Origin of the sequence: Sphingomonas sp. 1F27F7B, assembly GCF_005503355.1 — a bacterium.
Taxonomy (GTDB): domain Bacteria; phylum Pseudomonadota; class Alphaproteobacteria; order Sphingomonadales; family Sphingomonadaceae; genus Sphingomonas.
Genome location: NZ_SCMK01000007.1, coordinates 56630 through 113241, shown reverse-complemented (window position 1 = coordinate 113241; position 56612 = coordinate 56630). Strand labels below are relative to the sequence as shown.

49 protein-coding genes and 3 tRNA genes (2 of these 52 running past the window's edge) are annotated in these 56612 nt (G+C 67.3%); 29 read left to right on the top strand and 23 right to left on the bottom strand.

The genetic code is table 11. From position 1 onward, the window contains the following. From FFS08_RS08775 to FFS08_RS08750, 6 genes are all read left to right on the top strand, one after another. Positions 1 to 2230, top strand: partial view of a beta-glucosidase gene (locus FFS08_RS08775; RefSeq protein ID WP_249341098.1) — the 3' portion only. It extends 74 nt beyond the left edge of the window; the window shows 2230 of its 2304 coding nt (coding positions 75–2304); the start codon falls outside the window, past its left edge; the stop codon is at positions 2228 to 2230. Between the two features lie 89 nt (positions 2231 to 2319). After that, the gene (locus tag FFS08_RS08770; protein WP_212741974.1) at positions 2320 to 5475 is read left to right on the top strand and encodes a TonB-dependent receptor; all 3156 of its coding nucleotides are present in this window, start codon (positions 2320 to 2322) and stop codon (positions 5473 to 5475) included. A 115-nt stretch (positions 5476 to 5590) separates the two neighbouring features. Next, entirely contained in the window at positions 5591 to 7126 is a 1536-nt protein-coding gene (locus tag FFS08_RS08765) for a tryptophan halogenase family protein (RefSeq protein WP_249341097.1), read from the top strand. Continuing rightward, entirely contained in the window at positions 7123 to 8664 is a 1542-nt protein-coding gene (locus FFS08_RS08760) for a tryptophan halogenase family protein (RefSeq protein WP_137862936.1), read from the top strand. Before FFS08_RS08765 ends, FFS08_RS08760 begins: the two co-directional genes overlap by 4 nt. Then, positions 8664 to 9719 (top strand): LacI family DNA-binding transcriptional regulator, encoded by a 1056-nt coding sequence (locus FFS08_RS08755; protein WP_137862935.1) that lies wholly within the window; start codon positions 8664 to 8666, stop codon positions 9717 to 9719. Before FFS08_RS08760 ends, FFS08_RS08755 begins: the two co-directional genes overlap by 1 nt. Before the next feature lie 34 nt (positions 9720 to 9753). Continuing rightward, on the top strand, positions 9754 to 10959 hold the full coding sequence (locus FFS08_RS08750) for an MFS transporter (RefSeq protein ID WP_171012538.1): 1206 nt from the start codon (positions 9754 to 9756) through the stop codon (positions 10957 to 10959). Between the two features lie 40 nt (positions 10960 to 10999). Here FFS08_RS08750 and FFS08_RS08745 read toward each other — a convergent pair whose 3' ends face one another. Continuing rightward, positions 11000 to 11302, bottom strand: a complete 303-nt coding sequence (locus FFS08_RS08745; RefSeq protein WP_137862933.1) for a hypothetical protein — start codon at positions 11300 to 11302, stop codon at positions 11000 to 11002. A 20-nt stretch (positions 11303 to 11322) separates the two neighbouring features. Continuing rightward, positions 11323 to 12801 carry a L,D-transpeptidase family protein gene (locus FFS08_RS08740; RefSeq protein WP_137863018.1) on the bottom strand — a complete coding sequence of 493 codons (1479 nt, stop codon included), beginning with the start codon at positions 12799 to 12801 and terminating at the stop codon, positions 11323 to 11325. Positions 12802 to 13025: 224 nt separating this feature from the next. Between FFS08_RS08740 and FFS08_RS08735 the strand changes: the two genes are divergently transcribed. From FFS08_RS08735 to FFS08_RS08705, 7 genes are all read left to right on the top strand, one after another. Next, the gene (locus FFS08_RS08735) at positions 13026 to 14372 is read left to right on the top strand and encodes an MFS transporter (RefSeq protein WP_249341096.1); all 1347 of its coding nucleotides are present in this window, start codon (positions 13026 to 13028) and stop codon (positions 14370 to 14372) included. Positions 14373 to 14622: 250 nt separating this feature from the next. Beyond that, a complete protein-coding gene (locus tag FFS08_RS08730) occupies positions 14623 to 15345 on the top strand; it encodes a GDSL-type esterase/lipase family protein (protein WP_137862931.1) in 723 nt (240 codons plus the stop codon). Further along, entirely contained in the window at positions 15342 to 17291 is a 1950-nt protein-coding gene (locus tag FFS08_RS08725) for a glycoside hydrolase family 97 protein (RefSeq protein ID WP_137862930.1), read from the top strand. Before FFS08_RS08730 ends, FFS08_RS08725 begins: the two co-directional genes overlap by 4 nt. A 77-nt stretch (positions 17292 to 17368) precedes the next feature. After that, entirely contained in the window at positions 17369 to 17812 is a 444-nt protein-coding gene (locus tag FFS08_RS08720) for a cupin domain-containing protein (RefSeq protein WP_137862929.1), read from the top strand. 32 nt (positions 17813 to 17844) lie between these two features. Further along, positions 17845 to 18990 (top strand): Gfo/Idh/MocA family protein, encoded by a 1146-nt coding sequence (locus FFS08_RS08715; protein ID WP_249341095.1) that lies wholly within the window; start codon positions 17845 to 17847, stop codon positions 18988 to 18990. Between the two features lie 19 nt (positions 18991 to 19009). Continuing rightward, positions 19010 to 20353, top strand: coding sequence for a Gfo/Idh/MocA family protein (locus FFS08_RS08710; protein WP_137862927.1), 1344 nt, complete (start codon positions 19010 to 19012; stop codon positions 20351 to 20353). A gap of 102 nt (positions 20354 to 20455) precedes the next feature. Beyond that, on the top strand, positions 20456 to 21478 hold the full coding sequence (locus tag FFS08_RS08705; protein ID WP_137862926.1) for an oxidoreductase: 1023 nt from the start codon (positions 20456 to 20458) through the stop codon (positions 21476 to 21478). Between the two features lie 60 nt (positions 21479 to 21538). Here the strand turns inward: FFS08_RS08705 and FFS08_RS08700 are convergent, their stop codons facing one another. Continuing rightward, on the bottom strand, positions 21539 to 23758 hold the full coding sequence (locus FFS08_RS08700; protein ID WP_137862925.1) for a beta-glucosidase: 2220 nt from the start codon (positions 23756 to 23758) through the stop codon (positions 21539 to 21541). A gap of 344 nt (positions 23759 to 24102) precedes the next feature. Further along, a complete protein-coding gene (locus FFS08_RS08695) occupies positions 24103 to 26154 on the bottom strand; it encodes an NAD(+) synthase (protein ID WP_137862924.1) in 2052 nt (683 codons plus the stop codon). A 97-nt stretch (positions 26155 to 26251) separates the two neighbouring features. Here FFS08_RS08695 and FFS08_RS08690 point away from each other — a divergent pair, with 97 nt between their 5' ends. Then, positions 26252 to 27763 carry a DUF2339 domain-containing protein gene (locus tag FFS08_RS08690; protein WP_137862923.1) on the top strand — a complete coding sequence of 504 codons (1512 nt, stop codon included), beginning with the start codon at positions 26252 to 26254 and terminating at the stop codon, positions 27761 to 27763. A gap of 5 nt (positions 27764 to 27768) precedes the next feature. Here the strand turns inward: FFS08_RS08690 and FFS08_RS08685 are convergent, their stop codons facing one another. After that, complete coding sequence (locus tag FFS08_RS08685; RefSeq protein WP_137862922.1) at positions 27769 to 28482, bottom strand: murein L,D-transpeptidase catalytic domain family protein; 714 nt, start codon at positions 28480 to 28482, stop codon at positions 27769 to 27771. Positions 28483 to 28743: 261 nt separating this feature from the next. Between FFS08_RS08685 and FFS08_RS08680 the strand changes: the two genes are divergently transcribed. From FFS08_RS08680 to mtnA, 5 genes are all read left to right on the top strand, one after another. Beyond that, entirely contained in the window at positions 28744 to 29460 is a 717-nt protein-coding gene (locus FFS08_RS08680) for a L,D-transpeptidase family protein (protein ID WP_137862921.1), read from the top strand. Between the two features lie 73 nt (positions 29461 to 29533). Continuing rightward, positions 29534 to 30151, top strand: coding sequence for a methylthioribulose 1-phosphate dehydratase (locus FFS08_RS08675; RefSeq protein ID WP_137862920.1), 618 nt, complete (start codon positions 29534 to 29536; stop codon positions 30149 to 30151). Beyond that, positions 30148 to 30690: a cupin domain-containing protein gene (locus FFS08_RS08670; RefSeq protein ID WP_137862919.1), complete on the top strand. Its 543-nt coding sequence runs from the start codon at positions 30148 to 30150 to the stop codon at positions 30688 to 30690. Before FFS08_RS08675 ends, FFS08_RS08670 begins: the two co-directional genes overlap by 4 nt. A gap of 47 nt (positions 30691 to 30737) precedes the next feature. Further along, the gene (gene mtnC / locus FFS08_RS08665) at positions 30738 to 31373 is read left to right on the top strand and encodes an acireductone synthase (protein WP_137862918.1); all 636 of its coding nucleotides are present in this window, start codon (positions 30738 to 30740) and stop codon (positions 31371 to 31373) included. Then, complete coding sequence (mtnA, locus tag FFS08_RS08660) at positions 31370 to 32416, top strand: S-methyl-5-thioribose-1-phosphate isomerase (RefSeq protein ID WP_137862917.1); 1047 nt, start codon at positions 31370 to 31372, stop codon at positions 32414 to 32416. The genes mtnC and mtnA overlap by 4 nt, the downstream gene beginning before the upstream one ends. 310 nt (positions 32417 to 32726) lie before the next feature. Here the strand turns inward: mtnA and FFS08_RS08655 are convergent, their stop codons facing one another. Then, complete coding sequence (locus FFS08_RS08655; protein WP_137862916.1) at positions 32727 to 33884, bottom strand: aminotransferase; 1158 nt, start codon at positions 33882 to 33884, stop codon at positions 32727 to 32729. A gap of 85 nt (positions 33885 to 33969) precedes the next feature. On the opposite strand from FFS08_RS08655, the gene FFS08_RS08650 reads away from it, so the two are divergent. Further along, positions 33970 to 34200: a hypothetical protein gene (locus FFS08_RS08650; protein WP_171012537.1), complete on the top strand. Its 231-nt coding sequence runs from the start codon at positions 33970 to 33972 to the stop codon at positions 34198 to 34200. 252 nt (positions 34201 to 34452) lie between these two features. Here FFS08_RS08650 and FFS08_RS08645 read toward each other — a convergent pair whose 3' ends face one another. From FFS08_RS08645 to FFS08_RS08635, 3 genes are all read right to left on the bottom strand, one after another. Beyond that, the gene (locus FFS08_RS08645) at positions 34453 to 34794 is read right to left on the bottom strand and encodes a hypothetical protein (protein WP_137871827.1); all 342 of its coding nucleotides are present in this window, start codon (positions 34792 to 34794) and stop codon (positions 34453 to 34455) included. Positions 34795 to 34916: 122 nt separating this feature from the next. Continuing rightward, positions 34917 to 35825: an NPP1 family protein gene (locus tag FFS08_RS08640; RefSeq protein WP_137863831.1), complete on the bottom strand. Its 909-nt coding sequence runs from the start codon at positions 35823 to 35825 to the stop codon at positions 34917 to 34919. Positions 35826 to 36489: 664 nt separating this feature from the next. Then, positions 36490 to 36566: transfer RNA gene (locus FFS08_RS08635), tRNA-Arg, on the bottom strand. 58 nt (positions 36567 to 36624) lie between these two features. Here FFS08_RS08635 and FFS08_RS08630 point away from each other — a divergent pair. The 3 genes from FFS08_RS08630 (at position 36625) to FFS08_RS08620 (ending at position 39823) form a co-directional block, all read left to right on the top strand. Further along, positions 36625 to 37374 carry a queuosine precursor transporter gene (locus FFS08_RS08630; RefSeq protein ID WP_137863832.1) on the top strand — a complete coding sequence of 250 codons (750 nt, stop codon included), beginning with the start codon at positions 36625 to 36627 and terminating at the stop codon, positions 37372 to 37374. Positions 37375 to 37502: 128 nt separating this feature from the next. Continuing rightward, on the top strand, positions 37503 to 38333 hold the full coding sequence (locus FFS08_RS08625) for an alpha/beta hydrolase (RefSeq protein ID WP_137863833.1): 831 nt from the start codon (positions 37503 to 37505) through the stop codon (positions 38331 to 38333). Positions 38334 to 38479: 146 nt separating this feature from the next. Beyond that, positions 38480 to 39823, top strand: a complete 1344-nt coding sequence (locus FFS08_RS08620) for a methyl-accepting chemotaxis protein (RefSeq protein ID WP_137863834.1) — start codon at positions 38480 to 38482, stop codon at positions 39821 to 39823. A 142-nt stretch (positions 39824 to 39965) separates the two neighbouring features. Here FFS08_RS08620 and FFS08_RS08615 read toward each other — a convergent pair. From FFS08_RS08615 to purS, 4 genes are all read right to left on the bottom strand, one after another. Continuing rightward, positions 39966 to 40037 (bottom strand) — tRNA-Cys (locus FFS08_RS08615). Between the two features lie 128 nt (positions 40038 to 40165). Further along, positions 40166 to 40243: transfer RNA gene (locus FFS08_RS08610), tRNA-Ser, on the bottom strand. A 272-nt stretch (positions 40244 to 40515) separates the two neighbouring features. Beyond that, entirely contained in the window at positions 40516 to 41181 is a 666-nt protein-coding gene (purQ, locus tag FFS08_RS08605; protein WP_137863835.1) for a phosphoribosylformylglycinamidine synthase subunit PurQ, read from the bottom strand. Continuing rightward, entirely contained in the window at positions 41178 to 41408 is a 231-nt protein-coding gene (gene purS, locus FFS08_RS08600; protein ID WP_137863836.1) for a phosphoribosylformylglycinamidine synthase subunit PurS, read from the bottom strand. The genes purQ and purS overlap by 4 nt, the downstream gene beginning before the upstream one ends. 73 nt (positions 41409 to 41481) lie before the next feature. Between purS and FFS08_RS08595 the strand changes: the two genes are divergently transcribed. Next, positions 41482 to 41748 (top strand): hypothetical protein, encoded by a 267-nt coding sequence (locus tag FFS08_RS08595; protein WP_171015329.1) that lies wholly within the window; start codon positions 41482 to 41484, stop codon positions 41746 to 41748. Positions 41749 to 41755: 7 nt separating this feature from the next. Here the strand turns inward: FFS08_RS08595 and purC are convergent, their stop codons facing one another. The 4 genes from purC to FFS08_RS08575 form a co-directional block, all read right to left on the bottom strand. Next, positions 41756 to 42538 (bottom strand): phosphoribosylaminoimidazolesuccinocarboxamide synthase, encoded by a 783-nt coding sequence (gene purC / locus FFS08_RS08590; RefSeq protein ID WP_137863838.1) that lies wholly within the window; start codon positions 42536 to 42538, stop codon positions 41756 to 41758. Positions 42539 to 42642: 104 nt separating this feature from the next. Next, positions 42643 to 43617, bottom strand: coding sequence for a DUF4349 domain-containing protein (locus FFS08_RS08585; protein ID WP_137863839.1), 975 nt, complete (start codon positions 43615 to 43617; stop codon positions 42643 to 42645). A 93-nt stretch (positions 43618 to 43710) separates the two neighbouring features. Beyond that, positions 43711 to 44622, bottom strand: a complete 912-nt coding sequence (locus tag FFS08_RS08580) for a hypothetical protein (RefSeq protein ID WP_137863840.1) — start codon at positions 44620 to 44622, stop codon at positions 43711 to 43713. 168 nt (positions 44623 to 44790) lie between these two features. Then, the gene (locus tag FFS08_RS08575) at positions 44791 to 45111 is read right to left on the bottom strand and encodes a UrcA family protein (protein ID WP_171012536.1); all 321 of its coding nucleotides are present in this window, start codon (positions 45109 to 45111) and stop codon (positions 44791 to 44793) included. A gap of 116 nt (positions 45112 to 45227) precedes the next feature. Between FFS08_RS08575 and FFS08_RS08570 the strand changes: the two genes are divergently transcribed. Continuing rightward, the gene (locus FFS08_RS08570) at positions 45228 to 46154 is read left to right on the top strand and encodes a LysR substrate-binding domain-containing protein (RefSeq protein ID WP_249341188.1); all 927 of its coding nucleotides are present in this window, start codon (positions 45228 to 45230) and stop codon (positions 46152 to 46154) included. 37 nt (positions 46155 to 46191) lie between these two features. Here the strand turns inward: FFS08_RS08570 and FFS08_RS08565 are convergent, their stop codons facing one another. Further along, positions 46192 to 46806, bottom strand: a complete 615-nt coding sequence (locus FFS08_RS08565; RefSeq protein WP_137863842.1) for an outer membrane protein — start codon at positions 46804 to 46806, stop codon at positions 46192 to 46194. 429 nt (positions 46807 to 47235) lie between these two features. Here FFS08_RS08565 and parC point away from each other — a divergent pair, with 429 nt between their 5' ends. Beyond that, a complete protein-coding gene (parC, locus tag FFS08_RS08560; RefSeq protein WP_137863843.1) occupies positions 47236 to 49476 on the top strand; it encodes a DNA topoisomerase IV subunit A in 2241 nt (746 codons plus the stop codon). Between the two features lie 108 nt (positions 49477 to 49584). Further along, a complete protein-coding gene (locus FFS08_RS08555) occupies positions 49585 to 51252 on the top strand; it encodes a putative bifunctional diguanylate cyclase/phosphodiesterase (RefSeq protein WP_249341189.1) in 1668 nt (555 codons plus the stop codon). Here FFS08_RS08555 and FFS08_RS08550 read toward each other — a convergent pair. The 4 genes from FFS08_RS08550 to FFS08_RS08535 form a co-directional block, all read right to left on the bottom strand. After that, positions 51192 to 52412, bottom strand: a complete 1221-nt coding sequence (locus FFS08_RS08550) for a CCA tRNA nucleotidyltransferase (RefSeq protein WP_137863844.1) — start codon at positions 52410 to 52412, stop codon at positions 51192 to 51194. The two genes, FFS08_RS08555 and FFS08_RS08550, sit on opposite strands and share 61 nt — an antisense overlap. After that, positions 52400 to 52990 carry a CoA pyrophosphatase gene (locus tag FFS08_RS08545; protein WP_137863845.1) on the bottom strand — a complete coding sequence of 197 codons (591 nt, stop codon included), beginning with the start codon at positions 52988 to 52990 and terminating at the stop codon, positions 52400 to 52402. The genes FFS08_RS08550 and FFS08_RS08545 overlap by 13 nt, the downstream gene beginning before the upstream one ends. Continuing rightward, a complete protein-coding gene (locus tag FFS08_RS08540; RefSeq protein WP_137863846.1) occupies positions 52987 to 53553 on the bottom strand; it encodes a DUF1285 domain-containing protein in 567 nt (188 codons plus the stop codon). Before FFS08_RS08540 ends, FFS08_RS08545 begins: the two co-directional genes overlap by 4 nt. Before the next feature lie 237 nt (positions 53554 to 53790). Further along, positions 53791 to 54312 carry a GNAT family N-acetyltransferase gene (locus tag FFS08_RS08535; RefSeq protein WP_137863847.1) on the bottom strand — a complete coding sequence of 174 codons (522 nt, stop codon included), beginning with the start codon at positions 54310 to 54312 and terminating at the stop codon, positions 53791 to 53793. A 191-nt stretch (positions 54313 to 54503) separates the two neighbouring features. Between FFS08_RS08535 and FFS08_RS08530 the strand changes: the two genes are divergently transcribed. Continuing rightward, on the top strand, positions 54504 to 54875 hold the full coding sequence (locus tag FFS08_RS08530) for a dihydroneopterin aldolase (RefSeq protein WP_137863848.1): 372 nt from the start codon (positions 54504 to 54506) through the stop codon (positions 54873 to 54875). 36 nt (positions 54876 to 54911) lie between these two features. Here the strand turns inward: FFS08_RS08530 and FFS08_RS08525 are convergent, their stop codons facing one another. Then, a complete protein-coding gene (locus FFS08_RS08525; protein WP_249341190.1) occupies positions 54912 to 55613 on the bottom strand; it encodes a hypothetical protein in 702 nt (233 codons plus the stop codon). A gap of 367 nt (positions 55614 to 55980) precedes the next feature. Here FFS08_RS08525 and FFS08_RS08520 point away from each other — a divergent pair, with 367 nt between their 5' ends. After that, on the top strand, positions 55981 to 56612 hold the 5' portion of the coding sequence (locus tag FFS08_RS08520) for an energy transducer TonB (protein ID WP_137863849.1). The gene runs 46 nt beyond the window's last position; 632 of the gene's 678 nt are visible here — the first part of the coding sequence; the start codon lies at positions 55981 to 55983; its stop codon lies beyond the right edge, outside the window.

The following is a 56612-nucleotide window of genomic DNA, read 5'->3' as shown; positions in this document are numbered from 1 at the left end:
GGCGGGTGCGCACGCGCTGGATCCCGCTGCGCCGTCGAACGAAACGCAGGGATCCGCTGCCGATCCGGCCGCGCGTCCCTGGGCCGATGCCCGGTTGCCGGCGGCGGCCCGCGTGGAGATGCTGCTCGCGGCGATGACGCTCGAGGAGAAGCTGGGCCTCGTCTATACGTGGTTCCCGCCGCTGGCGAAGGATCCCGCGGCGCCGACCGACATGATCCCCTCGGCTGGCCAGCAGGCGGCGATTCCGCGCCTGGGCGTTCCGGCGCTGCGCGAGACCGATGCCAGCCTGGGCGTCGCCAACCAGGTCGAGCAGCGCAAGGGCGATACCGCCACCGCGCTCCCGTCGAGCCTGGCGCTCGCCGCGACCTTCGATCCCAAGCTTGCCTATGAGAGCGGCGCGATGATCGGCAGCGAGGCGCGCCGCAAGCGCTTCAACGTCATGCTCGCCGGCGGCGTCAACCTGACGCGCGATCCCTGGGGCGGCCGCAATTTCGAATATCTGGGCGAGGACCCGCTGCTCGCCGGCGTGATGGCCGGGGAGTCGATCAAGGGCATCCAGTCGAACCACATCGTCTCGACGATCAAGCATTTCGCCCTGAATGCGCAGGAGACCGGCCGCTTCGTGATGGACGCGCGGATCGGCGAAGCGGCGTTGCGGGAAAGCGACCTGCTCGCCTTTCAGTTGGCGATCGAGCGCGGCAAGCCGGGTTCGGTGATGTGCGCCTATATGTCCCTCAACGGCGACTTCGCCTGCGAGAACGACTTCCTGCTCAACACCGTGCTCAAGCAGGACTGGGCCTATCCGGGCTGGGTGATGTCCGATTGGGGCGCGGTGCATTCCACCGTGAAGGCCGCGCGCAACGGGCTGGACCAGCAATCGGGCGGCGAGCTCGACACGCATTCCTTCTTCCGCGCCGACCTGAAACGGGCAGTGGAGAGCGGCGCGCTGCCGATGGCGCGGCTGGACGACATGGCCCGCCGCATCCTGAACGGCATGTTCGCCACCGGGGTGATGGACGCGCCGGTGGTCGAGACGCCGCAGCCGATCGACCATGCGCGGAACGCCGAGGTGGCGCAGCGCGCCGCGGAGGCGGGGATCGTGCTGCTCAAGAACGACAAGGCCATCCTGCCGCTCGCCCGGACGGCGAAGCGCATCGTCCTGATCGGCGGCCATGCCGATATCGGCGTGCTTTCGGGCGGAGGCTCGTCGCAGGTCCGTTCGGTCGGCGGCGCGCCGATCGAAATCCCGCTCAAGAACGGCCCGGCCGCGTCCTTCGTGCGCGTGACCTGGCACGCTTCCTCGCCGCTCGCGGCGATCCGTGCGCTGGCCCCCAAGGCGCGCGTCGATTTCGTCGATGGCAGCGACCCCGATGCTGCCGCCGCGGCGGCGAGGAACGCGGACCTGGCGATCGTCTGGGCCACGCAATGGACCACCGAGGCCGAGGATCCCGAGACGATCGATCTGGCCGGCAACCAGAATGTAGTGATCGCCGCGGTTGCCGCGGCCAATCCGCGCACCGCCGTGGTGCTCAACACCGGTGGCCCCGTGCTGATGCCCTGGCTCAAGCAGGTGCCCGCGGTGCTTGCCGCCTGGTATCCTGGCCAGCGTGGCGGCGAGGCAGTGGCGCGGGTGCTGTTCGGCGAGGTCAATCCCTCGGGCCGCCTGCCGATCACCTTCCCGGCGGCGATCGGTCAGGCACCGCGTCCCACCGTGCCCGGCTTCGACCAGGTCAGGGCCTCGCCCGATCGCGGGCAGGACGCGCGGGCGATCAAACCCTTCGCGGTCGAATATCGCGAGGGTTCGGACGTCGGCTATCGCTGGTATGCCCGGCAGGGCCATCGGCCGGCTTTCCCCTTCGGCTACGGCCTCAGCTACACCAGTTTCGCCTATGCGAACCTCAAGGTGGAAGGGGGCGAGGGGCTCAAGGTCAGCTTCGACGTCACCAATAGCGGCAAGCGCGAGGGGGCCGACGTACCCCAGCTCTACGTGACTCCGGCCACGGGCAGCCGCCCGCTGCGCCTGGCCGGCTTCGAGCGGGTGGTGCTCAAGCCCGGCGAGACGCGCCGGATCACGCTCGTCGCCGAGCCGCGTATCGTCGCAGCCTATGACGTCGCGCAGCCCGGGTGGCGCGTGGCGGCGGGAACCTATCGTGTCGCGATCGCGCGGGATGCCGGCCAACCGGTGCTCACGGGCGCGGCGGATTTGCAGGAGCGCCGGCTGGCGCCCTGAGAAGACAGCACTGGGTGAGGCGCGCGTAGATGCGTCGGGGTGCAGAACAGAGTGGGAGGACGATTGGAATGAAGGGACTATCCAGTTTGATGGCCGGCTTGCTGGCGTCGACCGCCCTGGTCGCGCCGGCATGGGCCCAGGACACGGCGGTGCCGCAGGAAGCGGGGGGCGATCAGGGTGAGGAGATCGTCGTCACCGGCATCCGTGCGTCGCAGGCCAAGGCGATCAACATCAAGCGCGACGAGACGGCGATCGTCGACGCGATTTCCTCCGAGGACATCGGCAAGCTGCCGGACGTCACCGTGGTCGACGCGCTGCAGCGCATCTCGGGCGTGCAGATCAAGCGCGACGCGGGCGAGGGCTCGAGCGTCAACATCCGCGGCCTGCCGCAGGTGATCACCCTGCTCAACGGCGAGCAGTATCTGAGCCCGGGCAATCTCGGCACCGCGCAGCCGAACCTGAACGACATCCCCGCCCAGCTGATGAACGCCGTGGTGGTCTACAAGTCGCAGGACCTGCGCAACGCGCTGTCGGGCATCTCCGGCACCGTCGACCTGCGCACTCGCCGCCCGTTCGACCTCAAGAACGGCCTGACGCTGGCCAACCAGGTCGAATATTCGCGCGGCGACTATACCAAGAAGAACGACTATCTGATCAGCGGCCTGCTGAGCTGGCGCAACGACACGATCGGCGTGATGATCGGCGCGACCCAGAGCCAGGCGCATCTCGGCAACAACTATGCCGGCATCGGCGGCAGCCCCTTCGGCAACAACGACTGGGGCGGGACCGGCGCCAACTGGATCGCGCCGCATGGCTATGAGCTGTTCAGCCGCGAAGTGGAGCGCAACCGCTTCGGCATCAACGGCGCGGTGCAGCTAAAGTTCGCCGAGGGCTGGACGTTGACCGGCGAAGTCTTCCACACCGAGCTGGTCGAGCACAACCGTGCCGCGGGCGTGAACATCTCGAACCGCTGGAACGGCCTGACCTGGACGACGCCGACTCAGTCCACGCCCACGGGCCAGACCGGCGGGAACGGCCAGCCCTGGCTCGACGTCCAGCAATATGACCTCAACGTGTGGTGGTTCAACTCCTTCTCGGTGAACCGCACCGCGCACGAGAAGTCGACCAACTACAACCTGCAGCTCGACTATGACACGGGCGGTCCGTTCAAGTTCACCGCGCGCGCGCTGCGCTCGGATGCCAACCTGCGCAGCATGAACGGCCAGGTGCAGGGCGACCTGAGCAACTGGCGCGCGGGCAACCGGGCGTTCACGCTGTTCCGCAACCCGAACGACCTGACGCGCGGGCCCTTCTATCCGGCGAACATCGCGGCGCAGTATCCGGCTTCGCGCTACACCAACAACGTGGTCGGCGCGAATGGCGGCCGCTACATCGATCCGAACCCGCTGGGCTATGGCCAGGATCCGCTGCTGCACCTCGATCTGCGCGGGCAGAACCCGGTGCTGAGCGGCTTCGACACGCCGATCTCGGGCGGGCTGGGCGCCGGCAAGTCGCTCAAGGACTATATGGCCAATCTCGACAGCTATGCGGTCGCGGCCTTCTCGTCCGAGGGCAATCAGGAGAATACGTCGGATCTCGGCGTGTTCCGCGCCGATGGCAGCTACGAGTTCCAGGAAGGCGGGCTGTTCGGCCTGCTGAAGCGAGTCGATGTGGGCGTGCGCCGTTCGGACCGCTCGACCCAGATCAAGAACTTCCACTTGTTCTCGAACTTCTACGGCGGCAACGGCGCCGCCACTGCGGCGGGCTGCTCGGCGCAGTGGAAGGCGATCGACGTGGTGATGGACAACCCGCAATGCTCGGCGGGCGAGATGGTCTCGAACCCGGGCTACAATGCGGGGCTGCCGCTGGCGGCTTCGCCTTCGAACTGCGGCGCATCGGCGGCCAACACGCCAACCTGCTTCCAGGGCTATACCGTCAACCGCCCGACCAAGCTGAACGCCTATAACAACGTCTATTTCCAGACGAACTGGGGCGGCGTGGTCAACGGGATGCCGGGCCTGTGGGTGGTCAATCCCAAGGACTTCGACGACATCAAGTCGTTCATGACGCGCGTGTTCGGCGGCGCCGATGAAGTCACCGTCCCGGGCAACACCTATGACGTCGACCTGATCGAGGAGAGCGCCTACATCAACACCTCGTGGAAGAGCGGCGGGTTCCGCGCCGATGCCGGCGTGAAGGTCATCAAGACCAGCATCGACGTGAAGCAGAACCTGACCGGCGACACCCGGGCCTATGGCGACACCAATCTCGACGTGGGCGACAGCGTCACCCGCCGCAGCTACACCGACTGGCTGCCGACGGTGACTCTGTCCTACGACGTCACCGACAACATCCGCATCCGCGCGGCCTTTGCCAAGACGATGATCCCGCTCGATCTCGGCAATTATGGCGGCGGCCTGAAGATCAACACCGCGGATTCGCAGGGGCCGAACCCGACGAACCCGACGGCGGCGCCGCTCGGCGTCCGCCAGGTGACGAGCGCGAATGCGAGCGGCAACCCCTATCTGAACCCCTGGCGCTCGAACAATTACGACATCAGCCTGGAATATTATCTGGGCCGCGCCTCGATGCTCAACATCGGCCTGTTCAAGCTGAACATCGACAGCTTCGTCACCACGGCGACGCAGATGATCGGCCGCTATCCGGATGCCGACGGCGTGATCCGCCGCACGGTGCCGGTGACTCAGCCGATCCAGGGCGACGGCGGCAATCTGCAGGGCGTGGAAGCCGGCGCCAAGCTGGCCTTTACCGACCTGTTCCCGAACGTGCCGTTCCTGCGCAACTTCGGCATCGACGCCAACTACACCTTCTCCGACTCCTCGCAGTCGGCGCGGGGGCTCGATGGCAAGAAGCTGCCGTTCCAGGACAATTCCAAGCACCAGATCAACCTGATCGGCTGGTACCAGGACGACATCTTCCAGGTTCGCGTCGCGTGGAACCACCGCACGCCGCGCCTTGCGAACATGGGCCTGGGCTATGACGTGAACCCCGATCCGAACATCACCGACCAGCGCAACATCCCGGTGATGCAGGACACGAGCGACTATGTGGACGTGAACCTGACCGCCAACATCAACGATCAGTTCGCGATCTACGGCAATGTCTCGAACCTGCTGGGTGAGCGTGAGCGCTATTACTTCCAGTTCGACCAGGATTCGAAGCAGTTCCATTCTCAGAACCGCTTCGAGCCGCGTTATTCGGTGGGCGTGCGCTACCGTTTCTAAGAGCCAACCCTCCTGGGCCGGCGGTCTTCCCAGGCCGCCGGCTCATTTTTCTTCGGGAGCAGGATCGGCGCGGTTTCGCTTGCGGACCCGAGGCCGGGACGATCAGAATGACACGATGAAGCATGGGGGCATGGCCAGCGGCGCGATCGAGCGTGTCGTCATCGTCGGCGGGGGCACCGCCGGGTGGATGGCGGCGGCTGCGCTGGGCAGCTATCTTGCGGGCACGGGCACGCGGATCACCCTGATCGAGAGCTCGGAGATCGGGACGATCGGCGTCGGCGAGGCGACGATCCCCACCATCCGGCGCTTCTACGCCGCGCTCGGCATGACCGATGCCGAGGTGATGCAGGCCTGCGAGGCCACCGCCAAGCTCGGCATCCGCTTCGTCGACTGGAAGCCGGGCACCAGCTTCGTCCATCCCTTCGGCCGCTTCGGGCAGGATCTGCGCGGGATCGATTTCCACCATTATTGGCAAAGCGCGCGCAAGGCGGGTCAGGCGGCGCCGCTGGAGCAATATTCGCTGGGCGCGATGCTCGCGCGCGAAGGCCATGCCAGCGTACCGGTGCCCAATCCGCCGAGCCAGCTCTCGGTGTTCGACTGGGCGCTGCATTTCGACGCCGCGCGCTTCGCCGCGCACATGCGTGCGCATGCCGAGCGGATCGGCGTGCGGCGGATCGACGCGAAGATCACCGATGTGTCGCTGCACGGCGAGACCGGCCTCATCGAGTCCGTCACGCTCGACAGCGGGGAGCAGGTTGCGGGCGACCTGTTCATCGACTGTTCGGGCTTCCGCGGCCTGCTGATCGGCGAGGCATTGGGCACCGGCTATCGGGACTGGTCGCACTGGCTGCTCTGCGACGGCGCCTTCGCGGTGCAGAGCGAGCGGGCGGGGGAGCCGCCCAGCTGCACCACCGTCACCGCGCGCGCCGCCGGCTGGCAATGGCGCATCCCGCTGCGCAGCCGCGAAGGCAATGGCATCGTCTTCTCGAGCGATTTCCAGAGCGACGAGGAAGCGCGGGCGGAACTGCTCGCCGACATCCCCGGCAAACCGCTGACGGAGCCGCGCCGCCTGCGCTTCACGCCGGGCCGCCGCGAGGTCGCCTGGGCGCGGAACTGCGTGGCGCTCGGTCTTGCCTCGGGCTTTCTGGAGCCGCTTGAATCGACCAGCATCGCGCTGATCGAGACGGGCATCGAGCGGCTGAAGCAGCTCTTCCCGGACAAGGGCTTCGATCCGGCAGTGACCGCCGAGTACAATGCCCAGTCCGCCGAGGAGATGGAGCGCGTCCGCGACTTCATCCTCCTCCATTACCGTCTGAGCACGCGCGACGGCCCGTTCTGGCAGGCCTGCCGCGAGATGACGCTGCCCGACAGTCTCTCCGCCAAGCTCGAGCTTTGGCGCGCGCGGGGCGCCTTCCTGCGCTATCGCTGGGAGATGTTCTCGCCCGCATCCTGGCTGGCCATCTATGGCGGGTTCGAGCATCTGCCCGAGCGGATCGATCCCGGTGTCGCCGCGGTCGATCCGGCCGAGCTCGCCCGCGCGCTGGAGCAGATGCGCGCCGCCATCGCCCGCACCGTGGCGGACACGCCCACCCATTCCGAATTCCTCGCGACGGTGGACGCCGCCGCCGAGCCCATGAGGACTCCCGCATGAACAATCCGGACGCGCTCCGTAAGGTCTGCATCGTCGGCGGCGGCACCGCCGGCTGGATCGCCGCCGCGGTGATGGCGCATCACATGAAGGGCCGGCTGTTCGAGATCGAGCTGGTCGAGAGCGACGACATCGGCACGATCGGCGTGGGGGAGAGCACGATCCCGCCCTTCATGGAACTGATCGCCAAGCTCGACATCAACGAGCAGGACTTCGTCCGCCAGGTCCAGGCCAGCTTCAAGCTCGGCATCGAGTTCAAGGACTGGCATCGCACGGGCGAGAGCTATTTCCACCCCTTCGGCGAGGTCGGCCAGCGCGTGGAGCTGAGCGACTTCTACCAATGCTGGCGCAAGGCCGTGCTGGCCGGGCATGATTTCCCGCTCCAGGATTTCGCGCCGGCGACGGTGATGGCGCATGCCGGCAAGTTCATGCTGCCGTTCAAGGCGCGCGGCACGCCGATCGCCGGCGCTTCCTATGCGCTGCACGTCGATGCCAGGCGCGTCGCCCAGTTCCTGCGCGGCCATGCCGAGGCGCGGGGCGTGAAGCGCACCGAGGGCATCGTCACCGACGTCGCGCTCGACGATCGCGGCTTCGTCTCGACGCTGACGCTCAAGGATGGGCGGACGATCGGCGCCGACTTCTTCATCGATTGCTCGGGCTTCCGCGCGCTGCTGATCGAGAAGGCGCTGGGCAGCGGCTATACCGACTGGTCGGACTATCTGTTCTGCGACCGCGCCATTGCCGCGCAGACCGAGAATGTCGGCCCGCCGCGGCCCTATACGCTCGCCGAGGCGCAGGACGCCGGCTGGCGCTGGCGCATCCCGCTCCAGCACCGCACCGGCAACGGCCATGTCTATTCCTCCGAGTTCATGGACGACGACGAGGCGACGCGGATCCTGTTGGAGAAGGTCGAGGGCGAAGTGGTCGCCGGGCCGATGGTGGTGCCGTTCAAGACCGGCGTGCGCCAGCGGATCTGGCACCGCAACGTACTGGCGATCGGCCTGTCCTCCGGCTTCATCGAGCCGCTGGAATCGACTGCGATCCACCTGATCTATCGCGGCATGGACTATTTCTTCCGCTTCCTGCCTGATCGCCATTGCGATCCGGCGCTGGCGGACGAGTATAACCGCCGCATGGCGGCGGACTATACCGAGATCCGCGACTTCATCGTGCTCCATTATTGCACCACCGCGCGCGACGACACGCCGTTCTGGCGCAAGTGCCGCGACATGGAATGGCCGGACAGCCTGAAGGAACGGGTGGAGCTGTTCCGCACCAACGGCACGCTTCGCGAGGGTCTCGACGAGCTGTTCCGCTCGGTCAGCTGGTTCTCGGTGCTGGAGGGCATGGGCATTCGCCCGCGCACCTATCATCCGCTCGTCGACCGGATCGACGAGGCGATGCTCTATGCGGGGCTCGACAGGGCGCGGGAGCAACTCGCCGGCTTTGTGGGCCAGCTGCCGACCCAGCAGCAGTTCATCGATGCGCATTGCCGCGCCGAAAGGGTCGATCTCGCACGTCCCGCCATGGCCGGGGCCTGATGCAGAAGAAGCGCGCGATCACGATCAAGGACGTGGCGGCGGAGGCGGGAGTCTCGCTGCAGACCGTGAGCCGCGTCATCAACAAGGGCCCCAACGTCACGGCGCCGGTGCAGGCCCGCGTCCGGGCGGCGATCGACAAGCTCGGCTATGTCCCCAGCCTCGCCGCGCGGCGGCTGGGGGGCTCGCGCTCCTATCTGATCCTCGCCTTCAACGACGAGCGGCCGACGCTCGAGGGCTGGCAGTCGCGGCGCGGCAACGACTGGGTCGACCAGATGCTCTATGGCGGCATGCTCAAATGCGCCGAGCATGGCTATCGCATGTTGTTCGAACTGGTGGATTCGCATTCGGACGCGCTCGAGGCGCAGGTGCAGGCGGCGCTCTCGGCGCTCCACCCGGACGGCGTGATCCTGACGCCGCCGCACAGCGAGGACGACCGGATCACCGATCTCCTCCACCAGGGCGGCCTTATCTTCGCACGGCTGGGCTCGCACCGCGAGGGCAAGGGCTTTGCGGTGTACATGGACGACGAGGCGGCTGCACGCCGCGCGACCGAGCATCTGCTCGATCTCGGCCACACGCGCATCGCCTATGTCCAGGGCCATCCCGAATATGCGATGAGCCCGGATCGCCTGCGCGGCTTCACCGGCGCGATCGAGGCGCGCGGGCTGACCGTGGATCCCGCCTATCTCCAGCCCGGCGACTTCACCTATGAGGCCGGCATCGCGGCGCTCAATACGCTCGCCGCGCTGGCATCGCCGCCGACGGCGGTGCTCGCGAGCAGCGACGAGATGGCGCTGGGCGTGCTCCATGCCGCCGGGCCGCTCGGCCTGTCGGTTCCGGGCGATCTCTCGGTGGTCAGCTTCGACGATACGCCGACGGTGCGGATGAGCGTGCCGGCGCTCACGGCGATCCGCCAGCCGATCGCGGCGATGACGGCCAAGGCGGCCGAGCTGCTGATCGAGAGCAAGACGCGCGGCAGCGCTCCCGGCAATGGCCGCTTCCTGCTGCCCTTCGATTTCGTCGTCCGTGCCTCGACCGCGCCGCCGCGGCGTTGACTTGGCTCCGGCCGGCGGCGATGCTCCGCCGCCCATGCGACGTTTCGTCTCGCCCGGCCGCGGCTTCATCCTGCTCTATGCGCTGGCCTATGCGGGCGTGTTCGTCAGCTTCATGCCGTTCGTCATGGTGCTGCTGCCGTTGAAGGCGGCGCAGGCCGGGGGCGGCCATGCGGTGCAACTCCTCAGCGCCGGCGCGCTGGGCGGCGCGGCGGTGGCGAGCATCGCCAATATCGTGTTCGGCGCGCTGAGCGACCGCACGCGGCGGCTGCGCGGCACTCGCCGGCCCTGGGTGACGGTGGGGCTGGGGGTGCTCAGCGCTTCCTATGGCCTGTTGCTGGTCGCCGCCGATCCGGTGAGCCTGCTGCTCGCCGTCGCCTGTATCCAGATCGGCGTCAACATGATGTTCGCTCCGATCGCCGCAGTGATGGCGGACGAGATACCCGATGCGCAGAAGGGGATGGTCGCCGGTCTCACCGGCGTCTCCCATCCGATCGGGGCGATGGCGGCGGTGCTGATCACCTTGCCGGGGCTGGGCGGCGACGCGACGCGCTATGCGCTGCTCTGCCTGTTGTTCGTCGCGCTCACAACGCCGTTCCTGTTGCTGGCGCGCGAAGGCGCCGCCGTGCCGCCACCGCCGCCCGCGCCGCAGCGCGAGCTCCGCCGCTTCGATTTCCTGCTCGCCTGGGCCTCGCGCATCCTGTTCCAGGTCGCGGGCAACGGCCTGTCCACCTATGGTTTCTATTATTTCCTGTCGGTGCTCGATCGCGAGGACATCAGCAAGACCAGCGTGGAGGCCAATCCGATCGTTGCGACCATGACCGGTTCCACCATCGTCGCAGTGCTGCTGACGGTGCTGGCGGGACGTTTCTCCGATGGGATCATGCGGCGCAAGCCCTTCCTCGCGGCGGGGGCGCTGGGGATGGCGGCGGGGCTGAGCGTCATGGCGTTCGCGAAGAGCTGGGGCGTGGCGGCGGCGGGGCATGCGCTGGCGCTGTCGGGGCTCAGCGTGTTCCTGGCGATCCATTCGGCGATCGCGATGCAGCTGCTGCCCAATCCGGGGCATCGCGGCCGCGACCTGGGCATCCTCAACCTCACCAATACGCTGCCGGCGATGGTCGCGCCGCTCCTGGCGCTGGCGCTGGCGCCGGAGAAGACCGGCTACATGATCTGGCTGCTGATCCTCGCGGGCGGTACCCTGGCCGGCGGCGCGGTGTCGCTCTGCATCCGGACCCAGGACTAGGCGGGGAAGCTCCTCCCCCCGGAGGGGGAGGAGCCGGCTGTCAGTGCGCCGGTTCGCCCGCGCTCGAATTGCGGTCGACCTTGGCGGTCATGCCCGTCGCGTCGGCGTCGTCCTGAGTCTGCGCGTCGGGCGAGAGATCGGCGACCGGCGGCGGGGTGTGGGCGACGTTGGTCACCGCCGGCGTCTCGACCGGCTGGTCGATCGTGACGTTGGTAAGGGTCTCGGGCTCACCGATGTTCGCGACGATGGTCTCGTTCGCGCTCGTGTCCTCCGGCTTGCTGCCCGAGCAGGCGGCGAGCGCCAGGCCGGCGACGGCGATCAATGCGATGGTGCGGGTCTTCATTTCGGTTATTTCCCCTTTTCTCAACGTGCGGAAACGGCGGCAGCCGTAATCGCGGAGCGTTTCTCGATCTTTGCTGCGAGATCCTTGTCCCAGCCATAGGGATCGCCGCGGAAGTTCATCGTGCCGTTCGCATTGGCGAAGGCGGTCCAGTAGAGCAGATAGACCGAGACTTGGTCCTGGTCCTGCAGGTTCACGCGCAGCGTATCGCCCTTGGCAAGCGCGGCATTGATCTGGTCGGGCTGCCAGTTCGGATCGTTGCGCAGCAGCAGCTGCGCCAGCGGACCCGGCTTCTCCAGCCGCACGCAACCGTGCGACGCGAGCCGGCTGAAGCTGGCGAAGGTCGATTGCGACGGCGTGTCGTGCAGATACACGGCATAATTGTTCGGGAAGTCGAACTTGTAGCGGCCGAGCGCGCTCTTCGGTCCCGGCTGCTGCTGCAGGCGCCGGTTCGCGCCGGTGCCGATGATCTTGTAGCCCTGCGCCTTCAGCGCCGCTTCGCCCTTCGGCCACAGTTCCTTGGCGGCGATGCTGGTGGGCACGTTCCACGGCGGATTGAGCACGATCGAGTGGATCTTCGACTGGAGCATCGGCGTCTCGTTGCCGGGACGGCCGGTGACTGCCTTCATCGATGCGATCGGGGCATCGCCTTCGAACACGGTGAGCACCGCGGCGGCGATGTTCACCTGGATGCGCTTGGCGGGCAGCTCGCTCGGCAGCCAGCGCCAGCGCTCCATGTTCGCCATGATCTGGCCGACCCGGTCCTGCGCCGGCACGTTGAGCGCGGCGAGCGTGCCGCTGGAGACCACGCCGGTGGGGTTGAGCCCGTAGCGGCGCTGGGCGCGGACCACGCTGTCCTTCAGCTCGGCATCGAACTTGTCGCCGGTGGCGATCGCCTGCGGATCCTCGATCGCCAGCCGCTTGCGCAGCGCCGCGACGCGCGGGCCGCTCGCACCCACCGCAAGGTCCGGCCCCGCGGCGAGCTTCTGCCAGCCGCCGGACGCCACGATCTTGCGATAGGTGGCGAGGCCCTTTTGCAGCGTGTCATAGCCGGCCCAGGGCGGCGGCAGGTCGCGCAGCCAGGCGCCGACCCGGTTCTGCTTCACGGCATCGGCAAAGGCGGGCAGGGGGTCGTAGGCAGCCGGGCGCAGGCCCCAGTTCGGATCGAAATCGCTCTCGGCCAGGCGGCCCGAATGCACCGCGCGGGCATAATCGAGCGCGGCGCGGACCAGCGCCTCGCTGTCCTTGAAGCCGGGGGCCGGATCGCCGACCCGGCGCAGGCCCTGGGCGAAGCCGGCCTCGTTGAGCAGCGGCGCGAGCTCGGCCGTCTGGGCCGGCGTCAGCACCGGCAGCGGCACCGGTGGGTTGGGGACGAACGGCGGCACGGGTACCGCCTGGAGCGTGGGGGTTGGCGTGCTCTGCGGCGCGGGAGCGACCTGTTGCGCGGCGACGGGCGCCGCGATTCCGGCAAGCACCGCAGTCCATGCGGCCCGGCGGGCCATCCGGCCCGAAAACACATTGGTCACTCGCAAATCTCCTTCGCGGCCGCCCTGAGGCCGGGCGACCTGAATCGCCGCCTGCTATTAAGCCAAACCGGGCGCACGTGGCGAGCGTCGAATTTACACGATGCGACGACGTGCCTTGACATTGGCAACGTTGTCGGACCAATTTCCGGGAAATGCCCGCCGGGGGAAGAAGCGGGCGACGTCCGCAGGGGAGAGATATCTTGGCATCCGCACGTTCCACGCAGACTACGCTGGCCTTCGCCGCCGTCACCACCTTGTTCTTTGCCTGGGGCTTCATCACCTCGCTGGTGGACCCGCTGGTCGCGGCGGTGAAGGGCATCTTCACGCTCACCGATTTCCAGGCCCAGGCGAGCGCCTTCGCGTTCTTCTTCGCCTATTTCGTGGTCTCGCTTCCCGCCGCCGTCTTGGTCAGCCGCTTTAAGGCGGTGCCGTCGATCCTTGCCGCGCTTGTCACGATGATCGCGGGCTGCCTGATCATGCTCGCTGCGGCGAACATCGCCAATTACTGGCTGGTGTTGCTCGGGCTGTTCGCGCTGGCGAGTGGCATCACCGTGCTGCAGGTGGCGGCCAATCCGCTCGCCGCGGCGCTCGGCAGCCCCAGCGGCAGCCATTTCCGCCTGGTGCTCAGCCAGACCTTCAACTCGTTCGGCACGTTTCTTGGCCCGCTGCTCGGCGCGCACCTGTTCCTGAAGGGCGTCGAGGTCAAGGAAGGTACGGTCGTCACGCCGGAGATCCGCGCCCAGGCGCTGGCCGGCATCGATTCGGCCTATTTCTGGATCTGCGGCCTGATCGCCGCGCTGGCGGTGTTCTTCTATCTCAGCCGCCGCGTCGTCACCGATGCCGCGCCGCCGGCAACCGGCCCGCAGCATGGCTTCACGGCGCTCGTCACCGATGCGTTCACTTCCAAATGGGCGCTGCTCGGCGCGCTCGCCATCTTCCTCTATGTCGGCGCCGAAGTCGCGATCGGCACCCAGATGGCGCTGTTCCTCAATTCGAACGCGATCTGGGGCCAGTCCGACGCGGCGTTCGGCGTGCCGGTGCTAGGCTATCTGATGGGCAGCGACGGCGTGCACGGCGTCTCGCTCCAGGAAGCGGGCAAGGCCGTCGCCTTCTACTGGGGTGGCGCGATGGTCGGCCGCTTCCTCGGCTCGGGCCTGTTGACGGTGGTGCGTGCGCACCGGCTGCTCGCGCTGTTCACGGCGATCGCCGCCGCGATGTGCCTCTACGTCTTCGCGGTGGGCGGTGTCACCGCCGGCTTCGTCGCGCTGGCGATCGGCTTGTTCAACTCGATCATGTTCCCGGTGATCTTCACGCTAACGCTCGAGCGTTCCACGGCGAGCGCGGAGGCGACTTCGGGCCTGCTCTGCACCGCCATCGTCGGCGGTGCGGTGCTGCCGCTGCTGGTCGGCCTGCTCTCGGGCGCCCATGGCTATGCCTTTGCGCTGATCCTGCCGGCGGCTTGCTATGCCGCACTGTGCTTCTTCGCGATCGCCGCCGGCCGTGCGCCGGTGATCAGGGCCGAGGGCGAGGCGGCGTCGGTGCACTGAGCAGATCGTTCGCTTGCCGCCGGACCCCGGGGTCTCCCCCTCCGGCGGCAAGGAACGAACTGGTGCGCGTAACGCCGTCCGACGCGGTCCCGTCATCCGCGCACAATGCCGGGCCGATCCCTTAAACGGCCCTGTCCACGGGAACTTGCGGGCTTTTGTTGCGAAAGATCCGGTCCGCTTCGGGGCGCTTTCGCCGGGAAGGGCCGGGCGCTAGTGTCGGCGGCATCCGTCCGCTGCTGGAGGCGCCTTGATGTCGATGGTCCGCCGTGGGTTCCTTGCCGGAACCTTGCTCGTTCCCACCGCCTGCGCCGCGAAGATGCAGGAAAGCAGCGGGGACGAGAAGCGCCAGCGCCAGCTCAGGGAAGACTGGCCCTGGCTCGGCCATTATGCCGCCGACAACGAGAAGCTGATCGCCTCGGGCCGGAAGGTCGACATCGTCTTCATGGGCGATTCGATCACCCAGATCTGGAGAAACGGCCGGCCCGATTTCTTCACCGCGGGCCGCATCGGCCGCGGCATCGGCGGGCAGACCACGCCGCAGATGGTGCTGCGCATGATGGCGGACGTGATCCGGCTGCGCCCGCGCCTGGTTCACATCATGGCGGGGACCAACGACATTGCCGGCAATACCGGCAAGATGACGGTCCAGCAGAGCTGCGACAATCTCCAGGCGATGACCGAGCTCGCCCAGGTGCACGGCATTGCGGTGCTGCTGGGCGCGGTGCCGCCGGCGGATCGCTTCCCCTGGCGGCCCGGGGTGAACCCGGTCGAGCCGATCCGGTCGATCAACCTGTTCCTGCAAAACTACGCCCGTCGCGCCCGCGCCGCCTTCATCGACTATACCGGCGTGCTCGCGACCGAAACCGGAGCGATGAAGCCCGGCATGGCCTTTGACGGCGTCCATCCGACCGCGCAGGGCTTCGCCGCGATGGAGAGCGTGCTCGCCCCGGTGCTGAAGGCGCACAAGGCGTGAGGGCGGTGCTTGCGGCGCTGGCGCTGCTCGTCGCGGCGCCGGCCGCCGCGCAAGTCCTCACCGCGGCATCGCCCGACGGCAGCAACCGCATCTCGCTCCAGCTGAACGGCTCGGGCACGCCGGTCTATGCCGTGTCGCGCGGCGGCAGCCTGGTGCTGGCGCCGTCACCGATCCTGCTCGATCTCGATGCCGATACGCTCGGCTATGGCCTGACGATCACCGGCTCCGAGACCGCCGGCGCCGATGCCCGCTATCCGATCGTCGCCGGCAATGCGGCCGAGGGGCGCGACCATTACAACCAGCTCACCGTGCATTTCCAGGAGAAGGGCGGGGCGAAGCGCAGGATGGACGTGGTGCTGCGCGCCTATGACGACGGCGTCGCCTTCCGCACCGTCGTGCCCGTCCAGCCACAGACGGCGGCGGCGATCATCCGCTACGAGCGCACCGGCTTCTACTTTCCGCCGACCTATAAATGCTGGGGCTTCAATGTCGGCAAGTTCGGCTCCAGCCATGAAGGCGAGTTCGATCCCGTCGACGTGCCGCGCCTGCGTGACCATAACCTGTTCAGCCTGCCCTTTGCCTGCGAGACCGGCAAGGCCGCCTTCGCGCTGACCGAGGCGGACCTGCTCGACTTTGCCGGCATGTACCTCACCGGCCGCGGCGATGGCGGACCCGGGCTGCAGGTCAAGCTCTCGCCTTCGCTCGACGATTATCGCATCGCCGTGCACACCCGGATCGGCAGCCCGATCGTGACGCCGTGGCGCGTGGTGATGCTCGCCGATCAGCTCGGCAAGCTCAACGAATCCACGCTGGTCCTCAACCTCTCCAGCCCGAGCCGGATCGAGGATGTGCACTGGATCCGGCCGGGCCTGACCAGCTGGGACTGGTGGAGCGGCCCGGTGATCGCGGCGCTGCCCGGCCAGCGCAGCACCACGGCGGTCGCCAAGGCGCTGATCGACTTCGCCGCCGACAATGGGCTGCCCTACACGATGATCGACGAGGGCTGGTATGCGGGGGCAGGCGGGGGCGGGGTACGCCGCCCGGGCGTCGACATCACCAAATGGACCGACGCGCTCAACCTGCGCGAAGTGGTCGACTATGCCAAGTCGCGGAAAGTCCGCCTCTGGCTCTGGATGCACTGGCAGGCGCTGGACGAGCAGCAGGAAGACGCGCTCGCCGAATATGAGAAGCTCGGCATCGCCGGGATCAAGGTCGATTTCATGGACCGTGACGACCAGTGGATGGTCAACTGGTACACGCGCACGCTGGCGGCCGCCGCGCGCCACCATCTGATGGTCGACTTCCACGGCGCCTTTCCCCCGCGCGGGCTCGCGCGCACCTGGCCCAATTTCATGACGCAGGAAGGCGTCATGGGAGCCGAATACAACAAATGGTCGCGCCGGGTGACTTCGCGCCACAACGTCATGCTGGCCTTTACCCGCGGCCTGATCGGCCCGATGGACTATACGCCGGGCGGCTTCCGCAACGTGACGCCCGAGGCGTTCCGCATCCGCGGCGACCTGCCCTTCGTCCAGACGACTCGCGCGCATGGCCTTGCACTGTACGTCGCCTTCCTGTCGCCGGTCGCGGCGGTGTCGGACAGTCCGGACACCTATGCCGCCAGCCCCGCCGGCTTCGATTTCATCAAGGCAGTGCCGGCGAGCTGGGACGAGACGCGCTACCTGGCCGGCGAGACCGGGGAGTATATCGTTCTTGCCCGGCGCAAGGGGACGCGCTGGTTCCTCGGCGCGCTGAACAGCGAGACTGCGCGCAAGGTCACCGTGCCGCTCGATTTCCTCGGCAGGCGCGGTGCGGCGATGCGGTTGTGGGCCGATGGCGGCAAGCCCGACGCCCCGATCTTCACCGAGAAACGCGTAGCCGAGGGGGAGGCGCTAACGCTCGATCTCGCCGCGCATGGCGGAGCCGCCGCGGTGTTCGAAAAATAGGGTTCAAAACTCGGACAATTGCGGATAGCATTCTTCATCCGGCGCGGCGACCGATCGCGCGGACGAGGAGAGTGGTGATGCGAATCACGCAAAGGGATCTGGCCGTCGCGGCGGGCGCGGTGCTGCTCGGCTGGGGTGCCAGCGCGCTCGCCCGGGGGCACGAGCTGCTCGGGCCGACGGTGTGGGACTGGAACCGGCTGGCCGTGCAGAAGACCGATGTCGGCGAGCTTCGCAATCTCGTCCGCCAGCCCACCGCGACGCTGGCCGAGCTCGAGATGCACGTGACCACGCTCAACCCGGGCCTGTCCTCGCATCCGCCGCACCAGCATCCGAACGAGGAACTGGTGATCATCGACAAGGGCATCGTCGAGACGCTCTCGGGCGGAAAATGGGAGCGGCTCGGGCCCGGCTCGGTGATCTTCAACGCGTCCAACGCGCCGCATGCGCTGCGCAACGTCGGCGACACGCCGGCCACCTATCACGTCATCAACTGGAAGACCGCCGCCACGCCGACCCGGTGACGGCCGGCACAATGACAGGGAGCCTCGATAATATGGACCGTCGTTCGATCCTTGGCATCGCGGGCATCGCCGCGATGCTGCCGCCCGAGGTTCTGGCCCAGTCGCAGAGCTCGGGCAACGCCCCGTCCGAGAATGCGGCGCCCATCGGCCCCGAGCCGGGAGTGCGGCACAAGGTCGGCTTCGGCGTGATCGGCCTCGACCATGCGCATATCTATTCGATGACCGACGCGATGATCCGTGGCGGCGGGATGCTCAAGGCCTTCTTCGCCGCCGATCCGAAGCAGGTCGAGACCTTCCGCAAGCGCTACGGCAATGCCGTGAAGCTGGCGCGCAGCGAGGACGAGATCCTCGGCGACAAGTCGATCGAGCTGATCGCCGGCGCCCCGATCCCCGATCTGCGCGCGCCGCTCGGCATCCGGGCGATGCGCGCGGGCAAGGACTATCTGGGCGACAAGCCCGCGATCACCAGCCTAGACCAGCTCGCCGAGGTCCGCCGCACGATCGCCGAGACGAAGCGCAAGTTCGCGATCATGTATTCCGAGCGGCTCGAGGTGCGCGCCGCGGTCCAGGCGGGCGAGCTGGTGAGGCAGGGGCAGATCGGCAAGGTGATCCAGACGGTGAACCTCGCGCCCCACCGCGTCGGTTCGGGCCGGCCGGACTGGTTCTGGGACAAGGCGCGCTATGGCGGCATCCTCACCGACATCGGCAGCCACCAGGCCGACCAGTTCCTGTTCTACACGGGCTCGAAGACCGCGCATGTGGTCGCCGCGCAGACCGGTAACCTGAACTATCCCGACAAGCCGGGCTTCGAGGATTTCGGCGACATGATGCTCACCGGCGACGGCGGCACCGGCTATGTCCGCGTCGACTGGTTCACGCCCGAGGGGCTGCCGACCTGGGGTGACGGCCGGCTCTTCATCCTCGGCACCAAGGGCTATATCGAGCTGCGCAAATACGTCGACATCGCCGGGCGGCCCGGCGGCAACCATCTGCTGATCTGCGACCGGCAGGGCGTGCGCTACATGGACTGTTCAAAGGTCCATCTCCCCTTCGGCCCGCAGTTCATCGCCGATGTCGTCGAGCGCAGCAGCGTCGCGCAGGACCAGGAACAGGCGCTGCTCGCCGCCGAACTGGTGCTCACCGCACAGAAGAACGCCACGCGGCCGGTTTCGGCCTGAACGAGGGAAGGAGAGGGGCATGCGGCTTTCCAGGCGCCAGACATTGGGGGTCATCGCCGCACCGATGATCGTGCCCTCCAGCGTATTCGGCCGGAATGCGCCGTCGAACCGCGTGACCATCGGCGCGATCGGGGCGGGGCGGATCAGCCGTGTCCACGACATGAAGGAGATCCACAAACATGCCGACGCCCAGATCGTCGCGGTGTGCGATCTCGATGCCAGGCGGCTCGGCGCCGGCATGCAGCTGGTCGACGATCGCTATGCCGCCAGCACCGGCAGAAGCTATTCCGGCACGCGCGGCCATGCCGATTATCGCGAGCTGCTCGCCGCGAAGGACATCGACGCGGTGCTGATCTCCACCCCCGACCACCAGCACGCGCCGCTTGCCGTGCATGCGGTGCGGGCGGGCAAGCACGTCTATCTCCAGAAGCCCGCCTCGCTCACCATCGCCGAGGGGCGGCGGATGGCGGACGAAGTCGCGAAGTCGGGCCGGATCCTCCAGATCGGCTCGCAGCAGCGCGGGGCCGAGCCCTGGCCGCAATTCCACCGCGCCTGCGAGCTGGTCCGCAACGGCCGGATCGGCACGCTGAAGCATGTCGAGATCGGCCTGCCGGGCGATCCCTCCGGTCCGGAAGCGCCGCCGATGCCGATCCCGTCCAACCTCGATTACGACGCCTGGCTGGGGACCACGCCCGAAGTCTATTACACCGAGACTCGCGTCCACCCGCAGAACAGCTTCGAGGATCGGCCCGGCTGGCTCCGCATGGAGCAGTTCGGCGCCGGCATGATCACCGGCTGGGGCGCGCATCACGTCGACATCGCCCATTGGGGCATGGACATGGAGCATAGCGGCCCGGTCGAGATCTGGGGCAGCGCCGAATTCCCCAAATCCGGGCTATGGAACGTGCATGGCCCGTTCGAGACGCATGCCCGCTATGCCAATGGCGTGACGATGACGATCTCGGGCGCGCTGCCCAATGGCGTGAAGTTCATCGGCGACAAGGGCTGGGTGTTCGTCCAGCGCACCGGCGCGGTCTCCTCGTCCGACCCCTCGAAGCCAGCCGACGTGCCGCTGGCGGCGAGCGATCCCGGGATACTCGACAGCGTGATCGGCCCGAACGAGGTCCGGCTCTACAAGGCGCCCGAGCAGCATCGGAACTGGCTCGACGCGATCCTGAAGGGCGCGCCGGTCAGCGCGCCCGCCGAGATCGGCCACCGTGCCTGCTCGACCTGCCTGCTCCACCATATCGCGATGAAGACCGGCCGGCGCCTGAAATGGGACCCCGCGGCCGAGCGGTTCGTCGGTGACGATGCCGCCAATGCGATGCTGAGCCGGCCGCAGCGAGCGAAATACGCGATCTGAGGGGTCCCCTTCCGTGATCCCGGCTTCGCTGCCGGGATCACGCTTTTTCTTGGCGCTGCGCTGGCCTAGGGCGGCGGCAGAGGCAGTTTGAGGGAGCGTCGCATGATCCGCACCGGAGTGATCGGCTATGGCCTGGGCGGCATGGCCTTCCATGTGCCGCTGGTGGCTGCCGTGCCCGAGCTGGAGCTCGCCGCCATCGCCACGTCGCGCGCCGATATGGTGCGCGAGCGCCATCCCGATGTGCCCGTCACCACGCCCGATGCGGTGCTTGCCGATCCGGACATCCGGCTCGTCGTGATCACCACCCCCAACGACACCCATGCCCCGCTCGCACGCCGTGCGCTGGAGGCGGGCAAGCATGTCGTGATCGACAAGCCCTTCGCCACCAGCCTCGCCGATGGCGAGGCGCTGGTCGCGCTTGCCAAGGCAAGGGGCCTGCTGGTCAGCGCCTTCCACAATCGCCGCTGGGATGGCGATTTCCTGACCGTCCGCAAGCTGCTGGACGGCGGCGCGCTCGGCGAGGTCATGCTGGCCGAATTGCGCTGGGACCGGTTTCGCCCGGCGCTGGCCCAGGCCTGGAAGGAAGATCCCGAGGCCGGCGCCGGCATCCTTGCCGATCTCGGCCCGCATCTGATCGACCAGGCGCTCCAGCTGTTCGGCACGCCGGAGGCGCTCCAGGCCGACATCGCCGTCCAGCGCGAAGGCGGGCGCACCGACGATTATTTCGAGATCACCCTGTTCCACGGCCGGCGCCGCGTGACGCTCTCCGCCGGCCGCTTGTTCGTCACGCCGCGCCCGCGCTTCTGGCTGCACGGCACCAGGGCGGATTTCGCCAAGCACGGGCTCGACCCGCAGGAGCCGCGGGTGAAGGATGGCGCGCGCTATTCCGACCCGGGGGTGGGCGACGAGGAACCGCAGTTCCATGGCAGGCTCACACATGCCGACGGCAGCAGCGAGATCGTACCGACCGAAACCGGCGACTATCGCGGTTTCTACGCCGGCATCGCAAGAGCGATCGCCGAGGGAGCGCCCGTGCCGGTCAGCGGCGAGGACGCGGTGCTGGGGCTGCGCATCATGGAAATGGCGCGGGAAAGCGCGCGGGAGGGGCGGCAGCTCAGCGTCTAGCGAAACCGGTACTTCAATCCTCGTCATCCCCGCGAAGGCGGCGATGACGAGTGAAGGAAATCAGGGCCGCCACCCCACTGCGATTGTCCGCGCCTCGAGCGTCACCGGCACGGTCGCGACGATGTCCTTCGCCGAAGTGCCCAGCATCACCTGCACCGTCCCGCCCGCGATCTTCCAGCTGCTGCTCGCCGCGTCCCAGGTCGCGAGCAGGCGCGGATCGACCTTGAGCGAAACCTGCTTCGCCTCGCCCGGTGCCAGTTCGAGCTTGTCGAACGCAGCCAGCCGTTTCGGCGCTTCCCAGCCCGGGCCGGCGACATAGAGCTGGGGCACTGCCTTGCCCTTCGCCTTGCCGATGTTGCGCACGGTCAAGCTGGCCGAGACCGTTCCGCCATCGGCGCGCGCGCGAAGCTCCGAATAGGCGAACTCGGTATAGCTGAGCCCGTGCCCGAAGGCGAAGGCCGGCGTCAGCCCCTTGGCGTCATACCATTTGTAGCCGACCGCGGCGCCTTCGCCATAGCTGGTATCGCCCTTGTTGGGCGCGGCGGGCTTGGCCAGCTGGTCGAGGCTCGCCGGGAAGCTGACGGGCAGGCGCCCCGAGGGGTTTGCCTTGCCGAACAGCAGGTTGGCGATCGCGCTGCCGCCCTGTGTGCCTGGATACCAGGCGGCGAGGATGGCGGCGACCTGGTCGCGCCACGGCGTCAGCACCGGTCCGCCGGTCTCCAGCACCACCACGGTGCGCGGATTGGCCTTGGCTACCGCTGCGATCAGCTTGTCCTGGCCGTCCTCGAGCGAGAGCGACACGTCGAACGCCTCGCCCGCCCATTGCGTGGCGAAGACGATCGCGACGTCCGCATCCCTGGCCAGCTTCGCTGCGGCGCCGGCATTGCCGCCATCGGCGAACACCAGCTCGGCGTTCGGCGCCTGCGCCCTGATCGCCGCGAGCGGCGCGTCGGGATAATACATCACCGGCCCCGGCCACGCCGTCGGCTTCAGGCCGGGCACGGCATTGCCGCCCACCGGATAGACCAGCGACGAGCCGCTGCCCGCCAGCACGCCCTTGTCGGCATGCCCGCCGATCACGGCGATCTTCTTCGTCGCCGGCGAGAGCGGCAGGAGCGCGTCCTTGTTCCGGAGCAGCACCGCGCCGCCTTCTGCGTCCCGGCGGGTCACCTCGGCATGGTCGGCGAGCATCGCGGGGGACAGGTCAATCGGTGCGTCGGCGATCGGCTTCTCGAACAGCCCGTTGGCAAACATCGCGTGCAGGATCGCCCCCGCCATCGCGTCGAGCCGTGCTGCCGGGACTTCGCCCTTCGCCACTGCGGCCTTCAGCGGCGCGCCGAAATAGGGCTCCTTGTCGAACGGGAAGCCCGAATCCTGATCGAGCCCGGCATTGGCGGCCGGCGCGGTGGAGTGCGTCGCGCCCCAGTCCGACATCACATAGCCCCTATAGCCCCAGTCGCGGCGCAGCACGTCGGTGAGCAGCCAGGGGTGCTCGCAGGCATGGATGCCGTTCACGCGATTATAGGCGCACATCACCGAGCCGGGATCGCCCTTCTCGATCGCGATCTGGAAGGCGAGCAGGTCGCTGGTCCGCGCCGCGCCCTGGTCGATGATCGAATTGCCGGTGTCGCGATCGGTTTCCTGGTCGTTGATCGCATAATGTTTCACGGTGGAGACGATGTGGTTCGACTGGATGCCGGCGATCTGCGCGCCCACCATCGTGCCGGCGAGCAGCGGATCCTCGCCGCCATATTCGAAGTTCCGGCCGTTGCGGGGTTCACGCATCAGGTTGACGCCGCCGGCGAGCATCACGTTGAAGCCCGATGCGCGCGCCTCCGCGCCGATCATCGCGCCACCGGCATGGGCGAGGTCGACGTCCCAGCTCGCGGCAGTGGCGAGGCCGGAGGGCAGGGCGGTCCGCCCGCGCTTCCGCGCCGCGCCGCCCTGGGTGGCCACGCCGATGCCGGCATCGGTCTGCCACTGGGGCGGGATGCCGAGCCTGGGGATGCCCGGCACATAGCCGGCCGAGCCCTGCCGCGCTTCCGCGGGAGCCTTATAGCCGTTCTTCGGCGTGAAATCGGTGCCGAAATAGCCGAAGACGAGCGTCAGCTTCTCGTCCTCGCTCATCTCGGAGAGCACTGCCTTCACGCGCGCATCGGGCGAGAGGCTGGCGTTCATCCAGGGGCGGGCCTGCTCCTGCGCGGCGGCGGGGGCCGCGCAGGCGAGAGCAACGCCCAGTGCGATCAACGGCGTCGTGAAGGCGTGACGGCGGACGTGCATGATTCCCTCTCCCGCTACTTTTTGTCAGCGTTGTCGGGAAGGATATACAGGTCAAGCGCTGGTAACGCTATCACCGAGATGGCTATGGCCTTTCCGGACGAGACGGAGGCGACGATGACCCGGAAACCCAGGCCGAGGACTCATTTAGCGAACCCCGTCGTCCCCGCGCAGGCGGGGATCCAGGGAAATGCGGGATATCGGCGCCACCGCGCAATGCCATCCGGCGAGGATAGGGCCCGCCACATTCGTTCCGCGCCTGGCCCTGGATCCCCGCTTTCGCGGGGATGACGAAAGAGAGCGCAGGGATGACGGAGGAAAATCGGATACTTGTTCGAGTCCTCGACCTAAGGCAAATTTGCCTTCAGTTCCTCGATCCACGGCCGCGCCACCCCGTCCGACGGCGCCCGCCAGTCGCCGCGCGGGCTCACCGCGCCGCCTGCCGAGACCTTGGGCCCGTTGGGCAATGCCGATCGCTTGAACTGGCTGGTCTGGAAGAAGCGGAACAGGAACTCCTCCAGCCACCGGGCGATCGTCGCCAGGTCATATTGGTGGCGGTCATCCTCCGGAAAGCCGATCGGCCATTGCCCCGCCGCCGCATCCTTCCAGGCGTGCCACGCGAGAAAGGCGATCTTGGAGGGGCGCAGGCCGTGCCGGATCGTGTAGTGGAGGAAGAAGTCGTGCAGCTCATAGGGGCCGATCCGGTCCTGCGTGCTCTGCATCTTCCCGTCCGCGTCGGCGGGCACGAGTTCGGGCGAGATCTCGGTATCCAGGATGCTGGTCAGCACCCGCGCCGCCTCGCCGGTGAACTGGCCGGTCTGCACGGTCCAGCGGATCAGATACTGGATCAGCGTCTTGGGCACCCCGGCATTGACGCCGTAGTGGCTCATATGGTCGCCCACGCCATAGGTGCACCAGCCCAGCGCCAGTTCGCTGAGGTCGCCGGTGCCGAGCACGAAGCCGTGGCGCTGGTTGGCCAGCCGGAACAGATAGTCGGTGCGCAGCCCCGCCTGGACGTTCTCGAAAGTCACGTCATAGACGGGCTCGCCCTTGGCGAAGGGGTGGCCGATGCCCTCCAGCATCGTCCGCGCCGCCGGCCGGATGTCGATCTCCTCGCCGGTCACGCCCAGCGCGTCCATCAGCGCCCAGGCATTGGCCTTGGTCCCCGCGCCGGTCGCGAAGCCGGGCATGGTGAAGCCGAGGATATCGGTGCGCGGGCGGCCGAGCCGGTCCATCGCCTTGGCGGCGACGATCAGCGCATGAGTGGAATCGAGCCCGCCCGACACGCCGATGACGATGTGCTTGGCGCCGGTGGCCTCCAGCCGCTTGCGCAGCCCCTCCACCTGAATGTTGAACGCTTCGTAGCAATCCTCTTCGAGCTTCGAGGGCGTGTTGGGCACGAAGGGGAAGCGGCGCAGCTTCCGCAGCAGCCCCTCGTCGGCATGGTCCGGCCGGTGCTGGAAGCCGATGCGGCGGAAGCGCTTCTCCGGATCGCCGTTCGCGGCGGCGCAATCGTTGAAGGTGCCCATCCGCATCCGCTCGAGCCGCAGCCGCTCCAAGTCGATGTCGGCGCACACCAGCTCGGTGGTCAGCTCGAAGCGCTCGGTCGTGGCGATCAGCTCGCCCAGCTCGTGGATCATGCCCTGGCCGTCCCAGGCGAGGTCGGTGGTGCTCTCGCCGGGGCCGGAGGCGGAATAGACATAGGCCGCCACCGCGCGTGCCGATTGCGCCGCGCACAGCATCGCCCGCTCGCGCGCCTTGCCCACCACGATGTTCGAGGCGGAGAGGTTGCACAGCACCAGCGCCCCGGCCAGCGCCGCCTCGGTAGAAGGGGGGAGGGGCGCCCAATAATCCTCGCAGATCTCGGCATGGAAGACGAAGTCGGGCAGTTCCTCGGCCGCGAAGATCAGGTCGGTGCCGAAGGGCACGGTCTGCCCGGCCAGCTCGATTTCGAGCCCCGCCAGGCCCGCGCCGAGCGCGAACCAGCGCTTCTCGTAATATTCGCGGTAGTTGGGCAGGTAGCTCTTGGGCACCACGCCGAGGATCCGCCCGCGCGATATGGCGACGGCGCAATTGTAGAGCCGCCCGTTGCGCCGGAGCGCGGCGCCGACGAGCAGGACCGGCTTCAGCGTCGCGCTGGCCGCGACGATCGCTGTGATCCCCGCCTCGGTCGCCGCGCAGATCGTGTCCTGAAGATGCAGGTCGTCGATCGCGTAGGAGGTGACGTTGAGCTCGGGATAGACGAGCAGGTCGGCGCCCATTTCGTCGCCCTGCCGCGCCAGCGCGATCGTCGCTTCGGCATTCCGTGCCGGATCGCCCACCGTCGTGATCGGCGTGCACACCCCCGCGCGGATCATTCCCTGGCGGTGGATCGAATAAAAGGGGTGGGACTGGCTCATCGTCTCCGTCTTGCAACCGGTTATGTTTCGATCACGCCACACACCTAGTCGCTCGGGCGCGCTTGTGCCAACCCCGCGCAACGGATACCCGCAGGCCATGCTCCACTGGATCCGCCGCCAGTTCGACGCGCATCCGGTGCGAGCTGTGATGATCGTCTTCGCCGCCTATACGGTCTTCAAGATCAACTTGAAGTTCTTCGCGCCGGAAGGGCCCTGGTGGCGCGGCTGGCACGACCAGAAGCAATATCTCCTGTCGGCCAGGGCGTTCCTGCGCCTTGATCTGAGCCCGGACCAGCATTGGTATCCCTTGCTCTATCCGCTCGCGGGCGCCCCCTTCGCCTGGGCGCCCACGCCGTTCGTGCCGATCAACCTCGGTTGCTACGCGCTAGCCTTTTGGGGCTTCCACCGGGTCTGCGCGCGCCTCGGCGTGGGGAGCTTCGCCGCCGGGCTGCTGTTCCTCGCCGCGACGATCGGCGACCTGCGCATCTCCAAATTCTGGCTCGAGCCCTGGACGACCACCATGTCCGCGGCCTTCATCTGGCTGGCCTTTGCCGAGGCCGCCGACATGATGTTCGGCGTGCGCCGCCGGCCCTGGCTGCTCGGCGCGCTGCTGGCGGGAATCGCGCTGGTCCGCCCGGCCGATGTGGTGGTGGGCGCAGTGATCGGTGGTTTCGCGCTGTGGCGGCCGGTGCTGATCGAACGGCGCTGGCCTGATCTCGCCCGGGCGATCGGCGGGGCGGCGGCGGCGTTCCTTCCCTATGTTGCGCTCTATCTCGCCATCTATGGCTGGCGGCTCAGCGACTATACGCTGCTCTCGGGCGATTACGGCTTCGCCTTCGCCGATCTGGGCTGGAAGGCAAGCATATTGCTGGTCGATCCCTCGCCTTGGTTCCCGGGCGAGACCGGCTTGTTGCGCGAGCTGCCCTGGCTGCTCACCGGCGCGGCGGGCCTGATCCTCGGCGTCATGCGGCTGCGAGGGCCCGCCCGCTGGCTGACGCTCTGCATGGCGCTGGCGGCGTTGCTCTACACCGCGATGATGCTCGCCTATGTCGATCTGGTGCCCAGCGGCATGTGGCGTTTCTTCAACGCCCATTATTTCAAATGGCTGTTCCCGATGGTGGCGCTGTTCACCTGGCTGCTGCTCACCTGGCGCGACCTGCGCGGGCTGGCGGTGGTGGCGGTGCTGGTGCTGCTCGCCAGCTTCCGCGTCGTGCCGCGCCCCGCCATGCCGCAGGAGCCGGCCAAGGCGCTCGCCTTCGCTGCGCCGGCGGCGCCGTGGCAGGACGTCTATTTCGCCCGCTCGGCGGTGGTCGACGCGCGGGGTGCGCAACGCAGCCCGGCCGATTACCACCAGCTGCCGGTCGGCGATCGCGTGCTGGCGATCGCGTTCAAGCGACCGTTCGAAGGCGATGCGCGCTGGTATGGCGTCACGCCGCCCAGCGTCGCGACCTGGCCCAGGGGCAGCGGCAAGGCGGAGGTGGTGCTGCCGGGCAACTGGCCGCAGCGGCCGGTCGCGCGCTATGCGACGAAGCTCGAGTTCGGCTATCCCTGCTGGGCGCCGCCATTTCCCTGCGGAACGGGGCCGGGGCCCGCGCTGCCGAGGAATTGAGGCGATCAGACCTTGGCGGAATAGATCATCCGGCCCGGGCCGAGCCGCTCGAACAGCTTGGCCAGCTCGTGCTCGCCCACTGCGAAACAGCCCTGGCTGCGGCCCAGCTTGCCGTGCCGGCCGATCATGTCGGTGTTCGCATACCAGGCCGAATGGACCACGATCGCGCGGTCCAGCGCATTGTTGTTGGTCGGGTCGAGCCCGAGCAGGCGCTGCGAGTCGCCATGCTTGCCGACATAATAATCGGCGGTCAGGAACGCGCCTTCGCACGTCGCTTCCGAATTCACTTCGTTCGAGAAGCGCTGGAGCAGCCCGGTATGCTGGGGGTCCGAGCCGATGCCGTGCGCGACGAGGAATCGCTCGACCTGGCCGGTGCCCAGGTTCACCACGAAGAAGCGCGGGCTGTAGGAGGGCGAGGCGAAGTCGGCGATCGCGATCCGGTCGTGCGACGGGATGCGCATCGAATGGCGGTTGAGCGCGGCCAGCGCCTTCTTGAACAGTTCCGGGCGAATGCCGGCAGGCACGCCGGGCACCTTGGCGGCGGCCACTTCGGGCGCCTTGGGAATTTCCGGGATCGGCGCCGGGACCGGCAGCGCCGCCGGTGCCATCGCCGTTTCGATCGTGCGCGAGGCGCAGGCCGAAACCACCGCGCCGCTCGCCATCACCAACGCCGTCCTCAACAAGGCGCGACGCGACTGAACCGTATCGAGACTATCCATCACTGTCCAAAAAGCCCGCTGCTCGTCCCCAGGGGGAACCTATACCAGACAGATGGTAAGCGCGTTGCTCAACATCTGTCCCAAGTTGCGCGACTCGCCGCATCGTTCGCCCGGTTCGCCGAAGCCTCCCCGAAATCCGGAACGTTGCCAGCGATTTGACCGTGCGAATATCGCCGATTCGGCAGCGGCACGAAATTAGGTTAATTTCGTTAAGGAATCGCCCTGAGCCGTCCTGGCTCGTCGGATTCGGAGAGCTGTTCGATGCGTTCCGGCACCTTTGCCGTCTTTCTCCTGGCCTTGGCCACGATTCTTCCCATCGCTCCCGCCGCCGCGCAGGTGACTGCATCGGATACGATGCAGGTCGCGCCGGAGGGGCTGCGCAACGGCCAATGGGTCTGGTACGAGCAGCCGCAGATCATCCGCGCGAGCACGACCGGCTGGGATCCCGTCTCGATCGTGGTGAGCATCCCGGACCAGCGCGCCTATGTCTATCGCGGCGGCAAGCTGGTCGGTGCGAGCACGGTGTCGACCGGCTCGGACGGGCACGAGACGCCGGCCGGTGCCTTTACCATCCTTCAGAAGAAGGTGTTCCATCGTTCGAATCTCTATTCGAATGCGCCGATGCCCTATATGCAGCGGCTCACCTGGGACGGGATCGCGCTGCATGCCGGCCATCTGCCCGGCTATCCCGCCTCGCATGGCTGTATCCGTTTCCCCGCCGCCTTCGCCAGGCAGCTCTACGCGCTGACCGAGATCGGCGGCGACGTGATGGTGACGGACGAGCCGGTGACGAATCCCGAGCGCTCCGGCCCGTCCACGCCGCTCCTGATGGCCGATGCCCGCAATCTGGGCGGCGAGGCGTTCAACATGGTGACCATGCCCGGCGCCGCGCCGCGTCCGCAACTCCAGCCGGCGAACTGGGTCACCGGCCCGGCTCGCGAGATCGTCCAGCCGCTTCCGCGCCGCGGCTCGCGTTAGTCGCGCACGGGCTCGGCCGGCGACAAATAAATCTGTTGCCCCGCCGGCCCCGGGATCGGCTAAGGCCGCGCGCATGACGATGTCCTTCGCAGATGCCGCCGACGCGCTGGTCGAGGTCGGCCGCCGGCTCGATGCGCGCGGCTGGGCGCCCGCCACCGCCGGCAATTATTCCGTCCGGCTCGACGACGGCAGCATCGCCGTCACCGTGTCCGGCTGGCACAAGGGGCGGCTGACGCCGGCGGGCATCATGCGAGTCGATCTGGAGGGGAAGGGGCTCACCCCCGGCAAGCCATCGGCCGAGACGGCGTTGCACCTCGCCATCTACCGCATGTTCCCGGATACGGGCGCTGTGCTCCACGGCCATTCGCCCGAGGCCGTCGGCATGAGCCGTGCCGCTGCCGATGCCGGGGAATGGGTGTTCGCCGGCCATGAGATGCTCAAGGTCTTCCCGGGCAACACCACCCATGAGGCCGAGATCCGCCTGCCGATCGTCGACAACAGCCAGGACATGGCGGTGATCGAGGAAGCGATCCGTCCGGCGCTGCTGGCGCCGAACGCCGCGCCCGCCTATCTCATCCGCAGCCACGGGCTCTATGCCTGGGGCAAGGACCTGGCCGAGGCCGAGCGCGTGCTCGAGGGCACCGAATGGCTGATCGCCGCCGAACTGGCCGAAAGGGCATGGAAGCGATGACGCATCTCAGGGTCTATGACGAGGCGGGCGGCGCGCCGCTCGCCGACACGCGCGATCCCGGAGCGATCGCGGCGGCGCTGGCGCCGGTCGGCGTCCGCTTCGAGCAATGGCCCTCGCGCCCGCTCGCCGCCGATGCCGGGCAGGACGAAGTGCTGGAAGCCTTCGCACCCGAAGTCGAGCGGCTGAAGGCGGAGAAGGGCTACCGGTCGGTCGACGTCATCCGCATGGTTCCCGATCATCCGGAAAAGGGCGCGCTGCGCACCAAGTTCCTGTCCGAGCATCGCCATTCGGAGGACGAGGTCCGCTTCTTCGTGGAGGGCGAGGGGCTGTTCACGCTGCGCGCGGGCGAGCGCATCTATGCCGTGCTGTGCGAGGAAGGCGACTTGATCTCGGTGCCCGCCGGCACGCGCCACTGGTTCGACATGGGGCCGAACCCGCGCTTCACCGCGATCCGCCTGTTCACCAATGCGGACGGCTGGATCGCCAACTTCACCGGCGACACGATCGCCGATCGCTTTCCGCGCCACGAGCCGGCCTGAACCCTAGGCCGCCATCTCCGCGATGGCGGCGGGATGACGAGGCAAGAATGACCGACAAGCCCAAAGCCATCCTTCTCGACATCGAAGGTACGACGAGCAGCATCAGCTTCGTCGCTGATGAGCTTTTTCCTTATGCACGCAAGCATTTGGCGGAGTTCGTTGCGAACAATCCCGAAGTCGCCGCGCCGATCCTGGCCCAGGTGCCGGGCGACGATCCCGTCGCCACGCTGCTCGCCTGGATCGACGAGGACCGCAAGGAGACGCCGCTCAAGACACTCCAGGGCATGATCTGGGCCCAGGGCTATGCCGACGACGAGCTGCGGGGCCATGTCTATCCCGACACGCCCGAGGCGCTGCGCCGCTGGACCGCGGCCGGTCTCGCGGTGAACATCTATTCCTCCGGCTCGGTCGCCGCGCAGAAGCTGATCTTCGGCCATTCGATCGCCGGCGATCTCACGCGGTTCCTCAGCGGCTATTTCGACACGACCACCGGCCCCAAGCGCGACAGCGATTCCTATACGAAGATCGTCGACGCGCTCGATCTCGCGCCGTCCGAACTGCTTTTCGTCTCGGACATGGCCGCCGAAGTCGATGCAGCGCATGAAGCGGGCCTCCAGGCGCTGCTGATCGATCGCGCGGGCGGGCCGGCCGACATCCACTCTCTCGCGGAAGTCCTCCCATGATCCTCGAAGGCAAGCCCACCCGCTCGATCCGCCGCACCGAAGACGGCAAGGGCGTGGTGATCCTCGACCAGCGCAAGCTTCCCTGGGAAGTGCGATGGGTCGAACTGCGCGACGTCGATGCGGCCGCGGTCGCGATCCGCGAGATGTGGACGCGCGGTGCGCCGATGATCGGCGCCACCGCCGCCTATGGCTATGCGATGGCGCTCGCGGCCGAGCCGGGCGATGCCGGCCTCGCGGCGGCCTATGCGACGCTGTTCGAGACGCGCCCGACCGCGATCAACCTGCGCTGGGCGCTCGATGCGGTCCGTGCGGCGGTTGCCGATCTGCCGGAGAGCGAACGTGCCGCGGCGGCGTTCCGGCGCGCCGACGAGATCTGCGACGAGGATGCCGGGCTCTGCCGTTCGATCGGCGAGCATGGCCTGGCGCTGTTCCGGCAACTCCATGCGCGCAACCCCGATCGTCCGCTCAACATCCTCACGCATTGCAATGCCGGTTGGCTGGCGACGGTCGATTACGGCACCGCCACCGCGCCGATCTATCTCGCGCACGATGCCGGCATTCCGGTCCATGTCTGGGTGGACGAGACGCGTCCGCGCAACCAGGGCGCGCTGCTTACCGCCTTCGAGCTGCGCAACCACGGCGTCCCGCACACGGTGATCGCCGACAATGCCGGCGGCCTGCTGATGATGAAGGGGCAGGTGGATGCCGTGGTGGTCGGCACCGATCGCGTCACGCGCAACGGCGACGTCTGCAACAAGATCGGCACCTATCTGAAGGCGCTGGCGGCGCATGACAACGAAGTGCCCTTCTATGTCGCGCTGCCCTACACCACCTTCGATCCGAACACCGAGAGCGGTGCCGACATCCCGATCGAGGAGCGCAGCGCCGAGGAACTGACCCGGCTGAGCGGGCCGGGCGCAAGCGGGGAAATCGGAACTGTCCGTGTCACCGATTCCCCCGCCGCCAATCCAGCATTCGATGTGACCCCCGCGCGGCTGGTGACGGGCTACATCACCGAGCGCGGAGTGCTGGACCGGATCTGAGAGGCGCTTCGGTCTCCTGAAGGCCCACCACTCCGACTGAGAAGCGGTACAACTCCAATCTGTCCCGCGGCCCGGCGAACGTGCCGGAAACGAGACGAGTTGCACGCCGCACGGCGAAGCGGGCGCTTCCGTGGATGAAGCGCCCGTCGGCCGAGTCGCAGGGACTTGCCGCTTCCAATGCGGGATTTTCGTGCTTGGCTCAGCGGATGACCAGCCTTCGCCCCTGCCCAGCGCCAGCATCCGCCGCGGCGAAGCCCCCGCGCGGAGGAACGGAAAAGGGGCGTTGCCGAAACTGCCCGAACTTCCGTGCTCAGCCGGCCAGGCGTTCGCGGGCGTCGGCGATTCGCGCGATCGCGGCATCGAGCGTGGCGTCTTCCTTGACGAAGCAGAAGCGCAGCACGCTGGTCACCGGCTGCTCGGCATAAAAGGCGGATACAGGGATCGAGGCGACGCCGGCCTCGTCGATCAGCCGGTTGGCGAAGGCGACATCGTCGAGGGCGATGCCTGAAGCGGCAAGGTCGACCGAGAGGAAATAGGTCGCCGCGCTCGGCAACACCGCGAAGCCGGCGGCCTCGAGCCCGGTCCGCAGCCGGTCGCGACCCTGCTGGAAGCGGTGGCGGGCCTCCTGCACCCAGCCGTCCTGGGTGGCGAGGCCCTCGGCCACCGCCCATTGCAGATTGGGCGGCGTGGTGAAGGTGAGGAACTGATGCGCCTTGGAAAGCACGCGGGCAATGGGCGCGGCGGCGCACATCCAGCCGACCTTGAAGCCGGTCAGCGCGAAGATCTTGCCGGCCGAGCCGATCTTCACCGTGCGCTCGCGCATGCCGGGGAAGCCGATCAGCGGCAAGTGGCGGGCGCCGTCGAAAGTCACATGCTCCCAGACTTCGTCGCAAATCGCGACCAGATCGTGCGCGACGCAGAAATCGGCAAGCATCGCCAGTTCGTTGGCCCCGCACATGGTCGCCGCGGGGTTGAGCGGATTGTTGAGGATCAGCACGCGCGTCTTGCCCGAGACCGCGGCTTCGAGCGCCGCCCGGTCGATCTTCCATTCCGGCGGCTGGAGGCGCACGAACTTCGGCACGCCGCCGGCCTGGCGGATCAGGGGCACATAGGCATCGTAGAGCGGCTGGAAGCAGATCACTTCGTCGCCGGGCGAGACGCAGGCGAAGATCGCCGCGGCCAGCGCCTCGGTCGCGCCCGAGGTGACCACCACTTCCTCTGCCGCCAGGTTGAGCCCCTGGTGGCGGGCATAATGATCGGCCACCGCATGGCGGAGCTCGGGCAGGCCGAGCATCGGCGGATATTGGTTCGACCGTTCGACCACTGCTTTCGCCGCCGCCTGCAGCACCGCTTCGGGTCCGCACCCGTCGGCGAAGCCCTGGCCCAGGTTGATCGCTCCGCTCTCGCGGGCGCGGGCGGACATGGCTTCGAAGATGGTGGTGCCCATCCGGGCGTAGAGCGGGTTCATGGGGCCGAGCTTGTGGCGGCTTGCATCTTTGGGTGCAACCGCCGCATTAGCCTGACGTTCAGGCTTGCGCCAATAGAGGAAGACCATGAGCAAGAAGCCGCCACTGCCCGAGGATGCCCCGTCGACCCATCCGGTCGAGGAGGCCCCGCACGACCATCACGAGGGGAGCGAGGCGCTGCAGGCCGTCAAGGACATTGCCGAGGCCAGGAAGCGCTGGAAGCCCGATGCCAAGCAGATCGGCATGGGTGCCGCGATCGGAATCGGCTCGGCGGCGATCGTCGCCGGCCTGCTCTACTGGCGGGGCGGCAAGAAGTAGCTTCGGCTGCCCGGCGGCGAACCGGATTCGTCGCTCGATCTTCGTCCTACGTCGCACCCGCCTCGTCATGCGGCGCGCGCCCGGCCACAGCGCCCGGGTGCCGGCGCGACCTGAACCCGACAGTTGCGCCGGCATACATCCCTGTACCGGTCCGGATCGACGCCCGAGCCGGTGCCTGACGGGCGCCCTGCTTGCCGGGGCGCCCGTCTTGCGCGCCCGCGGCCTCGATCGACGGGTGGCGCCCGGTCCGGCCTACCGGGCCCGCGCCGGCGCCACCGATGCGCGGATATGGAAGACGTTGAACGCGACTTCGTCCATCTGGACCGGCCCGAGCATCGTGTAGCCGTCCGCCGCCACGGTTTTGGCCAGGCCGCCGAGCAGCATCTCCTGGCGCTGCTTGAGGAACGCATCGTCGGTCGGCGGCGGTATCGTCGCGGTCACCGCGCATCCGCCGGCATCGCAGCGGAAATCGACTTCGGTGAGCAAGGGATAGGCCCGGCGCCCGCCCCTGCGGCGATCGTCCCGGCCCTGCCTGTGCCGTCCGCGCTCCGCTGCACGAGCCAGGCTCCGGCCGCGACGATCGCTGCCGCGCATCCCAGCATGAGCGCCTGTCGCGGCGCGACCTTGCGATCCCTTCCCATGTGCACCTCGATGGCGGAACGTCGTCGGGGTTCCGCCCCGCGCCGCGGGGGTGCGGCGGCGCGGGGCGGAGTCGGTCAGCAGATGGTCGAGCCGGCCGGGCAGCCCGGCGAGTTCGGACCCGCATCTACATTGGGGTTGAACCCCGGCGTGATGCTCGTGTTCAGCGCGGCGGCGAGCACGCCCGAGAAGCGCGCGTCCTTGTTGTCGAAATTGCCGCTGCCGAAATTATAGTTCGAGATCGCGTTGCGAACGCTGGCCGAGGGATAGCCGTTCCAGCTGATCAGCGGCTGGATCAGCCACTGTCCGGTGCCGTTCTCGGGCGGCTCGTCGCCATTGTCGGTCTTCGAGAAACGCCACAGATGCGAGAAGCCCCAGGTCTCGTAATGATAGACCATCTTGACGTGCTGGCCGGTCGCGTCGCTCTGGAAGCGCAACTGGCCGCCGCTGGTGGCGCGGGTTTCCCAGCCGCCATGATCGCCGCGCGTGACGCCGACCACGGTGCTGTTGGTGCCCTGGTCGGTCGTCCAGACGATGACCGATTCCCAGTCATAGGCGTGCGAGAAGTCCGACTGCCAGAAATAGCTGTAGACGCGGGCGCAATAGCCGTTGTTGCAGCGGGCGCGGACATAGACGTTGCTCGTGGTCCGGTAGCTGGGATTGCGGCACGACGCGGGCGGGCGGGTCGCATAGGTCGAGGCGCCCGGGCTGATCGCGCCCGAGGCGTTCACCGCCGGCACGTTGAAGCAGACGTCGGTGTCGAAATCGATCGCGGGCTGGAACCGCTTGTCGAGCGCAGTGGCCAGTTCCGGCAGTGGCGCGACCGGCGCCGGCCAGCCCTGCGCGTGCGCCGCTCCCGGCAGCAGCACGGTCAGGGCTCCGAAGGCCGCAATGGCAAGCGAGCGGACGGGCAGCGAGCCCGAGCCGGCGCGCGCGCCCCGTTTGTCGTCATGCGACCCGTTCAGCATCTGAAGTTGGTTTTCCATACAATCTCCCGTTGTACAGTTTAATTTACCTTGCTCATCGCAATATTGTCTCCACGATCCTAATATCGTGAAAATAAAATTTCTATATTATTGCGATTCGCGCGGGGAAATATTTACTTATATTGTGAAGGGAATGTTTCACTTTCCCAGTTTTATCGTTAATAGATCGAATGATATTGGTATTATCGGTCTGTAATACGGGGTAGGGCGGATGGTTTTCCGGTAAATTATTTTCTTTGTGAGCGTTGGGATGTCATGGGTCGGTGCACGATGCCCGGCTCCCCCTTCAGCTTGTTCCGATGCTGATGCGCGCATGTGCCGTCACAGGAGGAGACGGAGGATTGCGAATATCCGGACAAAGATTTTGTGGGCTCGGTGATCCGCGGTCCGCGAATGGCCGGAGCGCCCGAAGCGAGCGACTTCGAACCCTGCGGGCTCGCAAGGGTGAGTGCCCGCCCGAGCTTGTGCGGGGTTGCAAAGAGAGAATGGCGCCCGAAAGGAGCGCCTTCGAACCCTGCAGGGGTTCGCAAGGGCGAACTCCCGCCCGAGCTTGTGCAGGGTTCCAAAAAGAGAATGGCGCGCCCGGAGGGAGCGACATCGAACTCCGCAGGAGTTCGCAAGGGCGAACGCCCGCCCGAGCTTATGCGAGGCTCCAAAACAAAAATGGCGCGCCCGGCTGGATTCGAACCAGCGACCACGAGCTTAGAAGGCACGTGCTCTATCCAACTGAGCTACGGGCGCGCGCAGGGCTGCCCTAGCGTGGATTGCACGGTAGCGGAACCAGGATCATAGTCCGGGCATGAGCCAGGGGGACGGAAAACCGGCGCAGGTCGCTGCGAACGCGCTGCGCGGCGGACATTTCCGCTATTACGACTTCGTGATGGCCGCCTTCGTCGCCATCATCCTGCTTTCCAACGTGCTCGGCGCGGGCAAGGTCTCGCAGGTCTGGCTGCCCTTCTACAACGGCTATTGGCCGTTCGGGGCCGGCATTCTGTTCTTCCCGATCTCCTATGTGATCGGCGACGTGCTGACCGAGGTCTATGGCTATGCCCGTGCCCGCCGGGTGATCTGGGCCGGCACCGGCGCAGTGCTATTCATGGCCTTCATGTCCTGGGTGGTTGTGGCGCTGCCGCCGGCGCCGAGCTGGGGCAACCAGGCCGCATATGAGACGATCTTCGGCCAGGTGCCGCGCATCGTCCTCGCTTCGGTCTGTGCCTTCTGGGCGGGTGAGTTCGTCAATTCCTACGTCCTAGCGCGGATGAAGATCCTGACCGGCGGCAAGATGCTGTGGACCCGCACCATCGGCTCGACGATCGCCGGCGAAGGCGTCGACAGCCTGATCTTCTATCCGCTCGCATTCCTCGGCGCGGAGGGCTGGACCACCATGCTCGTCATCCAGGTGCTCTTCACCCAATGGGCGCTCAAGGTGGCGTGGGAAGTGATCCTCACGCCGGTCACCTACCTCGTCGTCGGCTTCCTCAAGCGCCGCGAGGGCGTGGATGTGTTCGACACGGGAACCGATTTCACGCCCTTTGCCATGCGGGTGTGAGCCGATGACCTGCCCGCTCCGGTCCGGCGGCCGGTTCCGGCCGCTGCGTCTGCGCATATCCGAAGGAAGGGCTGACAGGGCACGGAATTGCTGGCATCCTCGACTGGCAATCAGCAGGGAGGCAGGGCATGACCGCGACGACCGAAGAGACTTTCGGCAGCACCGGGCACGTTAACATCTTCTTCCGTTCCTGGCTGCCCGAGGACGCCGCGCGGGCGGTGGTGGTGATCTGCCACGGCTTCAATGCGCATGGCGGCCAATATGCATGGGTCGCGGCGCGGCTGGCCGAGCGCGGCTTCGCGGTCTATGCGCCTGATCTGCGCGGACGCGGGCGTTCCGACGGCGAGCGCTTCTATGTGGAAGACATTGCCGACTATGTCGATGATCTCGGCGGAGCGATTGCGATCGCCAAGTCGCGTCATCCCGGACTCAAGATCTTTCTGCTCGGCCACAGTGCCGGCGGGGTCACCGGCGCCACCTATGCGCTGGAAAACCAGGCGGAACTGGCCGGCTTCATTTGCGAGAGCTTTGCCTTCCAGGTGCCGGCGCCCGGTTTCCTGATCGCTGCGATCAAGGGGCTCGCGCACGTTGCGCCCCATCTCGGCGTGCTCAAGCTCAAGAACGCCGACTTTTCGCGGGATCCGGCGGTGGTGGCCGCGCTCGATGCCGATCCCTATATCAAGGACGAGACCCAGCCCGCCGCCACCGTCGCGGCGCTCGCCCGTGCCGACGAGCGGCTGCGCGACAGCTTCCCGGCGATCACCATTCCGCTGCTCATCCTGCACGGCACCGATGATCATGCGACGGTCTGCCACGGCAGCGAATTCTTCCACGAGACCGCCGGGTCGAGCGACAAGACGCTCAATATCTATGAGGGGCATTATCACGATCTGCTCGCCGATCTCGGCAAGGATAGCGTGATGGGCGATGTCCTCGCCTGGATCGATGCGCGCGTATAGGCGCAAATTTACGGAAGTTACGTATTTGCGTCCAATATCATAAATTATTGTTACGTATTATTGCTCGAACGAGGCGGTTCGGTGCGCGAGTTCTCTATAGCGAGGGGAGTGGCAACCATATTGTTGCCTCCGCTGAGAGATTTGCCATGCACTGGTTCGTCGCCAACGCGCCCATTCGCAAGAAGCTGCTCGTGTCGTTCGGCTCCATGGTGGGGCTTGTCGGGCTCTCGCCGCTGACATTGCTGCTCGTGCCCAAGCTCGCGCTCGTCATGGGCGTGATCGCCACGCTGATCGCTGCGGGGCTGGCCGGCTGGTATCGCCATGCGATCGCCACGCCCTATGTGACGACGGTGGTTCGCATGGAGGCGCTGGCCGCCGGCGATCTCGCCAGCCCGATCCAGTTCACCGACTATCGCGACTGCGTCGGCCGCCTGACCAAGGCGATGTTCTCGTTCCGGGACACTGCTGCCGCGCAGATCCGGCAGAACGAGGAAGCCGAGCATCATGGCGAAATCGTGCGCGGGATGACCGTCAATCTGGAGCGCCTGGCCGAAGGCGACCTGACCGCCGACATCGTCGAGGAATATCCCGCCACCTATGCGAAGCTGCGCGACAATTTCAACGCGGCGCTCGCTTCGCTGCGCACCTTGCTCGGCGCAGTGAGCGAGAGCAGTGCGGCGATCCATACCGGGTCGGGCGAGATCGCCCAGGCGTCGGAGGATCTCGCGCGCCGTACCGAGGCGAATGCCGCCAGCCTCGAGCAGACTTCAGCTGCAATCGCGCAGATGGACGAGCGCCTCAAGGCAACCGCCGCCGCGGCGAGCCGCACCGTGGCGCGCGCCGATGGGGCCACGGCAACGGTGTCGGGCGGCCGCGAGGTGGTCGACCAGGCCGTCCAGGCGATGAACCGGGTCAACGACAGTGCCAAGGGCATCGACTCGGTGATCGAGGGCCTCGACAAGATCGCGTTCCAGACGCGGGTGCTCGCGATGAATGCCGCGGTCGAGGCCGGGCGCGCCGGCGAGGCGGGCAGGGGGTTCGCGGTCGTCGCCGATCTGGTCAGCGCGCTGGCCATGCGCGCCGAGGAGGAGGCGGGCCGAGCCCGCGAGCAGCTCACCGCTACCCAGGTCGACATCCTCGCTGCGGTGGAGATGGTCGAGAAGGTCGATGGCGCGCTGGCGAACATTGCCGAGGATGTGAGCGGGGTGCACACGCTGCTCAATCAGATGGCCGAGGACAATCAGGCCCAGTCCACGGCGATCGGGGAGATCAGCACCGCGATCGGGGTGATGGATCAGTCGACCCAGCAGAACGCCGCGATGGTCGAAGAGACGTCGGCGGCGGCGCGCAACCTTACCGTGGAGGTCGCTACGCTCGCCGAACAGGCGGGGCGCTTCCAGGTGACGGGCGCCGGCAAGCCGCTGTCCTATCCGGCGCCCGGGCTGGCGGCCTCGTCGCATCGCGAGCGCAGAGCGCATATGCTGAACTGAGCTGCTGCTCCCCGGCGAGGCCGGGGCCCGGATCTCCGTGTCGCGCTGCCTGGATCCTGGGCCTTGGTCTTCGCCGAAGAGTTGCCATGCCGGGGATGCGCATCATCGCGCCAGGAACCAAATAGGTTCTAGATACGATTGAAGCCCGAGGCCGGAATCGAACCGGCTCGTCGCGGGTTTGCAATCCGCTGCGTTCCCATTTCGCCACTCGGACCTGCCGATATCCCTGGTGTGACCGGAGGGAGTTGCGCCCGTCTAGCATCGGTTCCACACACCGACCGCGCACTGCATTGCGTTCGGCCACCACAGGGAAGCTCAGAAAAGCGTTGATTTTCGGGAGTCTGGTCAGGGCGACGGGATTTGAACCCGCAACGTCCCGGTTTCAGGCCGGACGCTTTGACTCTCTTGGGCTACACCCTGAGAACGGGCGCAGCAACGCGGTCCGTCAATGTCGACAGGTGCCGGGTCGCGCTCGCGAAGGGAGAGTGATCGCAGTCATGATGGCGCATCCATCGCATGATTCCTGCGAAACCGCAAGCCTATTTGGATAGGGATGCGAGAAAGCGCCCGTCATCCGGGTCCTGTGCCGGGATCCACTGCGCGGCAGGCCATATGTTCGACATGCGCGGCAAGGCGTCCCCCGGGGTAAGTCCGGGATGGCGATGGCGGAAACTGGAAGCGAAGGGCGCGGCTTACGCCACTGCCTCGAGCAGTCCTTCGAACAGGCGACGGCCATCGGTGCCGCCATGCGCGGCTTCGATGCGGCGCTCGGGGTGCGGCATCATGCCCAGCACGTTGCCGGCCTTGTTGAGCACGCCGGCGATGTTGCGGGCCGAGCCGTTGATGTCGGCGGCGTAGCGGAAGGCCACGCGGCCTTCGCCTTCGATCCGGTCGAGTGTCTCGGCATCGGCGAAATAATTGCCGTCATGATGCGCCACGGGAATCGTGATCGCTTCACCGGAGCGATAGGCCGAAGTGAAGATCGACTGCGAATTGTCCACCGTCAGCGGCACGTCGCGGCAAACGAAGTTGAGGCTCGCGTTGCGCATCAGCGCGCCGGGCAGCAGCCCGGTTTCAGTGAGCACCTGGAAGCCGTTGCAGATGCCGATCACCGGCATGCCCTTGTCGGCAGCCGCGACCACTGCCTGCACCACCGGCGAGCGCGCCGCGATCGCGCCGCAGCGCAGATAATCGCCATAGGAGAAGCCGCCGGGCAGGGCGATCAGGCCGAGGCCGGCGGGCAACTCGCTCTCGCCATGCCACACCATTTCGGGCTTCACGCCTGTCACCGCCTCCAGCGCGACTGCGATGTCGCGATCGCAGTTGGAGCCCGGAAAGACGATGACTGCGGTCTTCACAGCTTTTCCACCCGGTAGTTTTCGATGACGGTGTTGGCGAACAGCTTGCGGCACATCTCGTCCACGGCCTCGTCACTGGTCGAGTCCGCGAGCTCGAGCTCGAAGATCTTGCCGGCGCGGACGTCCTCGACGCCCTCGAAGCCGAGGCCGGCCAAAGCGTGCTGGATGGCCTTGCCCTGGGGATCGAGCACGCCGTTCTTCAAGGTGACGATGATGCGGAGCTTCATGCGCAGGGCCTATGGCCTCCCGCGCGCCGTGCTGCAAGGCCGGAGTTCGGGCAATGGCCGATCGATCGCGGCAATGCTATCCTCGGTAATGCCGACGGGACGACGTATCGCCCTATTGCTGGCCGCGATGCTGGCCATGGCTGCCTATTGGGCGACGCTGGGCCTCCACGTCCTAGCGCTACGCTACTGCCACGGCTCTCGCGAGCGCTGCGCGCGGGGCCTGGCCGAGCGCATGGCCGCCGCCGACGAGGCACTGGCGATCGGCTCCGCCCTGTTCGTGCTTCTCGTTGCGAGCGCGGCAATCCTCACGCTATGGCGTGCGCGGCGCCGCAGGCGGTAGCCGGGGCTTACTTGCCCCGGCGCTTCCGGTGACTCTCGAGGTCGAGCACGGCCGAATCCGCATCGCCTTCAGGGAGCAGGCCCAGCCGGCGCGCAACTTCCTGATAGGCTTCGACTTCGCCGCCCAGGTCGCGGCGGAAGCGATCCTTGTCGAGCTTCTCGCCGGTGGCGATGTCCCACAGACGGCAGCCGTCCGGGCTGATCTCGTCGGCCAGGATGATGCGGCTATAGTCGTTGTCCCAGATCCGTCCGAACTCGAGCTTGAAGTCGACCAGGCGGATGCCGATTCCGGCGAACAGGCCCGAGAGGAAGTCGTTCACGCGAATGGCCATGTCGGCCATGTCGTGCAGCTCTTCCTGGCTCGCCCAGCCGAAGCACAGGATGTGCTCGTCGGTGACCATCGGGTCGCCGAGCGCGTCGTCCTTGTAATAATATTCGATGATCGTGCGGGGCAGCGGCGTGCCTTCCTCGATCCCGAGCTTTTTCGAGAGCGAGCCGGCGACGACGTTGCGCACCACCACTTCGATCGGCACAATCTCGACCTGGCGGATCAGCTGCTCGCGCATGTTGAGGCGGCGGATGAAGTGCGTCGGGATGCCGATGCCGGCGAGCAGCGTGAAGACATGCTCGGAAATCCGGTTGTTGAGCACGCCCTTGCCGTTGATCGTGCCCTTTTTCTGGGCGTTGAAGGCCGTCGCGTCATCCTTGAAATACTGGATCAGCGTGCCGGGCTCCGGACCCTCGTAGAGGATCTTAGCCTTGCCTTCGTAGATCTGCCGGCGGCGTGCCATCGGGTGCTCGTTCCCCTGGAAAGTCATTGCCCCGGCGGCGCGGGGAATCCGCTGGCCTGCCGGGGCGAGAGGTGGCCTATACCCAAAGGGGGAGGGGGGTGCAATCATGCATCCTCGCCCATGGGTGCCAATCCGGCATTTCGCCACTTGCGGATGGCGGGGCGGGCGAGCCAGCCGAGAAGTGCCGCGATCACCAGCCACGGGGCGAGGAAGATGATCAGCAGGAGCAGCGTCCGCGCGGCGGCGGCGATCATCGCGCCGGATTGCGCCACCGCGTCGCCCAGCTGCGCGAAGAGGCCCTGGCGGGTCGGCGCCGCCACGGGGGCGGTGACTGGCGTATAGGCAATGGTGAAATCGGAATAAGTGACGCGGCCCTGGAGCTGGCCCATCCAGCCCTTGGCCCGGTCGAGCTCCTCCTGCGCCTGCGCGACGCTGCGCTCCGCTTCGACGAGCTCGCTCACCCGTCCCTGGCGCCCGCGCAGCATCTCGGTGAGGCGGGCGACCAGTATCTCGCGCTGGCGGATGCGCGCGCTGGTGTCGACCAGGTCCTTGGAGACGTCCTCGGCCAGGATTTGCGTATCGACCGCGCGCCCGCCGGCCTGGCCGACCAGTCGGGTGAAGTCCGCCGACACCGCCTGCGCCAGATTGCTCGCCACGCGCAGCTTCAAGGCCGCTGTGGATACGCCGTCATCGTCGCTCGCGCGCTGCATCGAGACGAGCTGGCAGCGCGGGCCCAGCCTGTTGCACAGATCGAGATGCGCCTGCTGCGTCCGTGCGATCCTGCCCGCGGGCAAGCGATAGCCGAGCGTGTAGCTATAGGCGAGCTGCGGCACGTTGACCGCGATCGCGGCGGTGGCCGGAATGCCTTCGCCTACGCCTTCTGCCTGCACGGCGGGAAGCGGCGGCGCAATGACCGCCGGAGCGGGCGGCGCTTCCATCGCATAGGTTGCCAGCACTTCCGCCTGCTTGTGGGCGGTTTCGGGTCCCCAATGGAGCAGCAGCGCTGCGCATGCCCCTGCGGCGATCATCGCGGCGAGGCTGCCGCTCCCCAGCAATACCCAGCGATTCGGCTTCGGCATTGGTTCCTCCCGATATTATATATGATATAACATTACACACTCGGGGCAAAAAGCAAGCGGGAAGGCATATGCCGCTCCCGCTTGCTTGCAAGATCAGTGCGTATGCTCTTCCACGTCGTCGCGTGAGAACCAGCGCTGGATGAGATTGCGATTGTCGCCGCGGCCGCGATTCTCCTGGCCGTCATGGCCATTGTCATAGCCGTCGTCGTGGCGCGGCTCGACATCGGGGCCCACGGCGCGGCCATGGATGATCCAGCGCAGGACCAGCACCACCGCCAGCATCAACAGGCACCACGGCCCGACGCTGGCAAGCAACTGGACGAGCTGGGCGACCGAATTCTCGAGCGTCTGGCCGGCGGTGCGGAAATTCGCCTCGGAGGATCCCAGCCCGCTCAGGGCGCTGCTCGATTCATAAGTGAACAGCATCGGCGTGTTGGCCAGTGTCTGCCCCTGGCTCGCTTCCACCTCGGCGATCATCGCCAGCGCGTTCTGCAGGCGGGCGGCCCGGGCCTGCGCGTCCGGCGTGGCGCCGGCGCGTGCGTTCTGAAGCTGGTCCTGCAACCGCTTCACCACGGCGATGCTGCGCGCCGAGGCGGTGGCATCGGCTCCGCTGACCTCGGTATCGGTGAGCACGCCATAGGCAGTCGCCACATTCGCGGTGACGGCATCGCCGAACCGGCGCGCGATCGACGGGTCGATGCGGATGGTGAGTACTGCGCGGGTGTGATTGCCGGTATCGACGCGATATCGCATCGCCAGGATGCGGCACCGCGCCGGCCCCATCCGGTCGCAGGCATCGGCGTTGGACTGGAGCACGCCCTTCACCTTGGCGCCGGGCAGGCGATAGGCGTAGCGATAGTCGAAGCCGGTGCCGGTCGAAGCGAAGGCCTCGGCATTGGCGGTCGAAGAGAATTCGGACCGATCCTTGCCGTCCGCGGCCTGACGATTGGGATCGTCGCATCCCGCGAGCAGCGCAAGCGCCGCCAATGCCCAAACGACTCGCATGGGTTCCTCCCTGTTCCTTGACCAAGGAGTAACCATATTTTGTGACGGGCCCAACACGAATGGATCGCGCGGCGCATCCCTTTTCGGGATCCTGGGCGGCACTATCAGCAATGCTTATGGTTGGCGGGCGGCGTTGCAGGCCGCCCGCCGCTTCGCGGTTCCGAGGGATCAGGGAACGGCGGAGATCCGGACCACGCTGCCACGCCGCGCCAGCGCCAGCCGCCGCGCTTCGGCGATCTGCTGCCGGGCATTTGCCTGGCAGCGCAGCGCTTCGGGCGCCTGAGTCATCTGGCCGGGGCGATCGGCCGGGCAGACCTGTTCGAGAGCCCGGTTGAGGCGCCGGTCGAGCGTCAGGCGATCGGCCGCGCGCGTCAGGTCGAGATCGGCATAGGAGATGCGAATGCTCGCATCGGTCCGCTGCGCCTGGGCGATCACCGGCACGGCGGCCGGCGACAGGATCAGCAGGAGCGGAATCAGGGTCTTCATCATGGCTTGGTTCCTTGGAATGTCGCGCCATGTCCGGCACCCGGTCCATTTGCGCCTTCGGGCGCCGCCGGGCCAACAAATCATTGGCCAATTACCATAAGCTATGCTTGTATATTGCGATGCGCCGCCTTCCTCCGCTCGCCGCCGTCCGCGTGTTCGAAGCCGCTTCCCGGCACGGCAATTTCACGCGCGCGGCGGAGGAACTGGGGATGACCCAGGCGGCGGTCAGCTATCAGATGAAGCTGCTCGAGGAGCGGCTGGGCGCGCCGTTGTTCGCGCGCAGTGGGCGCGGCATTGCGCTCACCGATCTGGGGCGTCGGATCGCGCCGCAGGTGACGGGCGCGTTCGATGCGATGGGCGAGGCCTTTGCCGCAGTCCATTCCGAAACCGAGAGCGTGATCAGCATCACCGCGCCGCGCACCCTGGCCACTAACTGGCTGGCGAGCCGGCTGGGCTCGTTCCAGCTCGCCCGGCCCGATCTCGCGGTGCGCCTGCACGTCGGCGACGAGATGATCGACCTGCTCGCGGGAGAAGCCGATGTGGGCCTGCGCGGCGCGCCGGGGCCGCAGGCGGGCCATGTCTGCCATTTCCTGATGCGGATGCCGATCACGCCGCTTGCCAATCCCGCCTTCCTCGCCGAGCATCCTCCCGTCCGCACGCCGAAGGATCTGATCGAGCTGCCGCGGCTCACCTATCGCGACGATTGGTGGGACTTGTGGTTCGCGGCGGCGCTGGGCGAGGCGCCGGACACCAGCCAGGCGGCGGGCATCCGCTTCGATTCGCAGATTCTCGACGGCAGCGCGGCGATCGCCGGGCACGGCGTCGCGATCCTTAGTCCGCCGATGTGGCAGGTCGCGATCGACGCGGGGCAGCTCGTTCAGCCGCTTCCCCAGGTCGCGCATTACCGAAACGCCTTCTGGCTCATGTATGCCGAGGGCAAGCGCAACCAGCCCAAGATCCGCGCCTTTCGCGACTGGCTGCTGGAGGAGGTCCGCGCTTCGCTCCGCGACGACCCCTGGGGCGCGCTGGTGCCGCCCGAGCGCTGAAATCGGGGGACGGACCGCGCCCGTCCCCCGCATGCCCTCAGAAGCGCACGCCGATGCCGGTCAGCAGCTGGTGGCGGTCGTTCTTGATGTTTCCGACATCTCCATATCGCGTGTAGCGATATTCCGCCTTGGCATAGACGTTCGACGTGAGCTTCTGCTCGAGGCCGGTGCCGAGCCGCAGGCCGTTGGATTTCTTGTCACCATACTCCTTGCCCGCGCTGGAGCGTGCGCCGTAGCTCTGGTCCGCCCAGCCGACCTTGCCGTAGAGCAGCGTGCTCGGGCTGAACGCATAGCCGATGCGTCCGGAGACATCGAGGTCGCGCCCGGCACTCATCGCGTAGGTGTTCGTGTCGCGGGGCGGGAAGGGGCCGATCTTGGTGTTGCCGGTGACCATCCAGCCGATACCGGCCTCGACGCCGATCGTGACGCGCTTTCCGACGGCGACGTCATAGCCGACCGCGCCGCCGGCGCGCATGCCGGTCAGCTCGTTGCCGAAGAAGGCGTCGTCGCCGCTTTGATCCAAGCCGATCGTGGCCTCGACGCGCGGGCCGGCAAAGGCCTGGGCCGGTGCCTGTCCGGTTTCCTGGGCAAAGGCAGTCTGTGCGCCGGCGAGGCAAGTCACGGCGGCGACAATCAGGATTGAGTTACGCATGTCTCGACTTTCGTTCGAATTCCCCTGTACTTCGGAGACGGAGCGGCATCGAATAACCCGCACGGGGTTTCGAAAAAATATCGCATATCTGTTACGAGTATGTGAGATGATCTTGAGGTATTGGGATTTGTGTCTGAATATTGGCAAATATTCGGCGAATATCGGATGGACCGTGGCAGATTTTGGTGCGCAGTCTGGGTAATTGCCGCGATTTTACTAGGAGCGGAAGCGGTGGGAAGCGTTTCGGGCGCCGAGGCAGATCGGGGAGCCCATGTGACGCCTCTGGAAATGTTGCGCATGTTCTGCTTTGGTTCCGGCATGATCCCTCCTTGCGAAAATCGTCATGGTTGAATCTCGCCCCGGTGAATTCACGCGATCGGACCGCCCGGCTTGGCGCTTCGGCTTTGCTGCTGCTATCCGGGTGCGGCAATGAGCCTTGATACCGACATCCAAGACCCCGGCACGCCTTCCGACGTCCCTTTCGACAGCGCGCTTTCCGAACGCTACCTCGTCTATGCGCTCTCCACGATCACTGCGCGCTCGCTGCCCGATGTCCGTGATGGGCTGAAGCCGGTGCATCGCCGCCTGCTCTGGGCGATGCGGCTGCTGCGGCTCGATCCGGCGAGCGGCTACAAGAAATGCGCCCGCGTCGTCGGCGACGTTATCGGCAAATATCACCCGCATGGCGACCAGTCGGTCTATGACGCGATGGTCCGCCTCGCCCAGACCTTCGCACTCAGATACCCGCTGGTCGACGGCCAGGGTAATTTCGGCAATATCGACGGCGATAACGCGGCGGCCTATCGCTACACCGAGGCGCGGCTGACCCAGGTTGCCATCGACCTGATGGATGGGCTCGACGAGAATGCCGTCGATTTCCGTCCGACCTACAATGGCGAGGATGAAGAGCCCGAGCTCTTTCCCGGCCTGTTCCCGAACCTGCTCGCCAATGGCGCCGCCGGCATCGCGGTCGGCATGGCGACGAGCATCCCGCCGCACAACGCCGCGGAACTGATGAACGCCGCAGTGGCGCTGATCGACAATCCGCAGGCGAACGTCCTGGATTATGTCCAGGGGCCGGACCTGCCGACGGGGGGCATCATCGTCGACAGCCCCGCCGCCATCGCAGAGGCGTACAATACCGGGCGCGGCGGTTTCCGGGTGCGGGCGAAGATCGAGAAGGTGACCGAGAAGGGCGGGGGCTGGCACCTCGTCGTCTCCGAGATCCCCTATGGCGTGCAGAAGGGCAAGCTGATCGAGGGGATCGCCGAACTCATCAACGAGAAGAAGCTGCCGATCCTCGGCGATGTCCGCGACGAGAGCGCCGACGACATCCGCATCGTGCTGGAGCCGCGCAGCCGCACGGTGGTGGCCGAGGACCTGATGAACAGCCTCTACCGCCTCTCCGACCTGGAGACGCGCGTGCCGCTCAACCTCAACGTGCTCGACAAGCACCGCACGCCGCGGGTGATGAGCCTTAGCGAGGCGCTGCTCGGCTGGATCGAGCATCAGTTCGTGGTGCTGCGCCGCAAGTCGGAGCATCGGCTGAACAAGATCGCCGACCGGCTCGAACTGGTCGGCGGCTACATCATCGCCTTCCTCAATCTCGACCGGGTGATCGAGATCATCCGTACCGAGGACGAGCCGAAGCCGGTGATGATTGCCGAGTTCCAGCTGACGGACCGCCAGGCCGAGGCGATCCTCAACATGCGGCTGCGGTCCTTGCGCAAGCTCGAGGAAATGGAGCTCAAGCGCGAGCAGGAGGCGCTGGAGAAGGAACGGGCCGAACTGGAGCTGCTGCTCTCGTCCGATGCGCGCCAGCGCACCCGGATGAAGCGCGACCTGGCCAAGATGATCGAGCGCTATGGGCCGGAGACGGTGCTGGGCAAGCGTCGGACCCTGGTCGAGGAAGCGGCGCCGGCGCGCGAGATTCCGCTGGAGGCGATGATCGAGCGCGAGCCGATCACCGTGATCCTTTCGGCGCGTGGCTGGATCCGCGCGATGAAGGGGCATGTCGAGGACCTGTCGGGCGAGGCGCTCAAGTTCAAGGAAGGCGACGCCGCCTATCTCGCCTTTCATGCCCAGACGACCGACAAGCTGCTGCTCGCTGCCGACAATGGCCGCTTCTATACGCTGGCGGCGGACAAGCTGCCGGGCGGGCGCGGCTTTGGCGAGCCGGTGCGGCTGATGATCGACCTCGAAGGCGAGCGGAACATCATCGCCCTGTTGCCGGCGAGTTCGGCGGCCCGGCTGCTGGTCGCGGCGGACGACGGGCGCGGCTTCCTGGTCAAGGCCGAAGACGTGATCGCCGAGACGCGCAAGGGCAAGCAAGTGGTGACGCCGCGGGCGGGGGCGCATCTCAAGCTCGTCCGCCCGATCGGCGCCGAGGACGATGCGGTGGCGGCGGTGGGCGACAATCGCAAGCTGCTCGTCTTCCCGCTCGCCGAAGTCGCCGAGCTGGCGCGCGGGCAGGGGGTGCAGCTGCAGCGCTACCGCGACGGGGGCCTTGCCGATGCGCGGACGTTCAGGATGGCGGAGGGCCTGAGCTGGGCGATGGGCGGCGAGAGCGGCCGGACGCGCACCGAAACCGACCTTTCGCCCTGGCGCGCGGCGCGCGGCGCGGCGGGGCGGATGGCGCCCAATGGTTTTCCGCGCGACAATCGTTTCTGATGTCGTTCTAATTGCTGTTGTTTCAGGCGGTTTTAACCAATCGGCGCTAGGCCGGAGGCGATGGTGTTCGCCAGGACGAAGAAAAGCCGTGTCGCGGCTCCGCTGCCCATGTTGCAGCCGACGGATCCGCTCGTCTTCGGCCCGGGCGCCTCGGCGATGATGCTCGACATGCTGCCGGTGCCCGCCGCGATCATCGAGCTGCAGGAGCATGGCTTCGTCTTCGACGCGGTGAACCGGCCCTTCCGCCTCGCCGGGCTCGGCACTGTCGCGGGCGAATCGCCGCTCATCCGCCTGCTCGGACCGCGCCTCCGCCGCTTCATCGAATCGAACGAGATTCAGTGCGAGATCAGCTGGCAGTTCGGCGACGAAGTCGATGCCCGCCATTTCCGGGTGATGCTCGCCAAGCGCGCCGACCGCCGGGCGTTTCCCCGCTGCATGGTCACCCTGGTCGACCACACGTCGGAACTGCGCACCGAATACAGCCTGCGCCGTGAAATGGCGACGGACAGCCTCACCGGCCTGCCCAATCGCGCCGGTTTCTCGGACGCGCTGGAGCATGCGATCACCTCGGAGAACGCGCGCGACTTCGCGGTGCTGGTGGTCAATCTCGACCGGTTCAGCCGCGTCAACGCCTGTATGGGCGGCCTGGCGGGCGACGAACTGCTGATCACCGTCGCGCGCCGGATGAAGGGCGCGCTGCGCAGTCGCGACACGCTGGCCCGGATGGGCGGCGACGAGTTCGGCGTGCTGCTCACGCTCGATGAAGGTCCCGGCGACGCGCTGCATGTCGCCAAGCGCATCCAGGCGGCTCTGGCCAATCCGTTCCGCCTATCCGACTTCGAGATCCGCGTCGACTGCTCCATCGGCATCGCGCTGGGCGCCGACAATGACGGCGATCCCGAGGACCTGGTGCGCAACGCCCAGTTCGCGGTGAAGCGGGCAAAGAAGAGCGGCCGCACCGAAATCTATCAGACCCACACCTTCGATATCGCCCGCGAGCAGTTCGGCATCGAGACCGAGCTGCGCCGGGCGATCGAGAACGGGCAGATGACGCTCTGCTACCAGCCGATCTGCGACCTCGCCACGGGCAAGATCACTTCGTTCGAGGCGCTGGCGCGCTGGACCACCGAAGACGGCGTGCGCCTTTCGCCCAACGACTTCATTCCGGTCGCCGAGGAATCGGGCCTCATCATCCCGCTCGGTCGCTGGGCCATGGAGGAAGCGGCGCAGACGATCGCGGCCTGGGACCGCGCCTCGGGCGGCGATTGCGGCATCAAGATCGCAGTCAACCTGTCGGCGATCCAGCTGCAGCGCGATCATGTCCCCGCCATGGTCCGGGGGGCGCTCGAGCGGCACGGGGTGGACGGCAGGCGCCTGACGCTCGAGCTCACCGAGAGCGCGATCGTCACCGATCCGGATCGCATCGCCCAGACGATGAACGCTCTCAAGGACATGGGCGCCACGCTGGCGATGGATGATTTCGGCACCGGCTATTCCAATCTCGCCTATCTGCAGAAGCTGCCGATCGACCTGCTCAAGATCGACCGCAGCTTCGTCTCCGGCATGCTGGCCGATCGCGACAAGATCGCGATCGTCCGCGCCATCCTCAGCCTCGCCCAGGCGCTCGGCATGCAGACCACCGCCGAAGGCATCGAGACCAACGAACTTGCTCAGACCCTGGCGGCGCTGGGCTGCACCTATGGCCAGGGTTTCCTCTATTCGCGTGCGCTCGAGCGTGACGAGGCCTGGGGGCTGCTCGGCGAACGCACAGCCTGAGCCACTGCTTCGTCGGCGAGCGCCGATACGCGGTCCTCGTCCGGAAAGCCTTCGGCGATCCAGGCCTCCTCGATCTGCTTCATCAGCCGCGCGACTTCGGGCCCGGCCTTGATCCCGCGCGCCACGATCGCGCCGCCGCCGAGCGGAAAGCGCGGCGGCTGCCAGTCACGGATCGCGAGCACGTCGGCGAGCGGGCATTCCGAGAGCAGCAGCCGGTCGAGCGCGGCTTCGGCGCCGGCGCGATAGGCGAGGGCGTGCGGCGCACCTTCCGGCGCCGTCACGGCGGCGGCGAGGCGCCTGCGCTGCGCGTTGGAGAGCTTGAGCCGTGCGGCGATCTGCTCGGCCGGCGCGGGATCGGCCGGGATCAGCGCGGCGAGGCGGCGGATCGCATCGGGCGTCACACCCGCCTCGGCTTCGCGGGCGGCGAGATGCGCGAAGCGCGCCGCCGACACGATCTCGGGCAGTACCGGCACGAAGATGCCGTGCGCGATCATCAGCGCGACCACCCGCACGGCATCGCGCGCGACCAGCAGCTTCAACAGCTCGTCGGCGATGCGCTCGCGGCTCAGCGCCATCAGGTCCCTGGACCGGGCCGTGCAGGCCTCCAGCCCCGCCGGATCCGCCACATCGCCGAACCGGGCGAGGAAGCGGAAGAAGCGCAAGATGCGCAGATGATCCTCGGCGATGCGCTGCAGCGGATCACCGATGAAGCGAACGTGGCGCGCCGCGAGATCGGCCAGGCCGCCGAAATAGTCGAATATCTCTCCGGTTGCCGGATCGGCATAAAGCGCGTTGATGGTGAAGTCGCGGCGCGCGGCGTCCTCGCGCCAATCGTCGGTGAAGGCGACGGTGGCGCGGCGGCCGTCGGTGGAGACGTCGCGGCGCAGCGTGGTGACTTCGACCGGCCCGCTCGCCAGCACCGCCGTGACCGTGCCGTGTCCGATGCCGGTGGGAATGGCGCGGATGCCGGCACCTTCGAGCAGTTCGATCACGCGACCGGGCGCGAGCGGCGTGGCGACGTCGAGATCCGAGACGGGGATGCCGAGCAGGGTGTCGCGCACCGATCCGCCGACGAAGCGGACCTCGGCGAGCGCCTCGATCAGATGCGCCAGCCCGTCGCGATGGCGCCATTCGACATCGGGAAGAGTCATACCGCCCATTGCAGCCGCCTCGACAGATTGACCAGCATCGCGGCCGTCGCGCCCCAGATCCGGCGATCCTGCCAGAGTATCTCGTAATAATGCCGTTCGCGCCCTTGATATTGGGCCACCTGCTCGCGCTGGTTGGCGGCATCGAGCAGGAAGGCGAGCGGCACTTCGAAGACGCTGGCGACCTCCGCCTCGGAAGGGGTGAGCCGCAGGTCGGGCGGGACCACGCCGATCACCGGCGTGACGACATAATTGGTGACGGTGCGATAGCTGTCCGCGATGCCGACCACTTCGACGGTCTCGGGCGGCAAGGCAATCTCTTCCTGCGCCTCGCGCAGCGCCGCGCCAACCGGGCCGTCGTCGCCCGGATCGATGCGGCCACCCGGAAAGGCGACCTGGCCGGCATGACGCCGCAGCGTCTCGGTGCGCTGGGTCAGGATCACGCCGGGCGCGGCACGATCGGTGACGGCGATCAGCACGGCGGCGGGATTGCCCTCCACCGCGGGGTCGAAATCATAATGGTCGCCCGGCAGCAGCAGTGGCGAATGATCGGCGGCGAGCGCGATCCGCAGGCGATCGGCCAGGCTCATGCACCGGGCTCCAGCGCGAAGAAGCCGCCATTGCTCCACACGCCCGGCGGCGCGCTGCCGTTGGCGAGCGCGATCTCGGCCAGCTCGTAATAGACGCTGCGCGCGACCAGCGCCTCGAGTCCCCCACGGACCTGGAGATAGGGCCGCGGCCCATCCTCGCGCTCCTCGAAGCGCAGCCCGTGGTCGGGGCCGGCGGTAACCAGATCGCCGGTGTTGAGGCGGAAGGCGAGCTTCATGCCCGCACCTTCGCCCTCGCGCTTCATCTCCACCGCGACAAAGGGTGCGTCCTCCACATCGATGTCGAGCTTCTCGACCGGCGTGACGAGGACGAAGCGCCCATCGGCCTCGCGGCGCAGGATCGTCGAGAACAGCCGCACCATCGGCAGGCGACCGATCGGCGAGCCCTGGTGGAACCAGGTGCCGTCGCGCGCGATGCGCATGTCGCTATGCCCGCAATGGGCGGGGTTCCAACTCTCGACCGGGGGCAGGCGGTCTTCCTGGGCGAGACGCGCGATCTCAGCAAGCGAGAGGCTGGCGAAGTCGGGCGGGGGCGGGGAGGGCATCGATTCGCTTCAGCCGATAGTGCGGCCGGGGCCGCGGAAGTTTGGGAAGTCCAGCCTGAGGGGAGCCGGTTCTCCGGTCCCGCGGAGGCCCGGCGCGCGGGCGACGAGGAGAAGGGGCGGCGAGCAGTCGGCCATGCGGAGACCCAAGCAGACAAAGTCCTGCATTGGAAGGGGGCGCATTCCCGCTTCAACCCGGCGCCGGGGCGACGGAGAAGCGGGAACGGCGATAGTCAGCGTTCAGGCCGCGCGTCGAAGACGGGCCCCGACCAGGCCCGGGCCCGTCGGCACGCCGGCGCCGCGCGCGAGCAGGCGGCGCGGCTCGAACGGGCCGGGCAAGCGCCAGCCACCAGTCCTTTCCGCGGAGAAATCGAAGAAACGGGCATAATATTCGGGATCGCCGATCAGCATCAGCGCATCGGCGCCGGGAACGGCGGCGGTTTCGGCGGCTTCGAGCGCCCGTTCCATCAGCATGCGGCCGATGCCGCCCTGCTGGCGATCGGGCTGGACCGCGACCGGGCCGACCATCACCATCGGCACGCTGCCGCCGCCATCGCATTCGAGCGCGACCGGCCAGCACTGGATCGAGCCGATCAGGCTGCCGTCATCCGCCACCGCGGCGAAGCTGAGCTCCGGAATCTCGGAAGTGCCGAGACGGACCCGGTACGCAGTGCGCGCGCGTCGGCCCGGACCAAAAGCACGGTCGAGCAGAGTCTCGACGGCCTGAGGATCGACGGTCTCGAGCGGCAGCAATGCGATCACTTCATACATTCCCTTCAAAACGCCCGAGATCGAACTCGGGGCCGCGCGAGATAGCGCCGATCCGCGCTTTCGCAATACTGAATATGTCGCGCCTCATGGTGCACCGCCCGCATGCCGGGCGGGCCGGGGTTTCGCGGGCGCGCGCATCTGCTATTGGGCGCGGCCTGTTCTCCCTGAAAGGCCCAGGCCACTTGTCCGATTCCCTGCAGCTCCAGGTGCATGACCTGGAAGTCGAAGTCCTCACCGGCGTCTATTCGGAAGAGACGCACCTGCCGCAGCCGCTGCGCATCTCGGTGACAGTGGACATCGACCTGCCCGAGCGCTTCGAGCCGGGCACGCCGCTCAAGGCCTCGAAGAACTATATGGACGTGAAGCACGCGGCGACCGACGCGTTGCCCAAGGACGTGCACTTCACGCTCGTCGAGGCCGTGGCCGAGCATATCTGCGACACGCTGTTCGTCGGCGACGCGCGGGTGCGGCGCGTCGAGGTGCGCATCGTCAAGCTCGCCATCGCCGAACAGGGCGAATCGATCGGCATCACGCTGGTGCGTGGCCGCAAATAGCCGTCACCCCGGCGTTCGCCGGGGCGACGCGCGATTTCAGGTGCACGGGCCCAGCGAACGCAGGACGAACTGATAGTCTTCGCGCGCCTTCGCGGCGTTCTGGGCGTCGTCCGAATCGACGCTATCGGCAGGCAGGCTGCGCGGCAGGCCGCAGGCGAGGCGATACCAGAGGAAGGTATTCGGCGCCGGAGCGCCTGCCGATTCGTCGACAATGTCCCCCAATGAAACACTCCAGCGCGTCGTCTCGCCCGGACGGCGGAGAATCTGGAGCGAAACCGGCGCGCCGCTCGCGGTCTGCAGGAAGACCTGGGTCTCGCCCTCGCCGGGCAGGGAGCCGGGGACGTGGAAGGCATTGCCGACACCGGTGATCGCGGGCGGCGCGTCGGCCGCGAGCGCATCCTTGGTGATCGCCCGGACCTGGGCATCGAGCGCGGGCAACCAGTTCATCTGGCTCTGCAATCCGGTGAGCTGCACCATGGCCGGGCGCCCGGGGACGGGGCGGGCGAACAGCAGCGCACGCTGCTTGGCGAGCTTGGGCGGCTTGCCCCTGGCATCGAGCGGCAGGTCGGCCGAGTAGGTAATGCGCGTAGCCATGGCCTGAGTGCCCCGAATCAGGGCGGAAACATCGGCTTCGATCAGGAATCGGACCATGCCGGCGGCCAGGCCGGGCGATTCTTCCGGCTTCAGCCGCTCCGCCTTGCGGATCCGCGCGTCGATGATCAGCGGAGCGGCGGTCACCTGCCTCGCCAGGGTGGCGTAGCTAGGTAAAGCGGCTGCGGTTTGTGCCTGCGTTTGCTGGGGTTTAGCGGCTGCACCTAAGGGTGCGACTAGCGCAATCGCGCAAGAAAATATGGCGGGAAAGGTGCGGTTCATATCGTTCGGATTACCGGATTGTGCCCCGCCTATACAGAAATAATTCCGCCATCGGGCGACCGTACGCCCTGATTGTCCGACAAAGGGTTTGCGTCCACCCGGTGCGCGCGATAGAGACTCGCCCGCTGCCGATCAGGACGCAATATAGCGCACGGCGGGCAGGCTTGTGCACGGGTCGCAGAATCCCGCCGCACGGGGTTGCATGTCAGGATTAGAGGAGTGACGTTGCCGGATGTCTTACGCTGACCGTAATACAAGTGGCAGTCGCGTAATCGCGATCATACTGGTCGCGATCATCGTGGCTGGCATGGGGTACGCCTTCGTCACGGGCCTTGCATATCAATATATCAAGAAGCAGGCGGAGAAGCTGAACACGTTCGACGTGGAAGAGCCGCCGCCCCCGCCCGAGGAAGTGCCGCCGCCGCCGCCGCCGCCGGATACCCCGGTGCCGCCGCCGCCTACCCAGATCGTCGTGCCGCCGGCCGCGGTTCCGGTGCCTACCCAGGCCCCGCCGATTCCGACCACGTCGATCATTCCGCCGCCGCCGCCGATCACACCGCCGGCTCCGCCTGCGCAGCCGGCTCCGCCGCCGCCGCCGCCGGCTCCTCCGCGGATCGCGAAGAAGCTCACCCCGCGCGGTTCGCCGCAGGGCTGGGTGACGGACGACGACTATCCTGCCGCCGCACTGCGCGCCGAGCAGGCCGGTACCGTCCGCTTCCGCCTCGACGTCGACCCGACGGGCAAGGTGACCAACTGCACCGTGACGGGTTCGAGCGGCGTGTCCGTTCTCGACAGCACGGCTTGCAACCTGCTCAAGCGTCGCGCCCGGTTCAATCCGGCCGAGGACGAGAACGGCAACAAGAT

Excerpts from the sequence above, each read along its gene's own strand:
- FFS08_RS08770 (WP_212741974.1), top strand. The coding sequence starts at position 2,320 with ATGGCCGGCTTGCTGGCGTCGACCGCCCTGGTCGCGCCGGCATGGGCC.
- FFS08_RS08765 (WP_249341097.1), top strand. The coding sequence starts at position 5,591 with ATGAAGCATGGGGGCATGGCCAGCGGCGCGATCGAGCGTGTCGTCATC.
- FFS08_RS08760 (WP_137862936.1), top strand. The coding sequence starts at position 7,123 with ATGAACAATCCGGACGCGCTCCGTAAGGTCTGCATCGTCGGCGGCGGC.
- FFS08_RS08755 (WP_137862935.1), top strand. The coding sequence starts at position 8,664 with ATGCAGAAGAAGCGCGCGATCACGATCAAGGACGTGGCGGCGGAGGCG.
- FFS08_RS08750 (WP_171012538.1), top strand. The coding sequence starts at position 9,754 with ATGCGACGTTTCGTCTCGCCCGGCCGCGGCTTCATCCTGCTCTATGCG.
- FFS08_RS08745 (WP_137862933.1), bottom strand. The coding sequence starts at position 11,302 with ATGAAGACCCGCACCATCGCATTGATCGCCGTCGCCGGCCTGGCGCTC.
- FFS08_RS08740 (WP_137863018.1), bottom strand. The coding sequence starts at position 12,801 with ATGGCCCGCCGGGCCGCATGGACTGCGGTGCTTGCCGGAATCGCGGCG.
- FFS08_RS08730 (WP_137862931.1), top strand. The coding sequence starts at position 14,623 with ATGTCGATGGTCCGCCGTGGGTTCCTTGCCGGAACCTTGCTCGTTCCC.
- FFS08_RS08720 (WP_137862929.1), top strand. The coding sequence starts at position 17,369 with ATGCGAATCACGCAAAGGGATCTGGCCGTCGCGGCGGGCGCGGTGCTG.
- FFS08_RS08715 (WP_249341095.1), top strand. The coding sequence starts at position 17,845 with ATGGACCGTCGTTCGATCCTTGGCATCGCGGGCATCGCCGCGATGCTG.
- FFS08_RS08710 (WP_137862927.1), top strand. The coding sequence starts at position 19,010 with ATGCGGCTTTCCAGGCGCCAGACATTGGGGGTCATCGCCGCACCGATG.
- FFS08_RS08705 (WP_137862926.1), top strand. The coding sequence starts at position 20,456 with ATGATCCGCACCGGAGTGATCGGCTATGGCCTGGGCGGCATGGCCTTC.
- FFS08_RS08700 (WP_137862925.1), bottom strand. The coding sequence starts at position 23,758 with ATGCACGTCCGCCGTCACGCCTTCACGACGCCGTTGATCGCACTGGGC.
- FFS08_RS08695 (WP_137862924.1), bottom strand. The coding sequence starts at position 26,154 with ATGAGCCAGTCCCACCCCTTTTATTCGATCCACCGCCAGGGAATGATC.
- FFS08_RS08690 (WP_137862923.1), top strand. The coding sequence starts at position 26,252 with ATGCTCCACTGGATCCGCCGCCAGTTCGACGCGCATCCGGTGCGAGCT.
- FFS08_RS08685 (WP_137862922.1), bottom strand. The coding sequence starts at position 28,482 with ATGGATAGTCTCGATACGGTTCAGTCGCGTCGCGCCTTGTTGAGGACG.
- FFS08_RS08680 (WP_137862921.1), top strand. The coding sequence starts at position 28,744 with ATGCGTTCCGGCACCTTTGCCGTCTTTCTCCTGGCCTTGGCCACGATT.
- FFS08_RS08675 (WP_137862920.1), top strand. The coding sequence starts at position 29,534 with ATGACGATGTCCTTCGCAGATGCCGCCGACGCGCTGGTCGAGGTCGGC.
- FFS08_RS08670 (WP_137862919.1), top strand. The coding sequence starts at position 30,148 with ATGACGCATCTCAGGGTCTATGACGAGGCGGGCGGCGCGCCGCTCGCC.
- mtnC (WP_137862918.1), top strand. The coding sequence starts at position 30,738 with ATGACCGACAAGCCCAAAGCCATCCTTCTCGACATCGAAGGTACGACG.
- mtnA (WP_137862917.1), top strand. The coding sequence starts at position 31,370 with ATGATCCTCGAAGGCAAGCCCACCCGCTCGATCCGCCGCACCGAAGAC.
- FFS08_RS08655 (WP_137862916.1), bottom strand. The coding sequence starts at position 33,884 with ATGAACCCGCTCTACGCCCGGATGGGCACCACCATCTTCGAAGCCATG.
- FFS08_RS08650 (WP_171012537.1), top strand. The coding sequence starts at position 33,970 with ATGAGCAAGAAGCCGCCACTGCCCGAGGATGCCCCGTCGACCCATCCG.
- FFS08_RS08645 (WP_137871827.1), bottom strand. The coding sequence starts at position 34,794 with ATGCGCGGCAGCGATCGTCGCGGCCGGAGCCTGGCTCGTGCAGCGGAG.
- FFS08_RS08640 (WP_137863831.1), bottom strand. The coding sequence starts at position 35,825 with ATGGAAAACCAACTTCAGATGCTGAACGGGTCGCATGACGACAAACGG.
- FFS08_RS08630 (WP_137863832.1), top strand. The coding sequence starts at position 36,625 with ATGAGCCAGGGGGACGGAAAACCGGCGCAGGTCGCTGCGAACGCGCTG.
- FFS08_RS08625 (WP_137863833.1), top strand. The coding sequence starts at position 37,503 with ATGACCGCGACGACCGAAGAGACTTTCGGCAGCACCGGGCACGTTAAC.
- FFS08_RS08620 (WP_137863834.1), top strand. The coding sequence starts at position 38,480 with ATGCACTGGTTCGTCGCCAACGCGCCCATTCGCAAGAAGCTGCTCGTG.
- purS (WP_137863836.1), bottom strand. The coding sequence starts at position 41,408 with ATGAAGCTCCGCATCATCGTCACCTTGAAGAACGGCGTGCTCGATCCC.
- FFS08_RS08595 (WP_171015329.1), top strand. The coding sequence starts at position 41,482 with ATGCTATCCTCGGTAATGCCGACGGGACGACGTATCGCCCTATTGCTG.
- purC (WP_137863838.1), bottom strand. The coding sequence starts at position 42,538 with ATGGCACGCCGCCGGCAGATCTACGAAGGCAAGGCTAAGATCCTCTAC.
- FFS08_RS08585 (WP_137863839.1), bottom strand. The coding sequence starts at position 43,617 with ATGCCGAAGCCGAATCGCTGGGTATTGCTGGGGAGCGGCAGCCTCGCC.
- FFS08_RS08580 (WP_137863840.1), bottom strand. The coding sequence starts at position 44,622 with ATGCGAGTCGTTTGGGCATTGGCGGCGCTTGCGCTGCTCGCGGGATGC.
- FFS08_RS08575 (WP_171012536.1), bottom strand. The coding sequence starts at position 45,111 with ATGATGAAGACCCTGATTCCGCTCCTGCTGATCCTGTCGCCGGCCGCC.
- FFS08_RS08570 (WP_249341188.1), top strand. The coding sequence starts at position 45,228 with ATGCGCCGCCTTCCTCCGCTCGCCGCCGTCCGCGTGTTCGAAGCCGCT.
- FFS08_RS08565 (WP_137863842.1), bottom strand. The coding sequence starts at position 46,806 with ATGCGTAACTCAATCCTGATTGTCGCCGCCGTGACTTGCCTCGCCGGC.
- parC (WP_137863843.1), top strand. The coding sequence starts at position 47,236 with ATGAGCCTTGATACCGACATCCAAGACCCCGGCACGCCTTCCGACGTC.
- FFS08_RS08555 (WP_249341189.1), top strand. The coding sequence starts at position 49,585 with ATGTTGCAGCCGACGGATCCGCTCGTCTTCGGCCCGGGCGCCTCGGCG.
- FFS08_RS08550 (WP_137863844.1), bottom strand. The coding sequence starts at position 52,412 with ATGGGCGGTATGACTCTTCCCGATGTCGAATGGCGCCATCGCGACGGG.
- FFS08_RS08545 (WP_137863845.1), bottom strand. The coding sequence starts at position 52,990 with ATGAGCCTGGCCGATCGCCTGCGGATCGCGCTCGCCGCCGATCATTCG.
- FFS08_RS08540 (WP_137863846.1), bottom strand. The coding sequence starts at position 53,553 with ATGCCCTCCCCGCCCCCGCCCGACTTCGCCAGCCTCTCGCTTGCTGAG.